This is a genomic window from Corynebacterium sp. HMSC036E10, assembly GCF_001836265.1.
Taxonomy (GTDB): domain Bacteria; phylum Actinomycetota; class Actinomycetes; order Mycobacteriales; family Mycobacteriaceae; genus Corynebacterium; species Corynebacterium coyleae.
In genome coordinates this window covers 1-57,289 of record NZ_KV827977.1, presented here as the reverse complement: position 1 = coordinate 57,289, position 57,289 = coordinate 1, and the positions used below count along the sequence as shown (strand labels likewise).

55 protein-coding genes and 1 tRNA gene (1 of these 56 cut by a window edge) are annotated in these 57,289 nt (G+C 60.2%); 25 read left to right on the top strand and 31 right to left on the bottom strand.

Annotated features, from left to right (window positions below):
* Positions 1–2,624 carry the 3' portion of a DEAD/DEAH box helicase gene (locus HMPREF2736_RS04160; protein WP_070828961.1) on the top strand. Its footprint begins 139 nt before the window's first position, so only the last 2,624 of its 2,763 coding nucleotides appear in the window; its start codon lies beyond the left edge, outside the window; its stop codon occupies positions 2,622–2,624.
* Here the strand turns inward: HMPREF2736_RS04160 and HMPREF2736_RS04155 are convergent.
* The gene (locus HMPREF2736_RS04155) at positions 2,611–3,162 is read right to left on the bottom strand and encodes a S1 family peptidase (RefSeq protein WP_246819522.1); all 552 of its coding nucleotides are present in this window, start codon (positions 3,160–3,162) and stop codon (positions 2,611–2,613) included. The genes HMPREF2736_RS04160 and HMPREF2736_RS04155 overlap by 14 nt on opposite strands.
* A 23-nt stretch (positions 3,163–3,185) precedes the next feature.
* Here HMPREF2736_RS04155 and HMPREF2736_RS04150 point away from each other — a divergent pair, with 23 nt between their 5' ends.
* The 6 genes from HMPREF2736_RS04150 (at position 3,186) to HMPREF2736_RS04125 (ending at position 9,323) form a co-directional block, all read left to right on the top strand.
* Positions 3,186–4,298 carry a M24 family metallopeptidase gene (locus tag HMPREF2736_RS04150; RefSeq protein ID WP_070451514.1) on the top strand — a complete coding sequence of 371 codons (1,113 nt, stop codon included), beginning with the start codon at positions 3,186–3,188 and terminating at the stop codon, positions 4,296–4,298.
* On the top strand, positions 4,291–5,016 hold the full coding sequence (locus HMPREF2736_RS04145) for an SDR family oxidoreductase (protein WP_371326406.1): 726 nt from the start codon (positions 4,291–4,293) through the stop codon (positions 5,014–5,016). The genes HMPREF2736_RS04150 and HMPREF2736_RS04145 overlap by 8 nt, the downstream gene beginning before the upstream one ends.
* Positions 5,017–5,381: 365 nt before the next feature.
* Positions 5,382–6,230: a lipase family protein gene (locus HMPREF2736_RS04140; protein WP_246821224.1), complete on the top strand. Its 849-nt coding sequence runs from the start codon at positions 5,382–5,384 to the stop codon at positions 6,228–6,230.
* A 10-nt stretch (positions 6,231–6,240) separates the two neighbouring features.
* Positions 6,241–6,765, top strand: coding sequence for an FxsA family protein (locus HMPREF2736_RS04135; RefSeq protein ID WP_070828960.1), 525 nt, complete (start codon positions 6,241–6,243; stop codon positions 6,763–6,765).
* Positions 6,766–8,310: an apolipoprotein N-acyltransferase gene (lnt, locus tag HMPREF2736_RS04130; protein WP_070828959.1), complete on the top strand. Its 1,545-nt coding sequence runs from the start codon at positions 6,766–6,768 to the stop codon at positions 8,308–8,310.
* Positions 8,311–8,336: 26 nt separating this feature from the next.
* Positions 8,337–9,323 carry a polyprenol monophosphomannose synthase gene (locus HMPREF2736_RS04125; protein ID WP_070828958.1) on the top strand — a complete coding sequence of 329 codons (987 nt, stop codon included), beginning with the start codon at positions 8,337–8,339 and terminating at the stop codon, positions 9,321–9,323.
* Between the two features lie 4 nt (positions 9,324–9,327).
* Here HMPREF2736_RS04125 and HMPREF2736_RS04120 read toward each other — a convergent pair whose 3' ends face one another.
* Positions 9,328–9,705, bottom strand: coding sequence for an RNA polymerase-binding protein RbpA (locus HMPREF2736_RS04120; protein WP_070423193.1), 378 nt, complete (start codon positions 9,703–9,705; stop codon positions 9,328–9,330).
* A 124-nt stretch (positions 9,706–9,829) separates the two neighbouring features.
* On the opposite strand from HMPREF2736_RS04120, the gene HMPREF2736_RS04115 reads away from it, so the two are divergent.
* The 3 genes from HMPREF2736_RS04115 to HMPREF2736_RS04105 all read left to right on the top strand — a co-directional run bounded on the left by HMPREF2736_RS04115 (position 9,830) and on the right by HMPREF2736_RS04105 (position 13,902).
* The gene (locus HMPREF2736_RS04115) at positions 9,830–10,177 is read left to right on the top strand and encodes a hypothetical protein (protein WP_244268723.1); all 348 of its coding nucleotides are present in this window, start codon (positions 9,830–9,832) and stop codon (positions 10,175–10,177) included.
* A gap of 38 nt (positions 10,178–10,215) precedes the next feature.
* Positions 10,216–10,881 (top strand): YceI family protein, encoded by a 666-nt coding sequence (locus HMPREF2736_RS04110; RefSeq protein ID WP_083292066.1) that lies wholly within the window; start codon positions 10,216–10,218, stop codon positions 10,879–10,881.
* Between the two features lie 99 nt (positions 10,882–10,980).
* Positions 10,981–13,902 (top strand): FAD-binding and (Fe-S)-binding domain-containing protein, encoded by a 2,922-nt coding sequence (locus HMPREF2736_RS04105; RefSeq protein WP_070828957.1) that lies wholly within the window; start codon positions 10,981–10,983, stop codon positions 13,900–13,902.
* Here HMPREF2736_RS04105 and HMPREF2736_RS04100 read toward each other — a convergent pair.
* Complete coding sequence (locus tag HMPREF2736_RS04100) at positions 13,899–15,233, bottom strand: class I SAM-dependent methyltransferase (protein WP_070828956.1); 1,335 nt, start codon at positions 15,231–15,233, stop codon at positions 13,899–13,901. The two genes, HMPREF2736_RS04105 and HMPREF2736_RS04100, sit on opposite strands and share 4 nt — an antisense overlap.
* A gap of 116 nt (positions 15,234–15,349) precedes the next feature.
* Here HMPREF2736_RS04100 and HMPREF2736_RS04095 point away from each other — a divergent pair, with 116 nt between their 5' ends.
* The 5 genes from HMPREF2736_RS04095 (at position 15,350) to HMPREF2736_RS04075 (ending at position 21,445) form a co-directional block, all read left to right on the top strand.
* Positions 15,350–16,690: an NAD(P)/FAD-dependent oxidoreductase gene (locus tag HMPREF2736_RS04095; RefSeq protein WP_070828955.1), complete on the top strand. Its 1,341-nt coding sequence runs from the start codon at positions 15,350–15,352 to the stop codon at positions 16,688–16,690.
* A gap of 245 nt (positions 16,691–16,935) precedes the next feature.
* Positions 16,936–19,053, top strand: coding sequence for a pyruvate formate lyase family protein (locus HMPREF2736_RS04090; RefSeq protein WP_070451613.1), 2,118 nt, complete (start codon positions 16,936–16,938; stop codon positions 19,051–19,053).
* Between the two features lie 44 nt (positions 19,054–19,097).
* The gene (gene grcA2 / locus HMPREF2736_RS12775; RefSeq protein ID WP_034999039.1) at positions 19,098–19,349 is read left to right on the top strand and encodes an autonomous glycyl radical cofactor GrcA2; all 252 of its coding nucleotides are present in this window, start codon (positions 19,098–19,100) and stop codon (positions 19,347–19,349) included.
* A gap of 3 nt (positions 19,350–19,352) precedes the next feature.
* Positions 19,353–20,228 carry a pyruvate formate-lyase-activating protein gene (gene pflA, locus HMPREF2736_RS04080; RefSeq protein ID WP_070451534.1) on the top strand — a complete coding sequence of 292 codons (876 nt, stop codon included), beginning with the start codon at positions 19,353–19,355 and terminating at the stop codon, positions 20,226–20,228.
* Positions 20,229–20,371: 143 nt separating this feature from the next.
* Positions 20,372–21,445, top strand: a complete 1,074-nt coding sequence (locus HMPREF2736_RS04075) for a magnesium and cobalt transport protein CorA (protein ID WP_070423200.1) — start codon at positions 20,372–20,374, stop codon at positions 21,443–21,445.
* 7 nt (positions 21,446–21,452) lie between these two features.
* Here HMPREF2736_RS04075 and HMPREF2736_RS04070 read toward each other — a convergent pair whose 3' ends face one another.
* Positions 21,453–21,902 carry a PaaI family thioesterase gene (locus HMPREF2736_RS04070; RefSeq protein WP_070828954.1) on the bottom strand — a complete coding sequence of 150 codons (450 nt, stop codon included), beginning with the start codon at positions 21,900–21,902 and terminating at the stop codon, positions 21,453–21,455.
* 50 nt (positions 21,903–21,952) lie between these two features.
* On the opposite strand from HMPREF2736_RS04070, the gene gndA reads away from it, so the two are divergent.
* From gndA to HMPREF2736_RS04040, 6 genes are read left to right on the top strand one after another with little or no spacing between them, the layout of a single operon-like run.
* Positions 21,953–23,419, top strand: coding sequence for an NADP-dependent phosphogluconate dehydrogenase (gene gndA / locus HMPREF2736_RS04065; RefSeq protein ID WP_070771024.1), 1,467 nt, complete (start codon positions 21,953–21,955; stop codon positions 23,417–23,419).
* Between the two features lie 27 nt (positions 23,420–23,446).
* Positions 23,447–24,796, top strand: coding sequence for a DEAD/DEAH box helicase (locus tag HMPREF2736_RS04060; protein WP_070828953.1), 1,350 nt, complete (start codon positions 23,447–23,449; stop codon positions 24,794–24,796).
* Between the two features lie 17 nt (positions 24,797–24,813).
* Complete coding sequence (locus tag HMPREF2736_RS04055; protein ID WP_070828952.1) at positions 24,814–26,187, top strand: hemolysin family protein; 1,374 nt, start codon at positions 24,814–24,816, stop codon at positions 26,185–26,187.
* Positions 26,184–27,236: a hemolysin family protein gene (locus tag HMPREF2736_RS04050; RefSeq protein WP_070484767.1), complete on the top strand. Its 1,053-nt coding sequence runs from the start codon at positions 26,184–26,186 to the stop codon at positions 27,234–27,236. Before HMPREF2736_RS04055 ends, HMPREF2736_RS04050 begins: the two co-directional genes overlap by 4 nt.
* 11 nt (positions 27,237–27,247) lie before the next feature.
* Positions 27,248–28,111 carry a 3-methyladenine DNA glycosylase gene (locus HMPREF2736_RS04045; protein ID WP_070828951.1) on the top strand — a complete coding sequence of 288 codons (864 nt, stop codon included), beginning with the start codon at positions 27,248–27,250 and terminating at the stop codon, positions 28,109–28,111.
* Positions 28,112–28,162: 51 nt separating this feature from the next.
* On the top strand, positions 28,163–29,545 hold the full coding sequence (locus HMPREF2736_RS04040; RefSeq protein WP_070828950.1) for a vWA domain-containing protein: 1,383 nt from the start codon (positions 28,163–28,165) through the stop codon (positions 29,543–29,545).
* Between the two features lie 74 nt (positions 29,546–29,619).
* On the opposite strand, the gene HMPREF2736_RS04035 is transcribed toward HMPREF2736_RS04040, so the two are convergent.
* From HMPREF2736_RS04035 to secA2, 5 genes are all read right to left on the bottom strand, one after another.
* Positions 29,620–30,195, bottom strand: a complete 576-nt coding sequence (locus HMPREF2736_RS04035) for a MerR family transcriptional regulator (protein WP_070423253.1) — start codon at positions 30,193–30,195, stop codon at positions 29,620–29,622.
* A 128-nt stretch (positions 30,196–30,323) separates the two neighbouring features.
* The gene (locus HMPREF2736_RS04030) at positions 30,324–30,905 is read right to left on the bottom strand and encodes a bifunctional nuclease domain-containing protein (RefSeq protein WP_070816171.1); all 582 of its coding nucleotides are present in this window, start codon (positions 30,903–30,905) and stop codon (positions 30,324–30,326) included.
* A 5-nt stretch (positions 30,906–30,910) separates the two neighbouring features.
* Positions 30,911–31,663 carry a transcriptional regulator FtsR gene (locus HMPREF2736_RS04025; protein WP_070423209.1) on the bottom strand — a complete coding sequence of 251 codons (753 nt, stop codon included), beginning with the start codon at positions 31,661–31,663 and terminating at the stop codon, positions 30,911–30,913.
* Positions 31,664–31,715: 52 nt separating this feature from the next.
* A complete protein-coding gene (gene odhI, locus HMPREF2736_RS04020; protein WP_070423210.1) occupies positions 31,716–32,141 on the bottom strand; it encodes an oxoglutarate dehydrogenase inhibitor Odhl in 426 nt (141 codons plus the stop codon).
* Between the two features lie 83 nt (positions 32,142–32,224).
* Positions 32,225–34,516, bottom strand: coding sequence for an accessory Sec system translocase SecA2 (gene secA2 / locus HMPREF2736_RS04015; RefSeq protein WP_070828949.1), 2,292 nt, complete (start codon positions 34,514–34,516; stop codon positions 32,225–32,227).
* A gap of 116 nt (positions 34,517–34,632) precedes the next feature.
* On the opposite strand from secA2, the gene HMPREF2736_RS04010 reads away from it, so the two are divergent.
* The 3 genes from HMPREF2736_RS04010 to HMPREF2736_RS04000 all read left to right on the top strand — a co-directional run bounded on the left by HMPREF2736_RS04010 (position 34,633) and on the right by HMPREF2736_RS04000 (position 36,442).
* Positions 34,633–35,859: a bifunctional alpha/beta hydrolase/OsmC family protein gene (locus HMPREF2736_RS04010; protein WP_083279529.1), complete on the top strand. Its 1,227-nt coding sequence runs from the start codon at positions 34,633–34,635 to the stop codon at positions 35,857–35,859.
* A gap of 86 nt (positions 35,860–35,945) precedes the next feature.
* The gene (locus HMPREF2736_RS04005) at positions 35,946–36,287 is read left to right on the top strand and encodes a YchJ family protein (protein WP_070828948.1); all 342 of its coding nucleotides are present in this window, start codon (positions 35,946–35,948) and stop codon (positions 36,285–36,287) included.
* An 81-nt stretch (positions 36,288–36,368) separates the two neighbouring features.
* A tRNA-Pro gene (locus HMPREF2736_RS04000) sits at positions 36,369–36,442 on the top strand.
* Between the two features lie 61 nt (positions 36,443–36,503).
* Here the strand turns inward: HMPREF2736_RS04000 and HMPREF2736_RS03995 are convergent.
* From HMPREF2736_RS03995 to HMPREF2736_RS03985, 3 genes are all read right to left on the bottom strand, one after another.
* Entirely contained in the window at positions 36,504–37,385 is an 882-nt protein-coding gene (locus tag HMPREF2736_RS03995) for a 3-hydroxyacyl-CoA dehydrogenase (protein ID WP_070828947.1), read from the bottom strand.
* 55 nt (positions 37,386–37,440) lie between these two features.
* Positions 37,441–37,977: a gamma carbonic anhydrase family protein gene (locus HMPREF2736_RS03990; protein ID WP_070451558.1), complete on the bottom strand. Its 537-nt coding sequence runs from the start codon at positions 37,975–37,977 to the stop codon at positions 37,441–37,443.
* 87 nt (positions 37,978–38,064) lie between these two features.
* Positions 38,065–39,009 carry a CE1 family esterase gene (locus tag HMPREF2736_RS03985; RefSeq protein WP_083292056.1) on the bottom strand — a complete coding sequence of 315 codons (945 nt, stop codon included), beginning with the start codon at positions 39,007–39,009 and terminating at the stop codon, positions 38,065–38,067.
* Between the two features lie 46 nt (positions 39,010–39,055).
* Between HMPREF2736_RS03985 and HMPREF2736_RS03980 the strand changes: the two genes are divergently transcribed.
* Entirely contained in the window at positions 39,056–39,838 is a 783-nt protein-coding gene (locus tag HMPREF2736_RS03980) for a class I SAM-dependent methyltransferase (RefSeq protein ID WP_070570261.1), read from the top strand.
* Between the two features lie 9 nt (positions 39,839–39,847).
* Here the strand turns inward: HMPREF2736_RS03980 and HMPREF2736_RS03975 are convergent, their stop codons facing one another.
* From HMPREF2736_RS03975 to HMPREF2736_RS12525, 19 genes are all read right to left on the bottom strand, one after another.
* A complete protein-coding gene (locus HMPREF2736_RS03975; RefSeq protein ID WP_070570258.1) occupies positions 39,848–40,534 on the bottom strand; it encodes a CE1 family esterase in 687 nt (228 codons plus the stop codon).
* A gap of 8 nt (positions 40,535–40,542) precedes the next feature.
* Positions 40,543–42,141 (bottom strand): ribosome biogenesis GTPase Der, encoded by a 1,599-nt coding sequence (gene der, locus HMPREF2736_RS03970; RefSeq protein WP_070816166.1) that lies wholly within the window; start codon positions 42,139–42,141, stop codon positions 40,543–40,545.
* On the bottom strand, positions 42,138–42,842 hold the full coding sequence (gene cmk / locus HMPREF2736_RS03965) for a (d)CMP kinase (RefSeq protein WP_070484761.1): 705 nt from the start codon (positions 42,840–42,842) through the stop codon (positions 42,138–42,140). Before cmk ends, der begins: the two co-directional genes overlap by 4 nt.
* Entirely contained in the window at positions 42,842–43,771 is a 930-nt protein-coding gene (locus HMPREF2736_RS03960) for a pseudouridine synthase (protein ID WP_070423219.1), read from the bottom strand. The genes cmk and HMPREF2736_RS03960 overlap by 1 nt, the downstream gene beginning before the upstream one ends.
* 45 nt (positions 43,772–43,816) lie before the next feature.
* Positions 43,817–44,371, bottom strand: coding sequence for an SMC-Scp complex subunit ScpB (gene scpB / locus HMPREF2736_RS03955; RefSeq protein ID WP_070423220.1), 555 nt, complete (start codon positions 44,369–44,371; stop codon positions 43,817–43,819).
* A 36-nt stretch (positions 44,372–44,407) separates the two neighbouring features.
* Positions 44,408–45,226 carry a segregation and condensation protein A gene (locus tag HMPREF2736_RS03950; RefSeq protein WP_070423221.1) on the bottom strand — a complete coding sequence of 273 codons (819 nt, stop codon included), beginning with the start codon at positions 45,224–45,226 and terminating at the stop codon, positions 44,408–44,410.
* Complete coding sequence (locus HMPREF2736_RS03945) at positions 45,226–46,095, bottom strand: ParA family protein (protein ID WP_070423222.1); 870 nt, start codon at positions 46,093–46,095, stop codon at positions 45,226–45,228. Before HMPREF2736_RS03945 ends, HMPREF2736_RS03950 begins: the two co-directional genes overlap by 1 nt.
* Positions 46,096–46,156: 61 nt before the next feature.
* The gene (locus tag HMPREF2736_RS03940; protein WP_246822093.1) at positions 46,157–47,242 is read right to left on the bottom strand and encodes a hypothetical protein; all 1,086 of its coding nucleotides are present in this window, start codon (positions 47,240–47,242) and stop codon (positions 46,157–46,159) included.
* 12 nt (positions 47,243–47,254) lie between these two features.
* Entirely contained in the window at positions 47,255–48,175 is a 921-nt protein-coding gene (gene xerD / locus HMPREF2736_RS03935) for a site-specific tyrosine recombinase XerD (RefSeq protein ID WP_070423223.1), read from the bottom strand.
* Positions 48,176–48,823, bottom strand: a complete 648-nt coding sequence (locus HMPREF2736_RS03930) for an NUDIX domain-containing protein (RefSeq protein WP_070828946.1) — start codon at positions 48,821–48,823, stop codon at positions 48,176–48,178.
* Positions 48,820–49,674: a copper transporter gene (locus HMPREF2736_RS03925; protein ID WP_083279531.1), complete on the bottom strand. Its 855-nt coding sequence runs from the start codon at positions 49,672–49,674 to the stop codon at positions 48,820–48,822. The genes HMPREF2736_RS03930 and HMPREF2736_RS03925 overlap by 4 nt, the downstream gene beginning before the upstream one ends.
* Positions 49,675–49,677: 3 nt before the next feature.
* Positions 49,678–50,886: a putative cytokinetic ring protein SteA gene (gene steA, locus HMPREF2736_RS03920; protein ID WP_070828945.1), complete on the bottom strand. Its 1,209-nt coding sequence runs from the start codon at positions 50,884–50,886 to the stop codon at positions 49,678–49,680.
* A 40-nt stretch (positions 50,887–50,926) separates the two neighbouring features.
* The gene (recN, locus tag HMPREF2736_RS03915) at positions 50,927–52,657 is read right to left on the bottom strand and encodes a DNA repair protein RecN (protein ID WP_070816161.1); all 1,731 of its coding nucleotides are present in this window, start codon (positions 52,655–52,657) and stop codon (positions 50,927–50,929) included.
* A gap of 9 nt (positions 52,658–52,666) precedes the next feature.
* A complete protein-coding gene (locus HMPREF2736_RS03910; RefSeq protein WP_070828944.1) occupies positions 52,667–53,605 on the bottom strand; it encodes an NAD kinase in 939 nt (312 codons plus the stop codon).
* Positions 53,602–54,426 (bottom strand): TlyA family RNA methyltransferase, encoded by an 825-nt coding sequence (locus HMPREF2736_RS03905; protein ID WP_070423228.1) that lies wholly within the window; start codon positions 54,424–54,426, stop codon positions 53,602–53,604. The genes HMPREF2736_RS03910 and HMPREF2736_RS03905 overlap by 4 nt, the downstream gene beginning before the upstream one ends.
* On the bottom strand, positions 54,426–54,599 hold the full coding sequence (locus HMPREF2736_RS12375; RefSeq protein ID WP_168167619.1) for a hypothetical protein: 174 nt from the start codon (positions 54,597–54,599) through the stop codon (positions 54,426–54,428). The genes HMPREF2736_RS03905 and HMPREF2736_RS12375 overlap by 1 nt, the downstream gene beginning before the upstream one ends.
* A 1-nt stretch (position 54,600) precedes the next feature.
* A complete protein-coding gene (locus HMPREF2736_RS03900) occupies positions 54,601–55,584 on the bottom strand; it encodes an HAD-IIA family hydrolase (RefSeq protein WP_070828943.1) in 984 nt (327 codons plus the stop codon).
* Between the two features lie 3 nt (positions 55,585–55,587).
* A complete protein-coding gene (locus tag HMPREF2736_RS03895; protein ID WP_083279532.1) occupies positions 55,588–56,568 on the bottom strand; it encodes a hypothetical protein in 981 nt (326 codons plus the stop codon).
* 507 nt (positions 56,569–57,075) lie between these two features.
* The coding region (locus HMPREF2736_RS12525; RefSeq protein WP_210399440.1) for a hypothetical protein at positions 57,076–57,289 on the bottom strand (214 nt) is incomplete at its 5' end.

Below are 57,289 nucleotides of genomic sequence, written 5' to 3'. Positions count from 1 at the left end.
CAGGCAAAACCATTGTTGGCGAGTTCGCGGTCTCGCTCGCGCTGCACCGGGGGACGAAGTGTTTCTACACCACGCCGATTAAGGCGCTCAGCAACCAGAAGTACAACGACCTGGTCGCCGAGCATGGCGAAGAGACTGTTGGGTTGCTCACCGGTGATACCAGCATCAATGGTTCGGCTGAGATCGTCGTCATGACCACTGAGGTGCTGCGTAACATGCTCTACGCCGAATCGCCGCAGTTGGATCGACTGACCCATGTGGTGATGGATGAGATCCACTTTTTGGCCGATCGAGACCGAGGTGCCGTGTGGGAGGAGATCATCCTCAACCTGAGCGACTCGGTGAGCCTCATTGGTCTTTCGGCGACGGTGTCGAACTCCGAGGAGTTCGGCGAGTGGCTGTCTACCGTCCGCGGTGACACCGAGGTGATCGTCTCTGAGCACCGCCCGATTCCGCTTAGCCAGTACATGATGGTGGGGCGCAAGATGTTCCCGCTGTTTGAACCTGGCACGGATGGTCGGGTGAACCGCTCCCTCGAGCACGCTATCGAGCGTATCGAGGCCGGCCACTCCAATGAGGGTCGCCGCGACTTCGAAGAAGGCCGTGGCTTCCGTTCGCGCTCCCGCAGCGGCCGTACCCGCGGCCAGGACAAAGTGCGTCCAGTAGGGCGCCCGGAGGTCGTCTCCGTCCTGCAGGGCCAGGACATGCTGCCCGCGATCGTGTTCATCTTTTCCCGCGCCGGCTGCGACGGCGCACTGTTCCAGTGCCTGCGTTCCCGCAAGGAACTGACGACTCCGGAGGAACGCTCCGTAATCGAGCAGATTATCGACGATGGCGTGGAAGGCATTCCCGGCGAAGACCTTGAAGTGCTCAACTTCAAACAGTTGCGCACCGCTTGGATGCGTGGCTTTGCCTCCCACCACGCAGGTCTGCTGCCAGCGTTTAAGCACATCGTCGAGCAGCTCTTTGTACGCGGTTTGGTCAAGGTGGTCTTCGCCACCGAAACGCTTGCGTTGGGCATCAACATGCCGGCGCGCACGGTCGTGCTGGAGAAGATGGTCAAGTTCAATGGCGAGGCCCATGTCGATCTGACTCCTGGCCAGTACACGCAGCTGACCGGGCGTGCGGGGCGCCGCGGCATCGACCACATCGGCAACGCCGTAGTGCAATGGGCACCGGCGCTGGACCCCCATGCGGTTGCCGGGTTGGCCTCGACCCGCACATACCCGCTGATTTCGCAATTTCAGCCTGGCTACAACATGGCCATCAACATGCTGGCCATGAATGGGTTCGACGATTCGATTCGGCTTATCGAGCAGTCCTTCGCCCAGTTCCAAACGGACCGCTCCGTGGTGGGCGAGGTCCGTGACATTGAGCGCCTGCAGGCTAAGGTGCGGACGTTGCGCGAGAAGTTGGAGCGCGACATCTCCGCGTTCGCGCCGCCGTCCGAAGATCCCGCAGCGGAGCTTGTGGAGTACTCGCGGCTGCGTCGAGACCTCAACGATGCGGAGAAGAAAGCGCGCCGCGAAGCGATTGAGAACCGTCACACGGAGACGGTGAAAATCCTTGCCCGCCTTCAAGTCGGCGAGGTGATCGCGCTGCCAGGCAAGCGGAAGCCGGAACTGGCCGCTGTGGTGCAACCCGCGGCGAAGCAGCACGACCCGCGTCCCTGGGTGACCACAGAGCGCGGCTGGTCGGCGCGTATCGACGCCGCCTCGTTCCGCAACCCACCCATGGTCGTCGGCCGCATCAAGGTGCCACGTCACATGCAGCAACAGCCACGAAAACACGCGCGCAAGGTGGCAGACATGCTGCACCGTGGCCACTTCAACGCGCCGAAGCGACTGCGTGAGAAGGCAAGGACCCGTCCGAACAAGCAGGTGCTGGCGATTCAAGAGGCGCTTCGCAACCACCCGGTTCATCACTGGCCAACCCACGACCGCGAGCTTCTTGCCCGGACCGCTGAAGACATCGTGCGCGACGAACGCAAACTTTCCTCACTTGAACGCCGGGTCGACTCGTCGACTGATTCCCTCGGCCGAACCTTTGAGCGCATCATCGGGCTGCTCACGGAGATGGACTACGTCGAACTTGTCGACGGCGAACCGAACGTCACCGACGAGGGCGAGCGTCTATCGCGTATTCACAACGTCTCAGACCTTCTGGTCGCACAGTGTCTCAAGCGCGGCATCTGGGACGAGCTAGATCCAGCGGAACTCGCCGGTGTCGCATCCATGGTGGTGTTCGAAAACCGTCGTGCGACCCAGGGTTCACCGGAGGCGGCAACCGACGCGATGGCTGATGCGATGAACGACACCATGCGCATCTACGGCGAACTGGTGTCTGATGAGCAGCGCCATAATCTTCCCGCAACACGCCTTCCGGATGCCGGGTTTAGCCTGTCCATGCATCAGTGGACCGCGGGTGCTCCCTTGGGCTACGCACTCGCAGCTGCGGCAGAATCCGGCGCGGAACTGACACCTGGCGACTTCGTGCGCTGGTGCCGCCAAGTCATCGACCTGCTCGAGCAGATTAAGAAGACCGGCTACTCGGACCAGATTCGTGATAACGCCAACCGTGCGGTCGACGCGATCCGCCGCGGTGTGGTGGCTATCGGTAACTAGCGGGCAATAGCGACACGGTGGCGATTCGCAGGTTTCGGTTCATCGGATCCATGATGAGCGACTGCACTGCGAACAGCTTGCCGTGTGCAAAGACCGGCCCGCCAGAGTCTCCTTTGATCGCCGGGGGAGAGGCGTAGACTAAGCCCGCGGGGCGGATACGCGTGGCAAAGGACCGTGACGCGGAAAACGGCAGCTTGCCCAGGTAGAGGCCTGGCTTTCCCTGAGGAGTTTTCGCACGTCCGCCGAAGCCAACCGTCAGCGTCGATGCGCCGATCTTCGGAGGAGCCCCAATCGCAAGCAGCGGAGCCGATGAGCGTTCGGTGAGCCGTGCCAATGCAATATCAGTACCGGGAATCGGTGCGGCGGATTTGAGGCGGTACGTGGTGTCGTCGATACGCACACGCACCTTCGATTCATCCACACCGCGAAAGAAATGCGCACACGTGAGCACCGTATCGGGCGTGATCAGCGCGCCTGAACAGTAACTACGTCCAGGCATACTGATGCGGGCGATTGATCGTGCGAGGGATTCAGACACAGCAGCGATGGTATCGATCTACCATGGCCAGCATGACGTTTGATGCAAGTGTGTATGCGAAGCGCCGACAAATGGCTGCCGACTTGGTAAAGCAACGTGGCTTGAGCGGATTGGTGATCGGGACTGGTGCAGAGTTTGCCTACCTCACCGGCTCCTGGGCGTCCTCCCACGAACGCCTCACCGCCCTCGTCATCTCCGCCGATGGCGCGCGTGTCGTCGCACCGATGACAGACCTGCTTTCGTTGGGGCTCGACGGCGCGGACGACGTCGAGGTGATTGGCTGGCGCGATGGTGAGAACCCGTACCGTCTCGTTGCTGACTCGCTCCCGGATGGCCCGGTCGGTCTCGGCTCCTCTTTGACCGCCGACCACGTGTTCGCACTGCAGGCCCTGCTGCCACGTACAGATCTGGCTGAGACTGAGGTCGCGGAATTGTTCATGGTGAAAGACGCTGCAGAGCTTGAACAACTCGAGGCCGCAGGCAGGGCAATCGACCGTGTGCACGAACGTGCTGCGGAGCTGCTTCAGCCGGGCCGTACGGAACGCGAGGTCGCTGCAGAACTGAACGCGCTGATCCTCGAAGAGCACGAAACGGTCGCGTTCGTCATCGTCGGTTCGGGACCAAACGGCTCGAACCCGCACCACGACTTTTCGGACCGTGTGCTCGAGGAGGGCGACCCCGTGGTCGTAGACCTGGGCGGTGTGCTGCCATCTGGCTACCAATCGGACTGCACCCGTACTCACGTCGTGGGTGGTAGGAACAAGGCGAAGCCAGACTTCCTGGAGGCGTACGACGCGCTTCAGCGCGCATTCCAGGCGGCCTGCGACGCAGCCCGCCCCGGCATTACAGCAGGGGAGCTCGACGCCGTCGCACGAGGCGTACTGGAGGAGGCCGGCTACGGCGAGTGGTTTACCCACCGTCTTGGACACGGTATCGGATTGTCGGGCCATGAGCAGCCGTTCATCATCGCAGGTAGCGACGTCATCTTGCGCGAGGGAATGGCCTTTTCCATCGAGCCGGGCATCTATAAGCCAGGTGAGTGGGGCATGCGCATCGAAGACATCGTGACGCTGACGGCTACCGGCATGAAGACCTTCAACACCACTCGCCGCGACCTGGATGCAGCGCGTGGATAACCCCGGGGTTGTGCTCCTGCTCGGTGCTCGCAGCGACATCGGCGGCGAGATCGCTGTGCGCATCTGCAGTGGTCGTGAAGTCGTACTCGCAGCGCGTGGTAGCGACGGCCTCGATGACGTGAAACGTCGTTTGCTTGCAGCGGGCGCGACTGTTGTCCGAGCCGTTAATTTTGACGCTACCAACCTCGACTCGCATCGCCGCATCGTCCGCGAGGCAGGGGAGGTCACGTCCGCCATCGTCGCCTTCGGCATTTTGGGCGATCAGGAACTGGCAGAGCGCGATGAACGCGAGGCCGCTTGCATTGCCACGGTGGACTACGTGGCACAGGTCAACATGCTCACCGTCCTTGCCGACGAAATGGCACGCGGCGAGATCTTCGCCTTTTCTTCCATCGCTGGCTGGCGGGCACGTCGCGCCAACTACGTCTACGGATCGACGAAGGCAGGCCTCGACGCGTTTTGCCAAGGACTCTCCGACAAACTTCATGGGACAGGCCTGAACCTGATACTGGCGCGCCCGGGCTTTGTCATCGGTGCAATGACTGAGGGCATGAAACCAGCGATCATGTCTGTGACCCCGGATGTCGTTGCAGATGCTGTCGTTGAGGCCGCAGTCAAGGGACGGAGCACGACAGTGTGGATTCCGCGTCGCCTTACCGTTTTGGCCACGATTATGCGCTTGGTTCCACGTCCAATCTGGCGTCACATGCCGAGGTAGCCATGGCGTCGTTGCTCCTTCCTCGTGTGCGCTCACTTGTCGGGCTCGGCCTTGACTTAGTTCGTCCTGCTCAACGAACCGGGCCAGACTTCGGCCGAGCTACCTGGCTTATGGGCGTGACGCCGGGGTCCCTTCTCGAGGCCGTACAGATCCGACCAGTAGGGGCAAGCGGGCTGTTGAACCCCTCAGACTCCTGGCGAATCGAATACGCCACGAGCGATACTCAAGGCCGGATCTTGTCCGCGACAGGCGCAGTGTTTCGCTCTCGTACGCCGTGGATGGGGAAAGGTGAACGGCCCACGATCGCGTTTGCGCCATCGACGCAGGGCGTTGCACGGCGTTGCGACCCGTCATATTCCTGCACCGTGGGCATCGGACCACGTATCAAGCCCATAGACTTGATCGCCGCGTATGAACAACCCGTAATCAACTTGTTCCTTGCAGCCGGCGCCGACGTAGTCATCACCGACTACCCACGCGACCCCGGGGACGATGTGGAGCTCTATTGCGACCACGTTGCGGCAGCACGCTCCCTCGCCGATGCCGTGCGCGCCAGCACCAACCTCGGCGTAGGAACAGCCAAACTCGGTCTGTGGGGTTTCTCCCAGGGCGGGGGAGCCGCCGCAGCGTGGCTCGAGGAACCTGAGTACGCACCCGATCTCCAACTGCTGGCAGCTGTGGTCGCAGCTCCGCCAGTGGACATGGTCAGCATGCTCCATCACGTCGATGGCGCGCTTGCCTCCGTAGTGATCCTCTACGCGGTCGCGGGCCTCATGGCCAGCGACGACGCAATTGCTGCCGAGATTGCTCCGCACTTGAGCCCAAGAGGTGTTGCGGCCATTGCGAACGGGGCGCGCACGTGTGCTTTAGGGGCGGTGCTGCATCGCCCGTGGTCGCATACTCGCTCTTGGACGAGGACCGGAGTGAGCATGGCATCGCTTCTCGACGACCTCCCGTTGACCAGCAGCCACCTTGATGCAACACGCCTAGGCACCAAACGCCCGCTAGGTATTCCGATTCGTCTGTGGAGTTCGCCATACGACGACCTTGTCCCGCACTCAGATGTCTCAGCCTTGGCAGAGAGTTGGGGAGTGGAGTTCCTCTCACGTACGGCCAAGCGTATCCGTGGCAGGACTGGCACGAACCACTTCGGCCCGTATTTTCTCTACGCTGCAACTGACGTGGGTTGGTTGCTCGATCGGCTCAACGGGTAGTCTCTGGCCCATGCCTGTGCTCCTGTTGTCCTACTTCGTTGTTGAAGCGATCGCGTTCTTTCTCGTCGCCAAGTGGATTGGTGTCGGATGGGCGCTGTTGGCAATTTTCGCACTGATGATCTTCGGCGGCTTTGCCGCCAGCATGTCGCTTCGCAGTGAACTTACGCAGATGGCTCGTGGGCGAACCAGCCTTGGCAAGTTGGCTGGCGACTCCGCGCTGTTGATGGCGGGTTGGGCGCTAAGTCTCGTCCCTGGTTTCGTGAGCTCGGTCATCGGCCTGCTATTAGTGTTCGGTCCGACACGAGCAATCGCGCGTCGTTCGATGACCAAACGCGCCCGTCGCGGCATGGAAGACCTCGGCGCGCGCCTCTACGAGGCCACCCCGATGTCGCAGTTCACCACCTCCTACGGTTCGTTTACCAATCCCAATCAGCCCTATCCGCAGAAAGGAGCGGATGCTGACGACGTCGCTATTGATGCCGACGAGTTGGAGGAATGGTTCCGCAACAGCGGCAATGAGCCGGGGGAGAAGTAGGTGACGGCCCTTACCCGCTTCCTCCGGTTCGTACTCGCGGCCTGCTCTGGCTGGCTGGTGTTCTTCTCGTACGAACCGCACGGACACTGGTTCTCCGCCATCGTCGGCATATCCGTGTTTTATCTTGCGCTCATGCCATGGCAACGCTGGCCGGGTACTGATCGTCCTTCCGCAGCCTTCGGCGGCCTACTGGGCTTTACGCAGGCTGCGTTTTGCTACCTCTACCTGCTGCCGTGGATCGGGGAGTTTGTCGGCGCAATGCCGTATGTCGCTTTGTCGATCTTCCTCGCGCTCTACGGCATCGCTATAGGTGTGTTTGGTGTGATCGTCGCGCGTTGGCGCTTTGGCTTCCTCGCGTTTGCGCTGATCTACCTTGCGGTTGAGTTTTGCCGCTCGTCGTTTCCTTTCGGCGGGTTTAGCTGGGTACGCCTGGCGTGGGGGCAAATCAATGGTCCACTAGCTGCTCTCGCACCTTGGGGTGGTCCGGCGCTGATCTCAATTGCGGTGGCGCTGGCAGGGGCAGGTCTCATCGTGGCCATCCTGCAGCGTGGGACGCAACGCTGGGCCGGCCTTGTAGCCGCAGTACTGCCCCTCGGTCTCGGCACCGTGGCGCAGATCGGGGTCAATAACCCTGCCTCGACAGTGGGCGAAGCAACCGTTGCCGCGGTACAGGGCAACGTCCCTCGCATGGGGCTTGATTTCAACGCACAGCGCCGCGCGGTGCTGGCCAACCACGTCAACGAAACGCTTGCGCTTCGCGACGACCTCCGCGCGCAAAACATGGATGTCGACGCCGTTTTCTGGCCAGAGAATTCCTCTGACGTCAATCCGTTCACCGACTCGGAAGCACGAGCGCTTATCGACGTCGCCGTGCGCGGCATCGACGCACCGTTGCTCGTTGGCACACTCACACGTGACGACGTTGGGTCCCGCAACACCATGGTCATCTTCGACCCAAAAGATGGGCCAGGGGAGTACCACCACAAGCGGTTCCTCCAGCCGTTCGGCGAGTACATGCCCATGCGTGACTTTTTCCGGAGGTTCTCCGACATGGTTGACCTGGCTGGCGATTTCAAACCTGGTGACGGCAACGGCGTGGTGCACCTCGGCAACATCGCAGTCGGTGTGGCGACTTGCTACGAGGTGGCGGAGGACGAGGCCTACCGGATGGCGATTCGCAACGGCGCCCAGTTGCTCAGCACACCGACGAACAACGCCACGTTTGGGTTCACCGGCATGACGTATCAACAATTGGCGATGAGCCGCATGCGTGCACTGGAGACCGATCGCGCAGTGGTTGTTGTAGCCACCTCGGGTGTCTCCGCCATCGTCCATCCCGACGGCTCAGTATCGCAGCAGACGGAAATCTTCACGGCAGATCATCTCGTCGAAAAGCTGCCGCTGCGCGATTCTGTCACCCCGGCTGTGCGATTTGGAAAGATTCTGGAGTGGTTGCTTGTCGCGGCAGGGATCATGCTGATGGCTGTGGCAGGCGTTTCCGCACGTACCCGGGCGCACGGGTATGCTGCACCAAGGAATAAATAAGTGTGACAACGAGGAGACGTAGCACCGTGGCGAATACAACCCTGGTGATTATCCCGACCTACAACGAAGTGGAAAACATCCCGCTTATCGTTGGACGCGTGCTGGATGCCAACAAGGATGTGGACGTCCTTGTCGTCGATGACAACTCGCCTGACGGCACCGGAGCAAAGGCTGACGAGCTCGCAGCTACTCATGATGAAGTTCACGTGCTCCACCGCACCGGAAAAGACGGCCTGCTGGCTGCGTACCGTGCCGGCTTCGAATGGGCCCTTGAGCGCGAGTACGAGGTCATCGTTCAAATGGATGCAGACGGCTCGCATGCCCCTGAGGAACTCGTGCGTTTGCTCGACGCAGTAGCCAACGGCGCAGATCTGGCAATCGGTTCGCGCTACGTCGACGGTGGGGAAGTAAAGAACTGGCCGCGCAGCCGCTACCTGCTGTCCAAGCTGGGCAATGAGTACATCTCGATCGCGCTTGGCGACGATGTCAAGGACATGACCGCTGGCTACCGCGCGTTCCGCCGCGAAGTCTTGGAAGATCTCGACCTGGATGCGCTGTCCAACAAGGGCTACATCTTCCAAGTGGAGATTGCCCACAAGGTCGCAGACGCTGGATTCGGGGTTGTTGAAGTCCCCATCACTTTTGAAGACCGCAAGCTTGGCGAGTCGAAGCTGGACGCAAGCTTCGCTGCCGCATCGTTTGCAGAGGTAACCAAGTGGGGAGCGAAGGAAAAGGCTTCCTTCGTTGGCAACCTGGCGAGCGAAACCTGGCGACAGATTGAGTACGCTGCCGCCAACTCAAAACTTGCAGATCTTCCAAATCGTGCGACCAAGGCTCCGTCGCAGGTAGCTGACTTGGCTAACGAGGTTGCTTCCTTGACCAAGTACGAGCTCTCCGGCAAGAACCTGGATAAGGTCGGCCGTCGCGTTGCAGAAGGTGCACAGACGGCAAAAGACCTGACGACGGAAACCGTGCGTCAGGTCCTTCACGTATTCAATTCCGGTTCGAAGTAGGGAATTAGCCTTCCTTCTGCGCGGCCTGCTCCTTAGCGAGGCGGGCCGCGGTGCGACGGCGCTTCCGGAGCTGCTCTAAGCGCTCCTCAAGCAGCACGTCAAGCTCCTCAATGCTGCGACGTTCCAGCAGCATGTCCCAGTGGGTACGCGGCGGCTTCGTCGGCTTCGACTCGACACCTTCGCCCTCCATGAGCGTGCCGGTCTGACCGTTCTTGCACATCCACTCTTCGGGGATCTCAGCCTCATCGGCGAACGGAACCTCAAACACCTCACCATTGGGTGTTTGGTACTTCGCCATGCGACGCGGCGCGAGATCATGGTCGCGGTCAGTTTCGTAGCTCACGGCACCCATGCGGCTACCGCGTAGCACTCGATCAGCCATGTTGTCTCCATCCTTGTCGTCGTTATTGCCCGGTTGCCCAGCAATCGCTCAAGTATAACGGTCCACTAATTCGTTTTGTTCCCTGACCTCACCCGGGCTTGACACCTGTAATAGACTTGCCGCCGTGAAGATCAGGAAGCGGAGAGTAAACGAGACTACAAACGTTTGCGCGTGGTGCGGTAAAGAGATTGAAATCAACCAGGGGCGTGGCCGCAAGCGGAAATATTGCAGCTCTTCGTGCAAGCAGCGTGCGTACGAACAGCGCACACTCCTTGCAGGTACGACCGTGGACCCTGACGCTGTGATTCTGAGCCGTCAGCGCGTCGCAGAGATCCGCGATCGACTTTACGAGTTGCGCTGTGCCGCTGAGGATATCCAAACTGCAGCGGCCGAAGGCGCGACGGCGGACGAGTTGCATTCGTTGTGTGACGAATTAGTAGGCTTGGTCCAGAAACTCGAAAAACTGAGGTGAGGTACGTGAAGACCAGCTCCCGTAATACGAAGCTGCTTATGATCGCAGTTTTAGCCTTTGCCATTCTGGCGCTTGCAGTGGCGTTCATCCCGTTGGGAAGGACGCTGTTTTTTAGTCACGGTGTCAAAACTGAGGGTATCGACGAGTCCAGCCTGAAATCCGCCACAACGGAAATTGACGGCGTCTGGGAGGTAACAAACAAGCCTGGACCCAACCAAACGTCTGCAGGCTTCACATTCGCCGAGGTGCTGCCAGGTGATCGCCGGACTACGTCAGGCTCGACACAAGGCGTTCGCGGTAGCGTGACTATCGAGGCGGGCACGCTGAAGGCTGGCGAGATTGTCGTCGATATGACAAACATTCGCACCGACTCTGATGTCCGCGATGAAAGCGTGCGACGCAAAATTTTCCATACGGACGATTTCCCGGAGGCAAAGTTCGTTGTCACCGAGCCAGTGGACCTTAGCAGCGTGCCAGAGGACGGGACGATGGGCACCGTAGACCTGACGGGCAACATGACCATCCACGGCGAGACGAACACGATCACGCAGACATTCAATGTCGCGCGCTCGGGCGATCAGCTGCTCGTCGCAGCAGACATTCCGATCAACCGAGAGGACTACGGAGTGAAGACTCCGGAGCTGGTGGCCGCAAAGATCGCCGAGGACGGCGAAATTAACGTCCGTCTGGATATGCGGAAGTAACCCTATATAACGTCACCTGACGTTATATAAAGGATATTTGTCCGATAATGTACATTATGTCAAGTAACATTTGGTGGCACCACGGCGTAATCTGTCCCCATGGCAAAGCTCCTCTCTCCCGATCCCCGCAGGATCCCCAAGCCGGTTTACGACGATTCCTACCCGGACGCTGTCAGTAAGCAATTCACTGGCGGCTCCGACCCGGAACTCGTCGCGGCGCTCGCAGCAATCGTCGGCGCGGACAATGTTCAATCACGCGTCTCAGATCTCGTGCGTTACGCCTCAGACGCTTCTCCGTACCGCGACATCCCGTCCGTGGTCGTTCAGCCACGCAACGCGCAAGACCTTTCCGCGCTGATGCGCTATGCCCGCCGTGCAGGTCGGACGCTGACGTTCCGCGCCGCCGGGACGTCTCTTAACGGCCAGGCGATGACGAACGACATCCTCGTCGATGTGAAGACCCACTTCGCCGGCATGGAGGTCCTCGACGGCGGCAAACGCCTTCGTACGTTGCCGGGCGTTGTGCTTGGCGACGCTCAAGCGGTCCTGCGACGCCACGGCTACATGCTCGGACCTGATCCCGGCTCGACCGCATCTGCTTGTATCGGTGGCGTCCTCGCTGACAATGCCGGCGGCATGCGCTGCAAGATTGAGCGTGATTCCTTCCACACCATCGATCAGGCTGAGTTTGTATTGACGTCTGGCGAGATCGTCGATACGCGCAAAGGCGACGACGCCTTCCGCAAACAGTGCCCTGAACTGCACAAACAACTCTCTGATTTCCGTGATCGATTGCGTGCTAACGAGACGCTAGTCGCTCGCCTACGCGCAAAGTTCTCCATCCGCAACACCAACGGCTTGCGCATCGATGCATTCTTGGACGAGGACGAGCCGGTCCGTATCCTCATGCGCTTGCTCGTCGGCTCCGAAGGCATCCTCGGCGTGTTTACCGAGGCTGAGATTCGCACCATCGAGTTGCCAAAGAAAAAGGCTGTGACCTGGGTGGTTGTACCCGACATCACTGATGCTGCCAACTATGTTGCACAGCTTGTCGACGCCGGCGCTGAAGCCTGCGAACTGCTCGTCTCCGATGTCATGCGCGGATCAGTTGGCCAATTTAGTGCTGCTCCTGCTGAATGGGCAGATATTGACCAGTCCACCGCTGCCCTGCTCCTCGAGGTCGGTGGCACCACCGAAGACGAGCTTCAGCAGGCCATTGCCGCCGCCGAGGCCGTGCTCGAGGGCGCGGAGCTGCTGGCACCGCTGCACTTTGAGACCGATCCAAAAAAGCAAAACGCCATGTGGCAACTGCGTAACGGCCTGTTTGGCCTGATCGGGCAAAACCGCCCGCAAGGCGCCGCGCTGATTACTGAGGACGTGTGCTTCCCACCTGCGCAGGTCGGCGAAGGCGCTGCTGAACTTATGGAGTTGCTCCGGCGCTACGGCTACCCCGAAGGTGTGATGGGACACGCACCCTACGGGAACCTGCACTTCTTTATCACCCCGGACTTCTCCAACCCTGAGGAGCTCGAGAAGTACTCGCGCTTCCTTGACGAGCTGGTTGAGTTGGTCGTCGACAAGTACGACGGCTCAATGAAGGCTGAGCACGGTACCGGTATCAACATGGCGCCGTTCGTGCGCCATGAATGGGGCGACGAAATCTGGAACCTGTTCTGGGAGGTCAAGGAGATGCTTGACCCGGACATCATCCTCGCGCCGGACGTGAAGTTGACTCGCCAATCGGACATCCACCTGCAGCGCTTCAAGTCCTTTCCCAAGGTCGAGCAGGAGATCAATATGTGCGTCGAGTGCGGCTTCTGCGAGCCGGTATGCCCGTCACGCCACGTCACTGTGACTCCACGTCAACGCATTGTGCTGCGCCGTGAGATGGCGCGTCAGCCGGAAGGCTCGGAGGTCTTGGGGGCGCTGCGCGAGCAATACCAGTACGACGCGATCGACATGTGCGCTGCCGACGGAACCTGCGCTATCCCCTGCCCTGTTGGCATTGATACCGGCAAGGTAATGAAGCAACTGCGCGCAGCTCAGGCAACACCTGCAGAGAAGCGTGTCGCAACTGGGATCGCGAAGGGATACGGCGCGGTCGAGGCGTTGGGCCGCACTGCGGTATCTGGCGTCAATATTCTCGGTCCTGCGCTGGCCAATGCTGTCACCCAGGTTGGACGTGCACTCATCTCGCCCGAGCGCCTCCCCTCTGTGCCAGGGCCCATGCCGCACAAGGCACCACAGATGCCGGAAACCTCGCGCAGCGGTTCCGCAGCTGTCTACTTCCCTGCCTGTGTAAACCGTATCTTCGGCCAACCTGCTGGTTCTGCTGATCAGATTGCTGTGCCACAGGCGGTTGTTGAACTCGGCCGACGAAGCGGAGCACCTGTGTGGATCCCGGAAAACGTTGACGGCGGTTGCTGTGGCATGCCGTTTTCTTCGAAGGGATTCGACGATGCATACCGTGCGAAGGCACTCGACCTGCTGGAGTGCATGTGGCAGTGGTCAGAGCAAGGCGCACTGCCTGTGATCATCGATGCAGCCTCGTGCACCCATACCGTGGTGGATTCCATGCCGGAGGTACTCTCCCCTGCTGATCTTGAACGTTTCGAGGCGATTCGCGTTCTCGACCTGGTGCAGTGGCTCGACGAAGAGATCATGGAGCACCTGCCCATCACTCAGGACCAGGGGCGTATTGCTGTCCACCCGCCATGCTCCGGTCAGCACCTTGGTACCACGGAAGCGCTCATGCGTGTCGCAGCTGCGTGTGGCGATGCGGAAGTGCCCGCTGGGGCGGCCTGCTGTGGCACAGCTGGCGATCGTGTGATGTTGCACCCTGAGCTGGTTGAGTCGGCGACTCGCGAGGAACGCGAGGGGCTCAATCGTGGCAATTATGCACGCTTCGTGTCAGCAAACCGCACCTGCGAGATGGGCCTACAGATGGTGGCCGGAAAGCCATTTGAGTCGATTGCAGTACTGGTCGAGCGTGCATCCCGACCGGAGGTCACGTTAGCCTAGCGACGGCCTCCGCGGTGGCGCTGCACCATCGTGACCTGCGCGAGGTCCAGCATTTCCAATCGTGCAAGGGCTTCGCGCAGGGCTAGCTGCCAAGTCCACATCCTGCGGAATACAACGTCGTAGCCATCCGCTGCGGCGTCGCGTAAGTGGGCGTCGAAGGCCATTCGCTGCAGCCTCAGCGATGCTGCGAGGTGTTCAGGTGCGGTTGTCACCGCAGTCACGCGCAATGCAGTGTGCTTATCGACGATCCGGGCAACGTCATCGCGACTCACAACGTTCATCCGTGGCCACGCATAACCGGTGGTTGAGGCCAAGGCTGCCGCTGCACTCCGGGAATAGTTGTTCGTGCGGACAATTGTTTGCAGCACTACCTTGCCGCCCTGTGCGAGCATCTGTTCCGCGGATACGAGATACGCGATCTGTTCCTGGTGCGGCATGTTCTCAAACGCCTGCATGCTCACTACTGCGTCGTACACCCCGCGACGCTGCCGTGCCAACGCTTCGATTTCGGCTGGGGAATCCAACACGTCAATGCGTGCAGCACCTTCAGCGCCACTGAGGATCAACTGTTCTTCAAGACTTTTTCTCACGCGGGCGTCAAAGGTAACCACATCCAGGGTGCAGCGTCGATCAAGTGCTTCCGCAGCCACCGCTCCTCCACTGCACGGCATCTCAAGCAAATGTGTGCTGGGGCCGGCAGCGGCGGCGTCGAGAAGCATCGAAATGCTCCTGCGTTGCGCATCAGATAGGTCATCGCGATGAGCGTCAAGTGGAGCGCCGATTTCGGTGACGTCGACGAAGTGGTGCCTTGGCTCGTTTCCTCGCCCTGCCCCCGGAGTGTGGGACTTCATCCGCGTGCGCTGAGTCGTCGGCACACCCGTGCCAAAGTGTCCCTGCGCATGCGTTGCGGTGCCACCAGCAAAATGCTGCACCAGATCCGGAGGTAGCTCCCCGATCACCCCAAGGGGTGTGCGACCGTGCTTCGGAGCAGACACGCGTGCTGGCCCCGGCCTGTACCCCGCACCGATCAGCGCCTGGAGTGCATCTACAAGCCCTTCGGACGTCGAGGTCACCCACTCGCCTGCCATATAACTTTCAGCAAGGCCAGTCCACCCGCGCGCAGCGATACGCTCAAACATGTCCGCGGATTCCACGGTGAGCGCTGCATCGTCTCCTTCTAGAGCAAGTTCTGCTTTCGCACAGGCACGAGCAAATGTCGCCTCAGCGATCTTCGTGCGCAGCGCTCCTCCACGCGCCCTGGGAACCGCAGCGACAGCCGGCCAGGCCGCGGCGTCGATGGAACTTTTGCGTGCGCGGGAGATATCGGCCATTTCACAAATGCTAGTGGCCAAGAACCTGCTTCTGCGGTACGCCACGGCTCAGATAAAATGCGGCGCGTACTATATAGGCGTTGCACATATAAAAATTCAACCGAGGAGAGATACTTATGGCCTCTACGGTCATTCGCCCAGACGGAAACCGCCATCATGTTGTCATCATCGGCGCTGGCTTCGGTGGCGTCAACGCAGCCAAGGAACTTGCGGATGCTGATGTCGATGTGACCCTGATCAACAGCACCACCCACCACCTTTTCCCGCCACTGCTCTACCAGGTGGCAACCGGCCTGATGTCCTCGGGCGAGATCACCGGTGACATCCGTCAGATGTTTGCTAACCAGCAGAACGTCCGCGTCGTTCGTGGCACTGTTGAGACCATCGACGTCAAGGGCAAGACCGTCACCTCTGTTGAAAGTGGCAAGGAATACACCTTCGGCTACGACTCCCTCATCGTCGCCGCTGGTGCTGGCCAGTCCTACTTTGGCAACGACCACTTCGCCGAGTTCGCGCCGGGCCTGAAGACCTTGGATCACGCGTTTGAGATCCGCGCACGCCTCATTGCAGCATTCGAGCGTGCAGAACTTGCGGAAACCGCAGAAGAGCGCGATCGCGCTCTGACCTTCGTCATCGTTGGTGCTGGCCCGACCGGCGTCGAGCTTGCTGGCCAGGTTGCGGAGATGGCGCACCGTGCCTTCACCTCGGGCCGATACTCCTTCAGCACCGAGCAGTCGAAGATTTACCTGCTTGATGGCGCACCGCAGGTGCTGCCTCCATTTGGCAAGCGCCTGGGCAAGAAGGCACAGCGCGAGCTTGAAAAGGCCGGTGTCACCGTGATCCTCAACGCCATGGTGACCAACGTTGATGCGGACTCTGTCACCTACAAGGACATGAAGACCGAACAGGAAACCACGATCCAGACTCCGACCAAGATCTGGTCCGCTGGTGTTGCGGCTTCCCCGCTGGGCAAGCAGGTCGCAGACCAGATCGGTGTTGAAGCGGACCGTGCCGGCAAGGTTGCTGTTAACGCGGACCTTTCCGTCGGCGACGAGCCCAACGTCTTCATCGTTGGCGACATGATGAATCGCGACCGTCTGCCAGGTGTGGCCCAGGTTGCAATCCAGTCCGGCGCTTATGTCGGCAAGGTCATCAAGAACCAAGTCGAGCACGATATCGCTCCGGAGGATCGCGCTCCGTTCGAGTACTTCGACAAGGGCTCCATGGCGATCATCAACCGCTTCAATGCTGTGGTGAAGATGGGCAAGGTCGAGATCACCGGCTTCATCGGCTGGCTGATGTGGCTTGGCGTCCACATGTCCTTCCTCACCGGCCGCCGTAACCGCATTGTGGCTGCCAACGAGTGGACGATTAACGCGTTCTCCCGCACCCGCCACAACCTGGCTGTCACCGAAGGCCAGCTGGAGAACATCCACCTGGAAAACGGTGAGAAGTAAGCGTTCGTAGCGCCCCCAACTTCCCCGGTTCTTCGCTCTCAACGAGCGCAGGACCGGGGTTTTTGCTACTCTCCGCCCCCGAAGACCTTATGTGACCAACACCACCCCAAACGTATTACCTATAGTCGGAAAACTTCTTTATACTCTTAGGTAAGCGGCAAGCGCTTTAAAGAGACTGTGTTTGGGAATGGGTAAGCGCAGCCGCATGAAGACCACTAGTTATCTATGTGAAAGATCGTGCAACTGTGACTGTTTCTACAGAGCCGCAAATCCAGAACAAGGCGTGGGAAGGTTTCACGCCAGGACCGTGGACCGAGCACATCGACGTCCGCGACTTTGTTCAGCGCAATTACACCCCGTACGACGGGGACGCATCCTTCCTCGAAGGCGCAACTGAAAAGACACTGCGCCTCTGGGACTACCTGGATAAGAATTACCTCGCCGTTGAGCGCGAGCGTCGCGTCTACGACGTAGACACTGACACCCCGGCCGATATCGACGCCTTCAAGCCCGGATACATCTCCGAAGACGACGACGTCATCGTCGGCCTGCAAACCGACACCCCAACCAAGCGTGCCATGATGCCTAACGGTGGCTGGCGCATGGTTGAGCAGGCCATCAAAGAGGCCGGCAAAGAGGTCAACCCGGAGGTGAAGAAGATCTTCACCCACTACCGCAAGACCCACAACGATGCCGTCTTCGACATCTACACCCCTCGTATCCGCGCAGCACGCTCGTCCCACATCGTCACGGGCCTGCCGGACGCCTACGGCCGTGGACGCATCATCGGTGATTACCGTCGTGTGGCGCTTTACGGCGTTGACTACCTCATCGAGCAAAAGCAGCTGGCCAAGGATGCGTCTTTGGAGAAGGGCTTCTCCGAGCACTGGGCACGTTACCGCGAGGAGCACGCGGAGCAGATCAAGGCACTCAAGAAGCTCAAGAAGATGGCTGAAGACTACGGCTTCGACATCTCCGGCCCGGCAACCAACGCCAAGGAAGCTGTGCAGTGGACCTACTTCGGCTACCTTGCCTCCGTAAAGAGCCAGGACGGCGCCGCAATGTCCATTGGTCGCCTCTCCCCGTTCTTGGACGCATACTTCGAGCGTGACCTAGCCAACGGCACCTTGACCGAGGTTGAGGCGCAGGAGATCATCGACGCGCTCGTCATCAAGCTGCGCATCGTGCGCTTCCTCCGTACAGAGGACTATGACCAGATCTTCTCTGGTGACCCGTACTGGGCAACCTGGACCGACGCTGGTTTCTCTGAGGACGGCCGCCACCAGGTCACCAAGACCGCCTTCCGTCTGCTGCAGACGCTGCGCAACCTGGGTCCTGCTCCGGAGCCGAACATCACCATCTTCTGGGATCCGGCGCTGCCGGAGGGCTACAAGGAGTTCTGCGCCGCGATCTCCATCGAGACCTCTTCGTTGCAATACGAGTCTGACAAGCAGATCCGTGACCAGTGGGGCGACGACGCCGCTATTGCGTGCTGTGTCTCTCCGATGAAGGTTGGCAAGCAGATGCAGTTCTTCGGCGCACGCGTTAACGCTGCGAAGGCACTGCTCTACGCCATGAACGGTGGTCGTGACGAAGTTACCGGCAAGCAGATAACTGACGGTGACCACAAGCCGATCGAGGGCGATGGCCCACTCGACTTCGACGAGGTCTGGCAGAAGTACGAGGAGATGCTCGACTGGGTTATCGGTACCTACGTCGAGGCGCTGAACATCATCCACTACTGCCACGACCGCTACGCCTACGAATCCATCGAGATGGCACTGCACGACTCCGACATCGTCCGCACCATGGGCTGTGGCATCGCTGGCCTTTCAATCGTTGCTGACTCTCTGTCCGCGATTAAGTACGCGAAGGTCACACCGGTGCGCGACGAGACAGGCTTGATCGTCGACTACATCACCGAGGGCGACTTCCCGTTCTACGGCAACGACGATGACCGCGCGGACGACATTGCCGCAACCGTGGTCCACACCGTGATGCAGAAGATCAAAGCGATCCCGATGTACCGCGACGCTATTCCGACCCAGTCGGTACTGACCATTACCTCTAACGTGGTCTACGGCAAGGCAACTGGTTCGTTCCCGTCCGGGCACAAGGCCGGCACTCCGTTCGCCCCAGGTGCGAACCCGGAGAACGGCGCAGACAATCACGGCATGGTCGCTTCGATGCTGTCCGTGGGCAAGCTCGACTACAACGACGCATTGGACGGCATTTCGCTGACCAACACGATCACCCCGTCGGGCCTGGGCCGTAACAAGGAAGAGCAGATCACCAACCTAGTTGGTGTTCTCGACGCCGGCTTCATCATGGACAACGCCGATGCGGTAGTTAACCCCGCCTAATCAGACTTTCCCACTCACCTATTCACTCCGAAGGAGACGACATCATGACCACCCCTACTTTCGACGAGCGCCTCGCTTCCATGAAGGCTTCCCGTTCCGCGAACAACATGGACTCTGGCCTGTACCACGCCAACATCAACGTGCTTGACGAGTCCACGCTTGAGGATGCAATGGAGCACCCAGAGAACTACCCGAACCTCACTGTTCGTGTCTCTGGCTACGCCGTGAACTTCGTGAAGCTGACCAAGGAGCAGCAGCGCGACGTCATCTCTCGTACCTTCCACCAGGGCGCGTAGTTTATGGCCCAAGACGGAACGAGCGGCGTCGTCACGCTATCGCCTGAAGCAGGCGAGCGCGTGCGCGGCGTCGCTGCCGGTTTAGGCGGACTTTCCACCGACGACCTTGAGATCACTCGCCCAGAGTTGTTTGAGGCTCGCCGCACTGGCGAGATCGGCCTCATCCACTCTTGGGAACTGGTCACTGCCGTCGACGGACCGGGCACCCGTATGACGATTTTCTTGTCGGGCTGCCCACTGCGGTGCAAGTACTGCCACAATCCGGACACGATGGAAATGAAGGAAGGCACACTCGAGCGTATCGACGACGTCGTGCGCCGCGTACTGCGATACAAGCCTGTCTTTAACGCTTCCGGTGGCGGGCTGACCCTTTCAGGCGGCGAACCACTGTTTCAGATCGCGTTTACACGACGACTGCTCAAGGCAGTGCATGACGCTGGTGTGCACACCACAATCGACACTTCTGGTTACCTTGGTGCACGCTTGACCGACGAGGACCTGGACAATATTGATTTGTTCCTCCTCGACGTCAAGTCCGGTGATCCTGACACATACGAAAATGTCACCGCGCGCCAATTGCAGCCAACCATCGATTTTGGTGATCGACTGCACGAGAAGGGCAAACCGGTCTGGATCCGGTTCGTTGTAGTCCCAGGTCTGACCGACGCTGAGGAAAACGTGCAGCGAGTCGCCGATATCGTCGCGCGTTGGAAGGGCACCGTAGAGCGTGTGGAAGTACTCCCCTTCCACAACATGGGCGCGGACAAGTGGGACAAAATCGGCCTCGACTACGAGTTGCAGGACGTCACTCCCCCGTCCGCAGAGTCCGTTGAGCATGTGCGATCAATCTTCCGCTCGCGTGGTTTGACGGTGTTTTAACCCGGGGTATCACCCCCGTTAGACATTAAGGCGCGCACGCGTAATATCACTTTCGGTATTCGTGCGCGCCTTTTGCGTGCCTATTCATTACAGGGCGACCTCTCATACGGCAAGCCCCACAAGCGTGAAAGGGGGCTAAAGCTATGCCGCCACGTATTTCAATTCCAGGACAGCGTCCTAAGAAGGTGCAGCCCCCGTCTGTGAACCAAATCCCGGTGCCTGTCGAGCGTCAGATCGACTTTTGCCGCGTTTTTGTCGACGGCAAACGCCAGCCGGGAAATGTGCGCATGACTCACGCACTTGAGGTGGCAGAACGCTACGACAACGCTTTCGTATGGCTGTCTCTGAAAGAGCCCACAACGGAGCAAATGGAACGCATCGCCGAGGTCTTCGATATTGAGGACCTGGTTGTGGACGATGTTGTCGCAGCACATCAGCGACCGAAGGTTGAACGCCACGACGAGCAGTTGTTCCTGGTTGTGCGTTCAGTGTCGTATCGTGACGACGAAGAGGTGTCGGACGCCCGTGAAATCATTTCCACCGGCGAAGTACAGATGATTATCGGCGAGAAGTTTGCCATCACGATTCGCCATAATGTCCGTCTCCCTGACCTCACCAACAAGCTCGAGGACGAAGAAGAGCTAGCGCTGCTCGGGCCTTCTGCTGTGGCGTGGGCGGTATCTGACTATCTGGTAGACAACTACCTGAAGGTCGCGGATTTCCTCGAAAGCGACGTCGACGAGCTGGAAAACGAAGTGTTTACGCCACGTCGCACGATCAACATTGACAAGATCTACACCTACAAGCGTGAGATTTTGGAGATGCGTCACGCGATCGACCCACTGTCGCCAGCGCTTCGCAACGGGTTGACGAACAACAAGGACTTTATGCGTAAGGCTCTGCGTACCTACTTCCGCGACGTCCAAGATAACTCCACGATCGTCAGCGACCGTCTTTCAGGCTTCGACGAACGTCTCACGTCCCTGCTGGACGCGTCGGTAGCGAAGATTACGATGCAGCAGAACTCTGACATGCGTACGATTTCGGCCGTTGTGGGCATGGCGGCGGTGCCGACGTTGGTTGCCGGAATCTACGGCATGAACTTCGAAGTCATGCCAGAGCTTGGCTGGCGTTACGGCTACCCCGCTGCACTTCTCGCAATGTTCATTGCTATCTCGGTGATGTGGTGGTGGTTCCGCAAGAACCACTGGCTTTAATCAGCCACTATTTGCTCAGGATCATCAGTTTGAGGTTGGTCACAGCGACCAACTTCTCCTCGCAGTACATGTTCACGCGCCACAGGTGGGTGCGGGCACCGATGTGGACCGGCTCCGCGGTGGCGTCGATACGCTGCCCCGCGCGCACGCTGCCCAGAAGGTCGGTGGAGTTGCTCATCCCCACTGCAGGCTGTGCGCTAGCTGCCACCGCCGCAATTGACCCCATGGTTTCACCGATTGCGCAGTAGACACCGCCGTTGACGATGCCGGTTGGCTGCAGATGCTCCGCAGTTGCAACGAGGTGTGCATCCATCCGGTCTTTTGAGCAGTAATCCAGCACTAGCCCGAGTCGTTGGGCGAAATCAACGTTGAGATTGTTGATCACAGCGAGTTCTTTTTCGCTCAACGGCGTGTCGAGCACTTCGTTGTACAGGCGAAAATCGAATTCTAGGTTCATGCTCGTCGATGATACGGATGATCTGTCCTCAGCCACGTAGAATTCGCACTATGACTGCAGATGCTTCAGAACCTCTTGCTCAAATCGGTGTCGTCGGTATGGCAGTAATGGGCTCAAACCTTGCCCGTAATTTTGCGTCGAAGGGCCATACCGTCGCTATTTACAACCGCTCACCAGAGAAGACGCGGGCGGTTATCAACGAGTATGGCCATGAGGGAAACTTCATCGCCGCCGAGACCATCGAGGACTTTGTCGCATCTCTGCAGCGCCCCCGCAAGGCAGTGATCATGGTGCAGGCCGGTGCAGCAACTGATGCGGTCATCGAACAGCTCGCTGATGCGATGGAAGACGGTGACATCATCATCGACGGTGGCAATGCCCTGTTCACCGACACGATTCGCCGTGAACGTGAGATGGCCAAGCGCAATCGCCATTTTGTCGGCGCGGGTATTTCCGGCGGTGAAGAAGGTGCATTGCGTGGCCCGTCGATTATGCCGGGTGGCCCAGTCGAATCCTGGGAGACACTTGGACCACTCCTCGAAGACATTGCTGCAAAGGTCGATGGCACCCCGTGCGTGACCCACATTGGCCCGGACGGCGCTGGCCACTTTGTCAAGATGGTGCACAACGGCATCGAGTACGCCGACATGCAGGTCATCGGCGAGGCGTACCACCTGCTGCGTTACGCAGCAGGCCTGGAGCCTGCGGAGATCGCCGACATTTTCACTGAATGGAACAAGGGCGATCTGGATTCCTACCTCATCGAAATCACCGCGGAGGTGCTTCGCCAGGTCGACGCCCGCACCGGAAAACCGTTTATCGACGTCATCGTGGACGCTGCCGGCCAAAAAGGCACCGGACGGTGGACCGTCAAGGAGGCACTGGATCTCGGTGTACCGACCACAGCTATCGGTGAGGCAGTGTTTGCCCGCGCGCTGTCGTCGGCACTTGCCCAGCGCGAGGCTGCGACGGAAGCCGAACTTCCGGCGGGCGAGTTGAGTACCCTCGAAGCACTTGGCGTGGAGAAGACTGCGTTTATCGACGATGTCCGCCGAGCCCTGTACGCCTCCAAGTTGGTCGCCTACGCGCAAGGTTTCGACGAGATTAACGCTGGGTCCGCCGAGCACAACTGGGATATCAAACCGGGCGATCTCGCACGTATTTGGCGCGGTGGCTGCATCATTCGTGCGAAGTTCCTCGACCGCATTACCGAGGCCTACGAAAACGATCCGAATCTCCCGTCGTTGTTGCTCGATCCGTACTTCACCGGAGAACTGCAAAAGGGCCTGGTAGACGCATGGCGCCGTGTGGTTGTCGTCGCTACGCAGCTTGGACTCCCAGTGCCGGTGTTCGCTTCCTCGTTGTCCTACTACGACTCGCTGCGTGCCAAGCGGCTGCCAGCAGCACTGATCCAGGGACAGCGCGACTTCTTTGGTGCACACACCTACCGCCGCGTGGACATGGAAGGCACGTTCCACACCACCTGGTCCGGCGAGCGGGAAGAGTTGAGCTACTAAAACAACGACGCGCGTACACTGATCTGAATGACTACATTCGCCGACCTCGGCCTACCCCGTGAAATCGTCGCCACGCTGAAAAAGCAGGGCATCACGGAGCCCTTCCCTATCCAAGAGGCGGCTATCCCCGATGCCCTTGCGGGCCGTGATGTTCTCGGGCGGGGTCCAACAGGCTCGGGCAAAACGTTTACGTTCGGTTTGCCTATGCTTGCCCGTCTCGTTGGAGCCCCATCACGCCCGGGTCACCCGCGAGCGCTCGTGCTTGCGCCGACGCGTGAACTTGCAACGCAGATTCGCGAGCGTCTCGACGACCCCGCTGCCGCCCTCGGCCTACGCGTCCTCGATGTTGTCGGTGGCGTGAACATCAATAACCACATTCGTGCGTTGGCCTCCCCAGTCGATCTCCTTGTGGCTACCCCAGGGCGCGCCGAGGATCTCATCAACCAGAAGAAACTCTTCCTGGATCAGGTGGAGGTCACTGCTCTGGACGAAGCCGACCAGATGGCCGACATGGGCTTTTTGCCACAGGTACGCAAGCTGCTCGACCGCACTCCCAAAAACGGTCAGCGTTTGCTGTTTTCCGCCACACTGGATGGCGACGTACAAAAGCTCATCGACCGCTACATGCACAACCCAGTGACGCACTCCACTGCGCCGGTGGAAGCGGCTGTGGACACCATGGAGCATTTTCGACTTTTGGTCGGTGGCCGTGAGCAACGCAATGAGATCGCGATGCAGATCGCCGCACGTGACGGCAAGACCATCATGTTTATGCGCACGAAACACGGTGTTGACCGTCAGGTGAAGAAGCTGCGACGTGTCGGCATCAATGCCCAAGGGTTGCACGGCGATAAAACCCAAGGGGCGCGTACGCGTGCCTTAGACGGCTTCAGCGACGGCACCACCCCGGTGCTCGTCGCTACTGATATTGCCGCACGCGGTATCGATGTCGACGACGTCTCGCTTGTCGTCCACGTCGATCCGCCAGCCGAGCACAAGGCGTATTTGCACCGCGCAGGGCGCACCGCCCGTGCTGGCACGTCCGGCACAGTGGTCACGCTCGTCATGGACGAGCAAGCTAAGGAAGTCGCGCAACTGATGCGCAAGGCAGGCGTGAAGGCTCCGGAGGTCAGAGTGGCTCCAATGTCGGAGTCGTTGGTTACGATTACAGGAGCACGTGTCGCAGATGGAAAGCCATTGCCTCCGCCGGGGGCTCCGAAGCAGGCTCCCCGTGGTGGTGGCGGGCAAGGTTCCCGCGCTGGGCGTCGGTCGTCGCAACGATCGAGCCGCGCTGGACGTTCCCGTTCTACACGTGGGCAACGCGGCAACTCGCAGGGTCGTCGTGGAGAGAACAAACGAAGGAGTAACGGCCGCTAAGGCGCAGATCAACACACATGGACATATTCATATCCATACTTTCTCTTCTGGCGTTCGTATTGCTGACAGCCTCTACCGGGTTGTTCGTCGCAATCGAGTTCGCCATGACGGGGCTCGAGCGCTCCACAATCGATGCCCACGTTAAACAACGCGGGGATGCTACAGCCCGCGCTATCGCGCGTGATCACGCGAATCTTTCGTTCGTCCTCTCAGGCGCCCAGCTCGGCATTACGGTGACGACGCTGGCGGCAGGTTTCCTTGCCGAGCCTGTACTCGGTAAGTTCTTCACCCCTGCGTTGGAGGCCGTCGGACTTAGTGCGTCGGCCTCAACCACTGTCGCACTTATTTTGGCCCTTGTCATCGCAACGTTTTTGTCGATGGTTTTCGGCGAGCTTGTACCGAAAAACATGGCTATTACGGACCCGCTGGCGACAGCTCGCGTGGTCGTGCCACCGGTGCACTGGTTTAACACGGCGATGAAGCCGTTTATCAACCTTCTCAATACCTCCGCTAACTGGATTGTGCGCAAGATGGGTATCGAGCCTGCCGACGAGCTTGCCTCGGCCCGCTCTTCTCAAGAGCTTGGCGCCATGGTGCGTTCGTCGGCAGAGGCTGGTGGTTTGGATGCTGAGACCGCTGCAGTGATCGACCGATCACTGCGCTTCGGCGAGACCACAGCTGAAGAGGTGATGACGCCCCGTTCCACCATCGACTCCCTCGACGCGGAGGATACTGTTGTCGACCTGATCGCACTTGCTCGCGAAACTGGGCGTTCGCGTTTCCCAGTGCGGCGTGGCGATCTCGACGACACCCTCGGAGTCGTCCACATCAAGGACGCATTCTCCGTGCCACCCGACGAGCGTGCGACCACACAACTTGCCACGCTTGCCCGGCGTGTCCCAATCGTCCCGGGCACGCTGGACGGCGATTCCGTGCTGAACCGGGTGCGCTCTGCTGGTTCGCAGGTCGTACTTGTTGCCGATGAATACGGCGGCACCATGGGCCTGGTTACCATCGAAGACCTCGTTGAGGAGATTCTTGGCGAGGTGTACGACGAATACGATGACCGCGAAAGCGAAAAGGACTTTGTCCGTTACGGCACCTCATGGGAGGTTTCCGGGCTCGTGCGTCTCGACGAGCTCGAAGAGCGCCTCGCCTACACAGCACCCGACGGCCCCTACGAGACGTTGGGCGGTCTGATCATGGCAACACTCGGTCGCATCCCGAAGGTTGGCGACGAGGTCGTCCTGCGCGAAACGTTCGGTTCGCTGCAGGAGGAGTTCCAATCGGCAGGCGCCGGATTATGGCTTGCCCAGGTCACCGCAATGGACGGCCGCCGTGTGGATAAAGCGATGCTGCGCCCGATTACCCCTGAGGAGGCCGACCGATGAGTATCTGGCTCGCTGTTGTCCTGATTGTCGCCCTCCTCGCTGCTAACGCATTCTTTGTTGGAGCCGAGTTCGCTCTCGTATCCTCGCGCCGCGACCGTCTCGAGTCACTCCAGGCCCAAGGCAAAACCAAAGCCCAGGACGTGATGTACGCAACCGAGCACCTTTCCATCTACTTGGCTGGTGCGCAGTTCGGCATTACTGTGGCCTCGCTGATATTGGGCAAGGTTGCCGAGCCGGCGATTGCAAAATATCTGGAGGAGCCGTTCCTCGCGCTGGGTGTACCGGCAGATATTCTGCATCCAATTTCGTTCGTTATTGCGCTTGCATTCATTTCTTTCTTGCACATTTTGTTCGGCGAGATGGTGCCGAAGAATATTGCCATCGCGGGGCCTGAGCAATCCGCAATGTGGCTGACCAGACCGATGACGGTTTGGATGAAGCTAACCCGCCCCGTGCTGGAAGCACTTAACTGGGTGGCTCGTAAGACATTAGCTGCGTTCGGTATCCAACAGCGCGACGAGTTGGATTCCACTGTCGACCAGGAGCAGTTAGCCACAATGATTCAGGAGTCTCGCAAAGAGGGGCTCCTGGATGCCGAGGAAACTGTCCGTTTGGCAAAGGCGTTGCGTCAGGATTCCCGCAGCCTCAACGAGGTGCTCATCCCGCTTGTAGAGGTAAAGACGATCCCCTACGACCCGCGCGGCATCCGTCTTTCGATCATCGAGCAGGCAGTGCAAGACACCGGTTTTTCACGCTTCCCGGTACTGATCAGCACTGGATCCCTGGCGGGCTACCTGCATGTGAAGGACATTCTGGACTTGATGGAGACAGATGAGAAGGATCCACGCGTGCCGCTTTCACGCATTCGACCGCTCATCACAGTCGACGGCCACGAGTCAATGGACGACGCTCTTACTTTGCTGCACCGACGTTCAGCGCACATGGCGGCAGTGCATGAGAACGGCCGCCTCGTCGGGATCGTCGCCCTCGAAGACCTCATCGAGGAATACGTGGGTACGGTGTCGGACTGGACACACGAAAACGAATAGTTAGCGTGCGTATGACCACAACCCTGCAACCTGAGGAATATCTCGCACGCATACACGAGCACGAGCAGCGTGCGGCTCCTTGGGCGGACGCCCGTGCGGCTCGGCGTGCGCATGGCGAGTACCACCCAGTATGGGACTTCCTCTTTGAGTACTACCCCGTTCGCCCATCGCATTTGAAGCGCTGGCATCCAGGGGTTGGGGTCGCTCTCGCGCAGGCTGCGGATACACCGCAAGCGTCTTGGCGCGACTACGTCACCACACCTGACGGAACCGTGGCCTTGGACGCGGACCTTTTCCTCCAGCATCGACGCAACGATGTGGAGATGGTTGGAAGGCTGCTGCGTGCCGTCGATACGCGTCCTGCCCACTTTGATTGCTTCGGCATGCACGAGTGGGCGATGGTGTATAAGACCGACCACCCACGTCACGATTTGCCACTTCGCCTTGGAGCAGAGGGCACCAACGACGTGGTTGAGTCTCACCACATCAAGTGCTCACATTATGACGCGTTTCGTTTCTTCACCCCTGCAGCGCGTCCGCTGAATCTGACTGTTCTTACTCGCGAGTCTCAGCCTGATCACGACCAGGCTGGCTGTGTACATGTCAGCATGGATCTGTACAAGTGGGCGTTGAAGTTAGGACCGCTGGTACCTGGCGAGCTTTTCCTGGATTGCTTTGAGCTTGCGGCACGGGCTCGGCGCTTGGATATGGAAGCGTCGCCATACGACTGCCGAGAGTTGGGCTTTGATGTTGTCGCGGTAGAAACCGCTGAAGGTAAAGCGGAATACGTTGCGCGTCAACGCGCATTGTCTCAAGCCGCTGCTCCACTGCGCGCCAGGCTTGTCGCGACCGTAGAAGCTGCGTTGGACAGCTAAGCTCGGAGCAGGTTTTCTCAATCGTTCGACGTTGAAGGGGCTACGACCACAATGGCTAGGCACGCAAGCGGTAAAAACAATTTCAGGCTAGCGGGTTGGCTTATCGCCCTGCTTGTCGCTCTCGCTGTAGCTGCAGTGCTTGCAGTGGTTTTGTGGCAGCGCGACGGCACCGACTCGAGCGCTGCAGCTCCTGATTGCGTATCCGGTGATCTGGTTCTGCCGGTCGCCGCTTCCGATGAGAAAGTAGGCCGTGCACTTATCGACGACTACGCAGCCGCCAACCCCGTTGTCCGGGACTACTGCATCAAGCCGCAGTATGTTGACTCGATCAAGGAAGCAGCAGTCTATATCGCTCCGAATACCTCGATTACGCATACTGCGTTGAAGTCGGCTGAGCGCACTGCAGCGGTTGCTGACCCCCAAGCTGTCCATAGTGAACCTGTAGGTGTCGCTGGCACCGAACAGGTGAAGTTGGAGGACGTGAAGACCGAGTCTGTGCTGTTCCCTGTTGAGGAAGAGCCTGAGGCTTCCGCGTTGGTGGCGGCAAAGGTCGCCGGCAACGACAATGATGCTGTGAAGGCCCTCACCGATCAGCGTCTGGGTAAGCTGGCGGACTTCGCAGGAGCAGACGGCAAGCTTGTGGCGACTGCGGAGGACAGTGTTCCGGAAGGTCTTTCATTTACCTCAGTCGGCGCAGACATTGTTTACGCGGCGATCCCATTGAACCAGAACGACGCAGTAAACGAGGATCAAGCGCGCGCTGGCCAGGACTTCGCACGTGCCGCAGCCGAGAAGTTCGATGGCTCCGAGAAAGATCAGCCGGTGATTTCGGATCTGGTCTGGGCTGCTGCCCTGCCTTCTGGTGGAGAGAAGCTCGGCGATCAGGCGGAGGCAGCGAATGTTCTCGAGCCGGTCAACACGTTGTTCCTACTTGACACCTCTGAGGCAATGGCGCCGTTTATCGAGCCAGCCAAGGATGCGATTGGCAACACCGCGCTTGAACTTGGCGGTGCAGGGAAGGAAGTAGGTCTGTGGAACTACTCCTCACCGCTGACCCCTGGTGTGGTGAATGGATTCCGCCAAAACATCTCCGTCTCCCCTGATGCGGAGTCGGTCAACGTGGCGGTGCGTCGCTTCCTCGTCGGCGGAACCCCCCAGACCCGCGAAGCGCTCCAGGCTGCGGCTGCTGCATACGGCAACGCAAATGCGCCAATGCGAATTGTGCTCGTTACCACCGGCACCGCTGATGCCGGAGATGACGCAGCATTTATTGACGGCTTCCGGCAGGCAGCGGGCAACAACCTGGACCTTACCGTGGTACGTGTCGGAGACGGCGATCCGGATGCGGCATTGGAGCAGATTGCCCAAAAACAGGTCGACGCTAAGACTGCAGAGAACATCGCGGATGCGGTGAAGCAGGCCGCAGGGTTCTGACGACTAACATCGGCAAGCAATAAAGGCCCGGGCTGGAGGGAGTACCCAGCCCGGGCCTTTGTTGTGTGGCCTGTTTAGGAAGTCTTGCGACGACGGCGATCAGCCAGCTCGTCGAAACCAATGACGTTAGGAGCGTCGATCTCTTCTTCGACACGCTCGGACGGGAACGCGGAGATGGTGCCGGTGAGTTCCTTCATAATCTGCGGCACCGCGATGCCGAACACGCCTTGGCCACCGCCAAGGAGGTCGATGATCTCTTCGTTGGAGCGGCACTCGTAGACGGTTACACCGTCGGAGACCAGGGTGATTTCCGCAATGTCGGAGACACCGCGGTCACGCAGCTTGTCCACCGCGAGGCGAATGTTCTGCAGGGAAATGCCGGTGTCCAAAAGACCCTTGACGATCTTGAGTACCAAGATGTCCTTGAAGGAGTACAGACGCTGGGAACCAGAACCCTTTGCGCCACGGATCGACGGGCGAACCAGCCCAGTGCGTGCCCAGTAATCCAGCTGACGGTAGGTGATGCCTGCAACCTGGCATGCGATCGGTACGCGGTAGCCGACTTCGTCGGACGGACCGACGTCGAAAAGCGATTCCTGCACCGCAGCCGAGGTGGTCTCCTGCTCGCCTACCTGGTTGAGATCGTTGATACTCACGTAATTACTCCCATGAAAGTTATATGAGGGCCTGCTGACTATTAAATGCCAAGCATAGGACCTGGGTCAAGAGTTTCACGCGCAACACGCCGAACTCTCAACCTCAACTTTACACTGAGACTTTATTTCGCCTCGTCTGCCCCATCGTCCCCATCAGTATCAGGAGTATCACCGGTGTCGAGGTCATCCACACCAAGATTGCGCATGAGTTCTTCAAAATCAGCGTCAGCCTGGGCGTCGCCGCTTGCTGAAACAGATTCCTGCGGATCAATGACCTTGAGTTCAGCACCAAGAAAACGCTGCGCGTCTTCCGGCGAAAGGTAGATCGATGCCTGGCTTGCTACGAGGTCATCAACGCTGAGTTCGTGGTCCAATTCAAGCGCAAGCAGAAGCGCGTCACTCGCCCGCAGGTCCAGTTCAGAGCCGTCAGCAAACGACACGGTTGCCATAAACATGCCCTCTAAGTACGAAGACAGCTCAATGGTTTCTACTGTTTTTCCGGAGTTGCGAATCAGATCCACGACGGCATCTATGGTGCGGGGGCGGATTGGCGACCACCCTGAAAGCCGGGCAGCCAATTCCCCACCCTCATGCGTTGGTACCCAGACAGGAATGCAGCGGCCGTTAGAGGATCGCTGCAGCAATGCGCAAAGGTATTGCTCGGGACCGACGGAGTACACCCCGACCAGCTCGACTGCTTCCATAACGACTAGTTGCCGGACTGCTTGCGTAGTTCGTTCTTCACCAGCGAAGCGTGCAGCGAGACCACCAGCGCGGACATCTGCTGGCCAATCTCTTCTGCTTGCTGCTGTGCATTGACCTTGCCCGATTTTGCAACCGGTTCGGTGACCTGACCGATCATGTCAGCCTGACGAGCGGCAGCAGTACGCAGCGTCTTCAGATGACGCGAGTCCAAGCCGAACTCAGCCAGGGACATTGCAGTAGTGACAGTGCGAACATCGTCGACATTGAACAGCCCTGCCGCGTCTGGGGTGATGAGGCCGACCTTGATGTATTCCTCAACCGTGGACTGCGAAGCCTGAGCCTGTTCCGCAACATCCACGTCGGTCAGGCGCGTCGGTGCCGGGGCCCGGAAGTTCTCCGGAGAGATCATCGGCTCAGCATCGTTTGCAGTCAGAATCGCGGTGACCTGGCCGGAATCCATGGCCTCAAGCTGTTCGCGGATCACCTTCAGCGGGAGGTAGTTGTCACGTTGGGTGACCAGAATGTAGCGCAGGCGCTCCACGTCCTGATCAGTAAAACGGCGGTAGCCCGACGCCGTGCGCTGCGGTGTGATCAGTCCCTCGGATTCGAGGAAACGGATCTTGGAGACGGTCACGTCCGGAAACTCAGTCCGCAAACGCTCAAGCACAACACCAATCGACATGGTCTTTGCCGGTTTGTTGGGCTTGGCTTGCTTCGCGGCCGTCTGCTGCGGTGCGGTTTTGCGGATTGCGCTCACGTGATCGTGCTCTTCTTCTCGTGGGACGTCGGGCTAAGGATGAACGGAAAGCTTAGGCTTCCGCGGTGATGAATACGAGTCGGAACTTGCCAATCTGGATTTCATCGCCATTGGTCAGCTGCTGCGTGTTTCGCGGCTCGCGGTTGACGTAGGTGCCGTTGAGCGATCCGACGTCGACAACCTCGTAGCCATCCTCGTTGGCTCGGAACTCGGCGTGACGACGAGACACGGTCACGTCATCGAGGAAGATATCCGCCTCTGGGTGGCGGCCTGCCGTGGTCGACTCCTGGTCGAGCAGGAAGCGTGCACCAGCGTTCGGGCCACGCTTGACGACGAGCAGCGCCGCACCTTCGGGGAGGTTTTCAGTTCCTGCTGCGGAATCCACAGATGCCGCGGCACCAGATTCCATCTCCTTGAGCAGGTCTGCTCGGAACACCGAGGTGGTTTCGACCTGGTTCTGCGGCGTGTTGTCGCTCATGACTAACTCCTTGACTATCGAGTCGAGATTGAGAACTTCTGCAATAGTACCGCCCAAGTCGGGATTGGGTGGTGTTTAGTGACTTAACGGAAAATATTGCCGATGCCACTAATGACCGAATTGCCTGACCCGGCAAGCGGATTATCCGAAACCATGTAGGTCCATGTGGCGCTTGGACGCTTCCATCCTGCATCAGCAAGATGCGCCCCGGATTCATCGATATCCACGGTGTTAAAGGTTTCTACTGCTTGGTCAACCGCACGGTTGGCGAGGTCTTTGAACTCGCGCACAGCAATACGGTGGTACTCATCGATCGGGGTCTCGCGTGCGATAGCGCGAAGGTGAATAGATTCACGGACATCGTCCATCAGCGCGAGGTGTTCGGACCACTCTGCGTCGAGATGGAACAGCATGATTTCGCGCGCTGCTTGGTCGAGAACCGGCTGCGGTAGGTGCGACAGTTCGGCGGCGCGCTGCGGGGAGCGCTCAGAGAGTTCTCGCCACGCTGTGTCAGTATCCAAAATGGTGGCGCGACGCTCGTCGAGAATGTCGCGGTGGTCTGCGAGAAGCTTGTTGTACTTCCACGTCTGGGAGTGGATCTCCAACAGTTGGCCTTCGGTGACGCGCTGGCAGTGCTCAACGAACTGCTGGGCTCGATTGCCGGTGAGGCGCCCATCCGGTTCAGGCTGCGCGGAGAAGGATTCGTCGGCCCCTCCGGTGGTGATGATGTCGTCGTCAAGGGAGACGAAGAACAAGCTCAAGCCTGGATCGCCCTGGCGCCCTGCGCGGCCGCGAAGCTGGTTGTCCAAACGCGCGGTGCGGTGACGTGCCGTGCCAATCACGGCGAGTCCGCCGAGGGCGGCAACTTCGGCATGATCGTTTTCGTTCGCGCCGCCGAGACGGATGTCGGTGCCGCGACCGGCCATCTGGGTCGAGACGGTGACACGTCCGATGTCGCCGGCTTCTGCGATGATGCGTGCCTCTTCTGCATCGTTTTTCGCGTTGAGCACGTTGACGTCGATGCCACGCGCCTCGAGTGCTTCCGCGAGCGCTTCAGATTCGGCCACATCATGCGTACCCACGAGCACCGGCTGGCCAGTGTGGTGGATGTGCTCAATCTCGTCGACAATCGCCGCGTTCTTATCTGCCATGGTGGCGTAGATCCGGTCTGCCTCGTCGAAACGCTTGAGCTCGTTGGCTCGGTCGATAACGGAGACGTGCAGGCCGTAGAAACTGCGCAGCTGGTCGGTCGCCTCGACGGCGGTGCCGGTCATGCCGCACACGAGCGGGTAGCGGCGCATGAGCGCCTGCAGGGTGATCGAGTCTAGGATGCGCCCGCCCTCGGACACGTCGAGGCCTTCCTTTGCCTCGACCGCAGCTTGCAGCCCGTCCGGCCAGCGCTGGAGTTCAGCGACTCGGCCACGTGAGGCGTCGACAAGTGCGACCTTGCCATCCTCGACGATGTAGTGGACGTCGCGGATCAGCAGCGCCTTAGCGTGGAGCGCCAAGTTCACGCGGACCAGTGTGGTGCCGATGTTCTCGTCGGAATACAGCGAGTCGATGCCGAGCAAGCGCTCGATTTTCTGTGCACCTTCGTCGGTAAGAAACGCGTTGCGCCCGTCGGAATCGATGGTGTAGTCCTTCTCCTCCACCAGGTGCGAGACGGCCTCGGTGATCTGCCCGGTGGCCTGTTGGGCGCCTTCGGAGCCGGCGAGGACGAGTGGGACCAGGGCTTCGTCGACAAGCACACTGTCCGCCTCATCGACGAGCGCAACATCTGCCGGCGCTTGCACCGTCTGATCGCGGGAAGTGATCTGGTTGTCACGCAGGTGATCGAAGCCGATCTCGGTCACCGGGGCATAAATGACGTCACAGCGGTAGGCCGCGATGCGCTCTTCGCGTGTCGACGACTCCGTCACCGCCGCAACCGACAACCCAAAAAATTCCACGAGCGGGCGCATCCACTCCGCGTCACGGGTCGCAAGGTAGTTGTTCACAGTGATCAGGTGGACGCGCTTGCCCTGCAGCGCAAAACCCGTGGCAGCCATCGCGCCAACCAGGGTCTTGCCCTCACCGGTGGCCATTTGGATCACGTCGCCTTCCAGCAGGCGAAGCACCGCTTGGTTCTGCACGTTAAACGGCGTCATGCCGAGTGTGCGCTGCGAAGCCACGGACAGCCCAGCGAGGAAACGCGGCTTGTCCTTGACTTCCCCATCGGTGACGGCGGCGCGGACGGTTTCGGCGAGCGCGGTGTCGTCGAGAAGCGAAAGCTCCTCAATGAGCCCATGTGCGTCGGCGACGACAGCCTTGGACTTCTTATTGTTGCGCTCCGCCGTGGAGCCCATGGCTTTCCAGAACCAGTCGAATTTGCCCATAAGGCTTAAGGATAATGCGGTTTGGCGCAACGTTCCGCTGAAGGGGTGCGCCAACGTGCGAAATTGATGGTGACACGATTACGCTGATGGTCAAAATTAAGGAGGGAAGCCAAACCATGCTGTCTATGAACGTGAAAGTCCCCTCGTCAACGGGGAAAATGATGGCAGGCACCATCGACCGACCGGACGGGCCGGCCCAGGCATACGCGATCTTCGCGCACTGCTTCGCCGGGTCCCGCCACACGCCGGGCGCATCGCGCATTTCCAAGCGCCTGACCGAGCACGGCATTGCCACGCTTCGGTTCGACTTTCCGGGCCTCGGCCAGTCTGAAGGCGAATTCAAAGACACGTCGTTTTCGCAGAACGTCGACGACATCGTCGCCGCAGCGCAGTGGCTGGAGGAGAACTACAAGGCCCCGCAGCTGCTGATGGGCCACTCCCTCGGCGGCGCGGCTGCGCTGAAGGCAGCAACCCGCCCTGAGCTGAAGAAGATGCTCAAGGCGGTGGCCACTGTGGGCGCGCCGTTCGACCCCGCCCACTCGGTGCTGCACTACGCACATTCCATCGGCGACGCCGACATGCACGGCTCCGTCCCTGTCACCCTCGGCGGGCGCGAACTGATCATCTCGCGCGAATTCCTCGAAGACCTCGCAGAGACCAACCCAGAAGAATACCTGCCGAAGTTGCGCAAGCCGTTGCTCATCGTGCACTCGCCTATCGACGTCACCGTCGGTATCGACAACGCGCAGAATATTTTCACCAAGGCCCGCTACCCCAAGTCGCTTATGACGCTGGACAAGGCAGACCACCTACTCACCCGCGAAGGCACTGCACAACGCGCTGCAGACATCATCGGGTCCTGGGCCGTGCAATACCTCCAGCCACTGTTTGTGCCAGCGAAGACCACCGACGACAACGCGGTGTCCTACTCTGCCCGCGGCACGAAGTACGGCGACGTGGTGCGCACCTCTAACCGTGCCATCACCACGGACCGCTCGAAGAACACCGGAGGCAAGGGCCAGGGTGTCACCTCCACAGGCCTGTACATGTCCGCGCTCGCCGTGTCCTGCTCCCAGGCAGTGCGCGAGGCAGCCAAGGGCATGTCGCTTGACGACGTCCGCGTGGAAGTCAACCACAACGGCGACGGCACCTTCACCCGCCTGATCACCCTCTACGGCGACCTGACCGACGACCAGGTGGAAACCCTGCGCGCCGCCGGTGCCGCGTCCACTGTCGACGGCTACGTGGCCAAGAGCGAGATCGAAACAACTGCGGAGACCGCTTCGCTTGAGCGTCGCCGTCGCCAGAACCAACTGCACCGCGCAGAACGGTTGGGCAAGTAATGGCTGACGTTAAGGGCTCTGGGGGCGCTGCTGGCTCCGGTGACTTGTGGAGCGAAGTACGCGGGCTTTGCCGATGTGGGCTTGGCATGCCATATGAAGCCTGCTGCGGCCGCTACATCTCCGGTACTGCGAAAGCCCCCACCGCTGAGGCCCTCATGCGGTCGCGCTACACCGCCTTTGTCATCGGCGACGGTGACTACATCGCCCGCACCTGGGCACCGGAAAAGTTGCCCGCCGGCCTCGACGTGAATCCTGAAGGCGAGCCGTTTACCCGCCTGATCGTCCTGGAAACTGAAGGCGGCGGCCCCTTCGACGCCGAGGGTGTCGTGACCTTCGAAGCCCACTACCCCGGCGGTTCCCTCCGCGAGCGCTCCACCTTCGAACGGCGCGACGGCGCCTGGGTTTACGTCGACGGCGTAGTTCGGTGACCAGCCAGTTTTGGGCGCGTATGACAGTGTTGTAATATCGGGCGAGTTACGGTTTCAGCCTCGCGCTGAGCAGTAACGGATCGGGCTGTGGCGCAGTTTGGTAGCGCACCACACTGGGGGTGTGGGGGTCGCAGGTTCAAATCCTGTCAGTCCGACAAAACACCCCTGGGGCCGCTGCGATAAACGCCAGGCCCCAGGGGTATTTGCGACTGTAGGTTAAGACACGATCTTGCCGTTCGCGTCGTAGGTGTAGAAGCCCTGCCCAGCCTCCAGGCCGGTCCTACCTTCTGCGACCATCGGCTTCAGTGTCGTCTCAACGAAATCCTTCTGCCACTGCGGGGCATTCTCGTTGGACTCGATCACGGCGACCAAGGTGCGCACGCCGACGAGGTCCATGATCTCAATCGGCCCGCGCGGGGAGCCGGTGGAGTTGCACCAGTCGCGGTCGATGTCGACGGGGTCAGCGATGTCGTGGTGCAGCAGGTACATGCCGGCACTGAGCAGCGGCACCAGCAGGGTGTTCAGCACGTAGCCGGGCTGCTCGCGCTTGAGCGGGACCGGTACCATGTTGATCTGCTCCGCAAACTCCACGAGTTGGTCCACATACTTCGGGTCAGTGCCCTCGTGAGGCATGATCTCGGCGGTGTTCTGAATCCAGATGTGGTTGGCAAAGTGCAGTGCCAAGAAGCGCTCCGGCGCACCCGTCGCGTCCGCGAACTTGCTCGGCATGAGCGTCGACGTGTTGGTGGCAAAGACGGTGGTCGCCGGGGCGTACTGCCCCACTTCGGCCCACACCTTGCGCTTGAGCTCGAGGTTCTCCGGGATCGCCTCGATGACCAGGTCCGCGTTCGCTAGCGCTTCCTTAAGGTCCGAGGTCTGGGTGAGGTTTTCGTGCGCCGCCGCGATGGTTTCGTCGTTAGCGGACTCGAGCTCCGCCTTCATTTGCTCACCGATGGCGTCGAAACGCTGTTTGCCGGCCGCGAGGGCCTCCTCGTTAATGTCGTAGGACACTACCTTCTTGCCCGCGAAAGCAGAGCAAAAAGCGATCTGCGCGCCCAGGACACCTGCACCAAGTACTGTTACGTTATTGAATGTCATGCCCGTCACGTTAATCCTGTTTATGTGACTTTCACAGCAGTTCTAGTGTGAAGTTTTACGCAAGCGACGCCCGGTCCACCGCCATGAGACCTGTCGCTGCCCGCCGGCCCAGCTCCACGTAATACGCCGCGTGCCTCAACCGCGCCTCAAAGGTGTCCGACTCGAGTGCGCGCTTGACCTTTGCCGGCACACCTGCTGCAAGAGAGAACTCCGGCAACTGCTGCCCCTCCAGTACCACTGCCCCGCCGGCGATGATGCTGCCCTTGCCGATGCGCGACCGCGACAGCACCGTCGCATTCATCCCGATCAGGCAGCCTGGCTCGATATGGCAACCGTGGATCATCGCAAGGTGGCCAATCGTCACGTCCTCTTCGAGCACTGTCTCCCCATCCGTATCCACGTGCAGGACTGAGCCGTCTTGCACGTTCACACGTGCACCGATACGGATTGCGCCCACATCGCCACGGATGACCACGCCGGGCCAGATGTTGGCGTCCTCGCCTATCTCAACATCGCCGATAATCGTCGCCTCATCAGAGATGTACGCCGATGGATGAATCTTGGGGGTTTTGCCTTCGAAGCTATAGATCATGCGTTCCAGTGTGCCGGAATTGCCCAACGCGTGGCGCTGAAAAGTGCGTAACCGCGCCTGTTCGGGTGGTCGTCGTCAAGCAGTGCGCTACTGCTGCGTCGCCCGGCCGAGCCGGAAGAACTTCAGCATGGCGTCGGTGGCGAAGCCTTTCGGCACCGTCCCAGATGAGTCGCCGGCGCCGCCTGGCCACACGTGGGGGCCATTTTCGATGCGGTAGTGGGCAAGTTCGGCGTCGCAACCTGTCCACGCCTCGCGGATAACGCCAGGGGCTACCTCAATGTCTTCGTGGCGGGCGTCGCAGTGGTTGCGCGACGCGGACTCGTGAAGCATTTCCTCCACCGAGTTGTATGCCGTGGCGTGGCGTTGCCCGCCGTTGTAGGCAATGACATTGTCGCCCGTGCTGTGGAAATCGACGTGCATCATCGGTATCTGGGAACAGCCTGCAGAAACGCGTTGATAATAGGCGCCTGCAACCGTGGCAATGCCTGTGAATGCCTGTGGTCGTTGGCAACCCACAAACGCGGCGAAGCCCCCACCGTTTGAGAACCCCGCCGCAAAAATACGGGAGTGGTCGACCGAAAATTCGCCTTCGAGCGCGGCGAGGACGGCGTCCACAAACGCAAGGTCTTGTTGCCCAGAAGTCGAGGCGTACGGTGCAGGCGCCCAGGCAGAATCTTTGCCGTCGAGGTACGCCACAATGGCGTCTGCGGCATCGAGCCCGGAGTTTTTCCGGATCTTTTCGGCGTCTTCCTTATAGCCGTGGAACACGAAGATCACTGGCAGACGGTCACGCTGACGCGCTCCCGCAGGGGTAGAGACGATGTAGTCGCGCTTCAACCCACCTGCGGTGATGTTGCGATGTTCGCTGCCTGGTGGCCCCCATGGTTCGACCTCGCGCACGTCGTCCGCAGCGGGCAGTGCTTTGGTTGTTACCCCGGGTTCCTTGACGCTTCCGTCCCCTCCGGAGCAGCCGGTGAGTACGAGCAGGACTGTGGACAACGCCGCCGCGGTGACGGTTGAAACTTTGCCCATTACGTCTGCTGCTCCGGATAAAACACGACAGGTAGATTAGTGCATCATGCCAATAAGCGGAACACAGCCAGGTCCGAGCAAGAAGTCGCAGCCGACCTTTCGTGACCGCGCTCACCAACACACCGCGGCGAGTGCGTTTGTGCGCGATGCGGATCGCTACCACGACGCGCGTCCGTCGTATCCTCGTGAGGTTGCCGAGTTGTTCGACGGCGCCGATGTCGTGTGCGACGTCGGCGCCGGCACTGGGAAATTAACGCAGTTGCTTATCGACGACCACCGCACCGTCTATGCATGCGACCCCTCCCCCGACATGACGCGGGTACTCCATCACCAGTTGCCGGAGGTGCCTGTGTGGCGGGCGACGGCGGAAGCGACGGGGCTCGCGGACAATGCCGTCGATGCGATCGCGTGCGCACAGACCTGGCACTGGGTGGACCCGGCAGAGGCCAGTGCTGAGGCAGACCGCGTCATTCGCGATGGCGGATCTCTCGTTTTGTGTTGGAATACGCTCGCGGTACATCACCCTTGGGTGCTGCGGCTCAGCCGCATCATGCACTCGGGTGATGTGCAGCGCGAAGGCTTCTACCCCACCGTGCACGCCCCGTGGAAACTCGAACGGGAGGTCCGCACGGAGTGGGTCGATCAGATCCCAGTCGAACACTGCTTCGAGCTCATGGCCACACGCTCGTACTGGCTGAAAGCCTCCGAGCGCACCCGGGCAAAGATGGAGGCGAATCTGACGTGGTACCTCTACGAGCGCCTCGGGTTCGATGAGGGACAAATCATCCCGCTGCCCTACCGCACGGACGCGTTTGTGTACCGGCGATAGGGCGGGCTGCTAAAACAAGTCGGTCCGCTTCTCAATCCCGAAGAAGTGGAAGATCTCCTCGGTCACGTCGATGCCACGATGCGCAGCCCACGGTCCGGTAGGCCACTCGTGGCCCATGCCCTCCACTCGGTGGTGCAGGGTACGAGCCTTGTCGCCATTGCGACGCTCAAACGCGGCAACCACTTCGGGAGCGCCGAGAATGCCGTCCTCAGCGGGGCTGCCGTATCCCGGCCGGACCTCGCCGTTATATGGCACTACGTCGTCGTGGGTGCCGTGGATGTTGAGGTAGTCCACCGGCTCGGCTGCCTCGATCTGCGCCTCGGTGCAGCGCACAGCCGCAGACACAGAGGCAACACCCGCGAAGGTATCGCTGAGCGTCGACAAGTAGACCGCGAGACCGCCACCATTGGAGAAACCGACAGCATAAATGCGTTCGGGGTCGATGTCGAAGTGTTCGCTGGTTTGGGCGATGATGTCGTCGATACGCGCCTTGTCCTGCTCAATCGTGTTCAGCGCATACGGCGCAGGAGCCCACGCCAGACCGGCACCCGTCGGCGCAACGACCACTGCGTTGGCCTGCACGAGGCCGGTACCGCCGAGGAAGTTCCGCCCATTATCGCCACGACCGTGCAGCGCAACAATCAGGGGCAACGGCCCCTTCGGATCTGAGGGCGCGGAATAGACCGTCGAGTCCATAGTCCTGCCTACTTCTTTCCGCGACGCTCACGCACACGCACCGCGATGCGCACCGGAGTGCCGTGGTAGCCGAACTGCTCGCGGAACTTGCGCTCAAGGTAGCGGCGGTAACCGCCATCGAGGAAGCCCGTGGTGAACAGAATGATTGTCGGCGGGCGCGTCGTCGCCATGGTGGCAAAGAGCAGCTTGGGCAGACGGTTGTTCTTCATCGGAGGCGGGTTCGCGGCAATCGCCTCACGCAGCCAGTTGTTGAGCTGGCCGGTAGAGATGCGCTTGTCCCAGTTCTCCAGCGCTTCCTTCATCGCTGGCTCCAGGCGGTGCAGACCACGACCGGTGTCCGCGGAAATGTTGAGCTTGGTTACCCACTTCAACTGGCCCATGGTCAGGTCGAATTCGCGGTCGAACTCGTAACGACGATCCTCGTCCATCAGATCCCACTTGTTAAAGCAGATCACCATGGCCTTACCGGCTTCGAGCACCATCGAGATCACGCGCTGGTCCTGCTCGGAGATCTCCTGGGAGGCGTCGATGAGCACCACACACACTTCAGCGGCCTCGATCGTGCCGCGAGTGCGCAGTGATGCGTAGTACTCGTGGCCCTGGGCGTTCTTAACTTTCTTCCGCAGGCCGGCGGTATCGATGAACGTCCAAAGGTCCTCGTCCAACTGCACCAACTCGTCGACCGGGTCGACGGTGGTGCCGGCGACGTTGTCCACGACAGAGCGATTGGACTTGGTCAGCTTGTTCAGCAGGCTGGACTTGCCCACGTTCGGGCGGCCCACAAGTGCAACACGTCGCGGGCCCTGAGTGACCGACGCGGCAGCACGCGGAACCTCGGGGAAGTTGCGCAGGATCTCATCGAGCACGTCGGCACCGCCGCGGCCGTGCAGCGCAGAGACCGGCCACGGATCGCCAAGACCCAGCGAATAGAACTCGGCGACCTCGCCCCACTGACTGTCGGACTCAAACTTGTTTGCAACGAGGATGACAGGCACCTCAGCGCGCTGCAGGTTGCGGGCCATCACCATGTCTGTCTCGGTCACGGTGGTCTTTGCGTCGACAACCATGACGATGACGTCCGAGGTCTCCATGGCTGCCTCGGACTGGCGCGCGATCGAGGCGTGGATGCCCTTTGCGTCCGGGTCCCAGCCACCGGTGTCCTGCACCCAGAAACGACGTCCGTTCCACTCCGCCATGTAGCTCACACGGTCGCGGGTCACGCCGGGATGGTCCTCCACAACTGCTTCACGACGACCCAAGAACCGGTTTACCAGCGAAGACTTACCCACATTCGGGCGGCCCACGATAGACACCGTCGGCAACGCTTCCTTGACCACGTCCGGGCGGATGATGCCGTATTCGGCTTCGATTTCGGCCCATTCTTCGTCGGTGTAGTCGTCGGTCTCGTCGCCAGCATCGGTATCGTCGCCGAAGTCGGCCTCGCTGAACTCCGACTCATCGAAGTCCTCGAGGTCGTCGTAGTACTCAGCGTCGTCCGCATCGACCTCATAGGCTTCAAGGTCGTCGTAGCCAGAGGCATCGATGCCGGGTTGGATGAATTGAGTCTCCGGCTCGAGACCGTCTTCAATGTTCCTCTTGTCGCTCATCGTGCGCTCCTTTCCACCACGGCAGTCAGCGCAGCGAGCACCTCATCCGGGGTCATTTCAGACGTATCCACGATCTCGGCGTCGTCAGCGGGACGCAGCGGGCTGGTCTTGCGTGACGAGTCCGCCTCGTCGCGCCGCTTCACATCCGCCAACACTGCATCAAAGTCCACGTCACGGCCAGCGGCTACATCCTGATCGAAGCGACGCTTCGCACGTACTTCAGCGCTTGCCGTCATGTAGACCTTTGCCGGAGCATCCGGCAACACGACAGTGCCGATATCGCGGCCCTCCACGATCGCGCGGCCGGCCTCGCGGGCCAACTTGCGCTGCAGTTCCACAAGGTTCACGCGGACCTGCGGGATCGCAGAGACCGCAGAAACGTGCTGGGTGACTTCCGGTCCTCGGATCTCGCGGGCAACATCCTCACCTGCAAACAACACTGCGGTGGAATCCGGATCGTCGGATACCTCAAGCGGCAGATCAGCGGTCGCTTCGATCACCGCATCCGTATCAACCGGGTCGACACCAGCGCGCAAGACGGCCAGGGTGGCAACGCGGTACATCGCACCCGTATCCACATACTTCGCGTCGAGCTTCTTCGCTAACGCGCGACACATCGTAGATTTACCGGTGCCGGACGGGCCGTCCACTGCGAGAATCAGCCCGCCGTCAGCCAAGTTGGAAATCTTCTGGTCTGCCATTACATCCCCACCGCCTTGTACAGCGACGCAAGCTCGGAGGAATTGAGCGCACGCATCATGCCTGGCTTCATCTCGCCGAGCTGGACCGTGTGGAACTTGGTGCGAACCAGTCGTTGCACCGGGAAGCCAGCTTCCTTCAGCATGCGGCGCACAATGTGCTTACGGCCTTCGTGGAGCTCCACTCGGATGATCGACTGCCCATTGTGGACATCCACGATCTGAGCGTAGTCGGCCTTCGCGGGGCCGTCGTCAAGCTCAATGCCCTCCTTGAGCTGCTTGACCAGCGCATTGTTCGCCTCACCCAGGACAGTGGCCATGTAGGTCTTCGACACCTCGTACTTCGGGTGCATCAGACGATTCGCCAGTTCACCGTCGTTGGTCAACAGCAACAGGCCCTCCGTGTTGGCGTCGAGGCGTCCCACGTGGAACAGACGCTGACCCGCGGCGGTGCGCTCCGAAAGGTAGGAGCCGACCGAGGTGCGGTCAAGCTCATCCTTCATCGTCGAGTGCACGCCACGCGGCTTGTTAAACACGAAGTATTCGTGCTCCTCGTTGACGTTGATGCGCTCCCCGTCCACGCGGATGATGTCCACGTTCGGGTTAACACGCATGCCTTGCACGTTGACGATCTTGCCGTTGACCTCAATGCGGCCCTGGTCGATCATGGCCTCTGCGTGACGACGAGACGCCACACCTGCCTGCGCCAACACCTTCTGCAGACGGATCCCCTCAGTTTTGCGGGTCTTATCCTGCGGGTTGTCGTCCCACCAGTTGTCATCCAGCGGGTGGGGCTCATTCTTCGCGGCATTTGCGCGTCGCTTGTCCAAACGGACATTCTGCTTCTTTGCCGGCTTCGCGTACGAGATGTAGAACGTTTCGTCCTTCTCGGGCTTGTCCGGTGTGCCGTCTCGGCGAGCGGGAGGAGTCATGTTTCCTCAATTCCTTTTCAGTCGTATGCGGTTTTTGGGCCGATCCTACCAGGCATCTTCGATTGCATCGATGTCCGGAAGCAGTGGCGCAAGGTCAGGAAGGCGCTCAAGCGAGTCAATGCCCAGAAGTTCGAGGAACAGCTCCGTCGTCACATAGCGGTGTGCGCCAGATTCTTGCTCAGGATCAACCTCCGCAATCAAGCCGCGCAGCGCAAGGGTGCGCATGACGCCATCAACATTGACCCCGCGCACTCCGGCAACCTGCGAGCGCGTCACCGGCTGGCGGTAAGCAACCACTGCGAGCGTCTCCATTGCCGCGCGCGAGAGTTTCTTCTGCGTGCCGTCGAGCAAGAACGCCTCGACCGCATCGGCATTTTCGGGCCGGGTATACAGCCGCCAGCCCTCTGCGGTCTCACGCAAATCAATGCCACTGCCACGGGTGTCGAGTTCTCGCGACCACGCGCGAAGGTGATCCGACACTTCCGCAGTCGTTGCTCCGAGCGCACCCGCGAGGTCCTCCACAGACACCGGCGTATCGACGACCAACAGCACCGACTCAATCCGCGAACGCAACTGCGCAACCATCGGCATGTCTTCCATACCGCCGAAGTGTAGCTGCCGGTACTGAATCGGCGCCTAGTTCCAGTTCGACGCCGCAACGACCGCCGGATCGACCTCAAGCCCGGTCCAGGACACGTCAAGTTGGCCAAGCGCTTCGGGCTGCTCTGTTTCCACCGCTCGGGCCTTGTACAACTCCAGCAGGGCGAGGAACCGGCCGACCACCTCCATGGACCTCGTGCAATCGCGTGTCAGTGCGGCGAACGTCATCCAGGTACCTGAGCCGGCGAGCTTGAGTGTATCCAGGATCTTGCCCGCCTGCTCAGGCACGGACACAGCAACGGCGTGCAGGTGGTCGGTGCGTACTTCCTCCGGTGGTTTCGGGCGAAATACGCTGGCTGCCAGTTCCGCGAAACTCGCCGCTGTATGGCCGAGTTCCACCGGAGGCAAAAGGTCCACGAACCGGGGCTCCATGGATACGGCACGCGGGTGTCGTCGATTAGCAGATGCTTGCCACGTAGCAAACTGGTCAGCAACCTGCTGATATGCACGGTACTGCAGAAGACGTGCGAACAGGAGGTCCCGGGCCTCCAGAAGGTCGTAGTCTTCCTCCAGGTCATGATCACCACGTGGCAACAGCCGCGCAGTCTTCATGTCCAACAAGGTGGCCGCGACCACGAGGAACTCAGTGACCTCGTCAAGCGACTCCGTCTGCCCCAACGCACGGGTATACGCAATGAACTCGTCGGTCACCTCGGCGAGCGCAACCTCGGTCACGTCGAGTTTCTTCGCCTGAATCAAGCTGAGCAGCAGATCAAACGGCCCCTCGAAGTTATTCAGCGCGAGGGTAAAGCCCGTGATCTCCGGCTGGGGGTACTGCTCAGGTGCCTGGGCCACTAGCTAGTGCGCTCCAACACCTCAAGGGCCAGATTGCGGTACTGTTCCGCACCTTGCGAGTTGGGAGCCCACGTAATAATCGGCTCACCCGCGACCGATGTCTCCGGGAAACGCACGGTACGGGTAATCACGGTGTCGAAGACGCGGTCGCCGAACACCTCAACTACACGATCCATGACCTCACGGGCGTGGGTCGTGCGACGATCAAACATAGTGACAAGGATGCCCACGATGTCCAGGTCGAAGTTGATGCGGTCGCGCACCTTTTCCACGGTATCGGTGAGCAGCGCGAGACCTCGGAGCGAGAAGTACTCACACTCCATGGGGATGATCACGCCCTGCGAGCACGCCAACGCATTCACAGTGAGCAAACCGAGCGACGGGCCACAGTCCAGGATGATGAAGTCGTACTCCCCGCGCACCGGGCGCAGCGCACGAGCTAGCGTGTGCTCGCGGCCGACTTCGTTGACCAGTTGGATTTCAGCCGCAGACAGGTCAATATTCGCGGGTACCAGATCAAGCCCGGACACGTTTGAGCGCTTGATCGCCGCGTGAATGCTGGCAGTGTTGTCAAACAGCAAGTCGTAGACCGTGACCTGATCCTCCTCATAGGACACACCAAGGCCAGCGGAGAGTGCACCCTGCGGGTCGAGGTCTACCAGTAGCACCTTGCGCCCTTGCTCTGCCAAGCATGCACCGAGATTGATAGTGGACGTGGTCTTACCCACGCCGCCCTTTTGGTTCACCATCGAGATGATGGTTGCGGGACCGTGCCGCTCAAGCTCCTTCGGCTTGGCAAACTCACGCCACGGCCGACCCGTCAAAAACGTCTTCTGGTCAGCCGCGTCAAACAGCGCCTCGTCCGCCATGGCCGATCCTTCCCTCGATCACGTCTAAACCCTTGACTGCAGTCATCTTACAACGCTGTGATTAGACCTGCCCACGGCTTCGCTTCCGAAGGAAGATAATCAGCAGCGCAAGTGCCGCGATAAGCGCACCACCACCAATGATGAGCGGGACAAGATCACCTACCGACGAACCCGAGTCAACGCTATCGCCTTGACCTTTGTTGTCTGCTCCCGCATACGGGTTTTCTTCATCCGTTTCGGCAGCCTGCTCAACCGGAGCATTCGTCGACGTAATCACCGCGACAAACGTCGCCGCGCCGTTCTCCACGACCTCCATAATGAACGGGTTGTCAGGCGTCTCGCCTTCCGGGTACGTCAGCGTCAACGTGCGCCCTGCGACGTTCACGTCACGCTTGACCCCTTCGATGATGTTGCCGTTGACATCGAGGTAACGCAGTTTCGCATTCGACGAGTCGTAGTTGGCGTATTTCATCAAATCGCGCGCCTTGCTCAGGGGCACTTTGACGACGATCTCGTTGCCGTGAATCTCTCCCTCGAAATCGAGGCGCTTCGCATCCGCGGTGTCCGCCTTTTCCGCTGGCTTACGCTCAGGGCGATTGACGGCGCCGCTGCCACTGCCTGCACCCGCACCGGATCCGCCGTTCGGGGCTTCACCGTTTGCGTCGCCACCGCCGTTTGCGCCACCGCCACCGTTGTCTTCGGAGTGGCCTCCACCACCGTGGTGCTCGGTGTTTTCTCCAGCGCCACCGCCCGCAATTTCGTCTGCATCAGTTGCCTGTCCGCCGCCCACAGCGACGAGGTTAACTGTCGCCGTGTAACCGCCGGCGCTCGCAGGCACTGCTGCGGTCGCGCCCTCTTCCGCTGGAGCGGTCACCGACACCGACGTGCCATTGGATGTGACCACCCAGCCGCCTGCGGAGTAATTCACATCCACCGGCACGCCCACATCAACCGTCGTCGTCTGCCCCGCAGGCACGGTGATCTCCGAGGGAATCATGTTCGCCATTGCATCCGGGCTTAGCCCGCCCGGGATCTGCGCCGAGGCAGGGTGTGCTCCCACACCTCCGCCAAGCCCCACGGCAAGCAGCAGGGCTGCCGGAACCGCAAGTGTTGCGCGACGTGCTCGTGCAAATGTGTACTCACTCATAAGCGTAAAAGCTTACGCACGTGGATGCGAACTACGCCAAACCTCGCGCAGGCTATCTGCTGTGACATGTGTGTAAATCTGCGTAGTCGTCACTGAAGCGTGCCCCAACAATTCCTGCACGGAGCGCACATCTGCGCCACCTTCCAGCAGATGCGTGGCAAACGAGTGCCGGAGCGTGTGCGGGGAGATCTCTTTGTCTATCCCCGCACGCTCCGCAGCCTGCTTGATTACAGTCCAGGCGCTCTGGCGAGTTAAGGCTCCACCGCGCCTATTCAAGAACAACGCGTGTGACTTCCCGGTGGCGAATACGGGTCTGCCTCGCACGAGGTACGCCTCGATCGCATCTTGTGCATGCCGGCCGAGCGGGACGAGGCGCTGCTTACTTCCCTTGCCAGTCACGGTCAGAATGCCTTCAGTATCTATTGCGGCTGTCGCATCATCGACGCTCAGATCAAGCACCTCAGAAACTCGCGCACCTGTGGCGTATAGCGTTTCCAACAGCGCCTTGTCGCGTAGGCCGAGGGGCTGTTCGGTCGGGCAGGCATCGAGAAGCGTCGCCACCTCCCCAATGCTCAAAGTGTCGGGTAGCTTCTCGCCAGCTGACGGTGGGGAAACTTCGGCAGCGGTATCTGCCGGCAATACGCCTTCTTCTACGCCAAAGCGGTGCAAGCCTCGGGCGACAGTCAGCGCACGCGCAGCCGAAGATGCCGCGAGGGGGCGTGCGCCGTCCACCCCGCGGCGCAAGTCAGCAACGTACGCCTCTACATCGGTGGCACTGACTGTTGCCAAGTCGCTTTTCCCAGCGGCTGCCAACCATCGTGTGTACCGGTTGACGTCGCGGGTGTAGTTACTCAACGTGTGAGGGGAGACTCCCCGCTCAACAGCGAGATGCTGCAACCAGCGCGCAGCTAGTTCGTCGGCTTTTACCGCCATCTAGATGCGCTTCATATCCGGCACGATGCCACGCTCGGCTCGCCGCTTCGGCAGCGATTGCGGGCGCAACTCGAATGGCTCCGACACATCACGTGACTGCGCTTTACCCTCTGCGACACGGCAAGCAGCCAAAATGCCGCCCACGGCGATTGAGTTCACAATCTCGCCTCGAAGCACCATTTGTGCGGCCTCGCTCAGTGGCACCCACCGAAAGTCCATGTCGGCTTCTTCGTCCTCGGCGTCCGGGCGTTCCACCTCGCGCAGTTGCTTTGCGACGAATACCCGCACCGCCTCTTCCGCAAACCCCGGAGACGTCACCAAATCCACCAGCACGCCCCACTGCTCAGCCTCGAGACCGGCTTCCTCAACCAGTTCGCGCTTCGCACATACCAACTCGTCTTCTTCGTACATGTCCAGAAGCCCCGCAGGCAGTTCAAGCAGCCGCTTGCCTACGCTGTGCCGGTACTGCTCGACGAGCGCGACGCGCCCGTCGTCGTCAAGTGCAACTACTGCCACTGCGCCGAAATGCTCGACGATCTCACGGTTAACTGGCTTGCCACCCGGCATGACCACACTGTCGCGGCGCACAGCGATGATTGGGGCGTCGATCAGTACCTCGGAGGACTCGACGGTAAATTCGTGGCTCACTCTGCCACCGCCAGCACTGAAGAAATCCTGCCGGACTCGTAGCTCACGTTGCCTACCGTTGTCACGCCGCGCAGTTCCTTTGGCGCGATGTCTTGACTAGTCAGCACGGTTTTGCCTGCATGGCCAAGTGCTTCCGCAAGGTCCTGCACCAGCTTCGCACCAAAGTCTCCGCCGGCGTCACCGGAGGCGCCATCCACAATCACGACAGCCTCCGCGGGCACGATCTCACCTTTCGTCTCGACGAAACCGGATTGTTGCAGCGTGTCAATTACGATTTTGCGATCCGAAGCCTGTGCTGGCGCTTCCTTCGTCTCAGGGTCGATCAACATAATCGACGCCAACGACTCACCCGCATGGGTGCCCGGTGAACGGTTCTCCACGCTCAACTGCGCACCGGACGGCAACGTCGACGCAATCACCGTGGACAACTCGTCGGCAGAGTTTTGCGACGTAAACTTCTCTGTCAATTTCAACTCACCAGCATCGGAAGCGCCCGCCGCGTTGAGCAGCCACCGCACGGAATCAACATCGATATCGGCGGCCGTATGCGTACGCACGATAGCGACCGGCACCTCTTTGAGCGCTCCAGAGACGATGGACACCGACTCACTGCCCAGAAGAGCATCGGCAGCATCAAGCCGCTGCTGCGCTTCGCTGCTTTCCTTTGTCGGTTCCTCGGCTCCATCACCATTCGCGTTCCGGTCGATGTCGCTGAGAAACGCACCATTGAACAGATCCGGGCCGCCAGGAATAGCCGGCGCGAGTACCGAGGCCCCCAACACCACGCCGAGAGCTAACCCCCAACACAGACCAGCAGTGACAAGCCCACCCGTCCCTTTTTGCTTTCCCACGGTTTACTCCCCTTCCCCTGCCGGAATCCAGCCGCGCACCGTGTTGGCAACTGTGTCCCAGGTATTGACCAGGTTGTCGGCGAACGTCCCATTTCCGCCAAGCCCAACGACGAGAATGACGGCGGCAGCAGCGACCAGCAGGCCGAGTAACGCCCAGGCCCATGCGACACCGCTGGTGGATTCGACTGCGTAAAGATTCTCAATAACCGTAGAATCAACAACCTTGCGGCCGGCCTTCAAGCGAGCAAGCAACGCAGCCGGATCGGCATTCGCCGGGTCCGTGAGCATCCCGTCCAACTCCACCGGCTCGCCTACGGTGACAATCGTCTCCGCATCATGGAACGCAGCAAGCAAGATCGCGAGGTCTGTCGGCGAATCAGTCGCTGTTGGGAACGTCATCGCACCCACACCCAAATCTTGGATACGCTCCAAGCCAGGCGCATAACCGTCTGGGTCAGCCGGCAGAATCACCCGTGCTTCAGAACGCAAGTTCTCCGACGCGACATCCGCGGGGTCACCGACAATGAAATCAGCGACATAACCCATCTCTGCCAGCGTGTTCGCGGCGCTTCCCACACCAATGATGACCGGGGTGTACTCCCGCATAAAGTTGCGGATGCCTGTCAGACGGCGCCGCGTGTCATCTCCTGGAGAGACAACAACGACCTTGCGGTCCGCCATCGCGTCGCCAAGTTCGGGTGCGCCGACACCGTCGATAAGCAACGGCGCTTCCGAGTGGATGAACTCGATGGTGTTGCCGAAATAGGCTTCCATGTTCTCCACGAGACCTTGCTGTGCCTCAGCGAAGGAGTTGTCCACCTGCTCACGTGTGACACGCTGTGCAACACCGACGTCTTTCCTTCCGACGGTGATCGTCCCCTCTGGCGTGACCGTGACCTTCTTGCCGTCGCGGGTCTTCTCGCGAACTGCTGCGTCGGCCACTTCGAAGATCGGAACGTTGGCGTCGAGAAGCAAATGCGGACCGAACGTCGGTAAGGATCCAGTGCTGTACGGCGCAAGATTGATCACCGCAGCAGGACGGCGGGCAATGAGCTGCTCTGCTAAACGACGCTGCATGTCCGGCGCATCCACAATCGCAATATCGCCCTCATGCAGGCGAGCAAGGCCTTTGCCCTGCGGTGTGCAGTCGCGCAGCGTACCGCGCAATTCCTGCGCGGGCGCTTCCCCAGTTCCAACAGTCATAGCGACCATTGTGCAACGTTGACCTGCCAGAACTGTGGAGGCGCGCGGGCTACGTCCGCATTTCCTCCACTTCGCGCTGCGCACGCTTGAACAATTCTGCCGCGTGGGCACGCCCTGTATCCGAATCATCAAGGCCCGCCATCATGCGCGCGAGCTCCTCAATCCGCTGCTCGTCAGTCAGATTGCCCACACCCGACGTCACCGCCTCGTCGCCCACGTCCTTTGACACATGCAGGTGCGTGTTCGCATACGCCGCAACCTGGGGCAAGTGCGTAACGACGATGACCTGATGCCTCAACGCCAACCTCGCCAAACGGCGCCCAATCTCCACCGCAGCACGTCCACCGACACCAGCGTCCACCTCATCAAAGACCAGCGTGCCGCCCGCAGACGACTCCGAAAGGATCACCTCAAGTGCCAGCATGACTCGTGAGAGCTCACCACCAGATGCGCTCGTGGCCAACGGCTTTGGCTCCAACGCGCTGTTCGGTGCGAGCGTGATCTCCACAGCGTCCGCACCATCGCGGCCAAACTTGGCCTCCGCCAGCTCGACGCGCAGCTGCGCCTTCGGCATGGCAAGCCCGTGAAGCTCTTCCGTCACCGCCTCCCCGAGGTTTTTGGCAGCCTTGTTGCGTGCCTTGGTCAACGCTGCCGCTCGCTTTTTTAGTTCGGCTTCAAGATCAGCAACGCGGCGCTTCAGCTCGTCGATAGCTTCTTCTGACGTATCAATCTTGCTCAGCCGTTTCCCGGCCTTCTCTCGCCACGCCAACACACCCGCGATGTCCGGAGCATATTTTCGTGTGAGCCCCTTGAGTTCCTGTTGGCGCTGCAGAAGGCGCTCTAGCTCATCCGGGTCGGTCGGAAGATCTGCGGTGAAACTACCGAGTTCCGCAGACACATCCGCAAGCACACCGGCGACCTCCCCGAGGCGCACACCAAGCTCCCGTAACTCCTCGTCACTAGCTCCTACCAACGCCGCCTGCGCCCTGCCAACAAGGTCTGATGCAGCTTCTTCCGCCTCTGCGCTGTAGCCGCCGACGGCTTCAGCACCATCAATTGCCACCAGCGCGGTCTGGGCGGCCTCACGCAGCGCATCAACATCCTGAAGACGGTTAATGGTTGCAACGAGATCGGCATCTTCGCCGTCTACGGGTGCAACTGCGTCGATTTCCTCAATTGCAAACCGCAGCCGGTCCATCTCCTGTGCCAACTCAAGGCGTTTCTCGGTGCGGTCCTTCAGATCTTTCGATGCCTCGCGCCACTGGACATAAACATCGCGATAGGAGGAGAGCTTCTGAGCGATCGCCGGGTCGAACCGGTCCAACGCCGCCAGCTGCTGTTCCGGCGCGAGAAGCCTCAACTGGTCGTTCTGGCCATGAATCGTGAGCAGATGCCCGGCAAGATCACCCAGTGTCGCGGCCGGAACCTTTCGGCCTCCTAGGTGAGCGCTCGATCGCCCCGTCGCTTTCACAGCACGTGAGACGACGTATTCGCCGTTTTCATCAGGCCCTGCACCAGCGCCCTCTGCAATCGCATGCACGGCGGACAATGTCGATTCCGGCAGATCTGCGATGCTGAGCGCGCCTTCAACCACAGCTTCCTGCGCCCCGGTTCGCACTCGGGAGGCATCAGCGCGGCCTCCTGTCAGCAGCCGCAAGCCGGTGACAACCATGGTCTTACCTGCACCGGTTTCACCGGTGAGCACCGTCAACCCAGGAGCAAGCTCCGCCGAGGCATGACGGATCACGCCCAAGTTAGAAATCGCGATCTCTGCGAGCACTCTGCCTCCTTACGCATCAACGCCGCGTACACCACGACCCGTCCGCGGGCCGCGCCAGCCGGACACCGGCAGCCGGAACTTATCCACCAGCCTGTCGGTGAACGGTTTGTCGTCCAAGCGTACCCACCGCACCGGACGCGACCCCCTACTTACTTCAACCCTCGAACCAGGAGGCACCGGGATGCGACGGAACCCATCCATTACCGCCATGGCACTCGACGTCGTGTGTTCTGACTCCACAGCAACCGTCGAGCGCGGCGAGACAACAAGTGGCTTTGCAAACAACGCATGTGCGTTATTCGGCACCACCAGCAACGCATCGAGTTCTGGCCACATCACCGGACCGCCAGCAGAAAACGCATAGGCTGTGGATCCGGTCGGTGTGGCCACCAGTACGCCATCGCAGCCAAACGACGACACAGGCCGAAAATCAACCTCCAACGTGGCATCAAGCACCCGTGTACGATCCAGATTCTCCACGCTGCATTCATTCAGCGCCCAATCCGTCCCGACGACCTGCCCCTCTTGGTCGATGACTGCCACGTCGATGGTCATTCTGTCGACAACGCGGTACGTCTTATCGACGACCTGCCTCACCGACTCCTCAAGACTCTCCGCGTCACCTTCTGCGAGGAACCCGACATGTCCGAGGTTGACTCCCAACACCGGAATATCCTGCGCCCGGGCATGCTCTGCGGCGCGCAGAAATGTTCCATCTCCGCCGAGCACCAGCACCAGCTCGCAGCCAAGCGCCGCATTGTCGTCAGCAGCGGCACGTGTCAGCCCACTGAGCACCGGATGCGTCTCAATCGCATCCATCTGTTCCTGTTCAAGCAACCGCACCGTAATGCGGGCTTCCTGGAGCATCTCCGCAGCCCTCGCTGCGGACGCGATATTCGACTCGCGGAACAAGTGCGGAACCAACAAGATCTCACGCTCAGCCGTCATTGCGGCCCCTCCTTCACGGCCTTTTGGACTGCGGCGGCGAGGGAATCGTCGTCAAGCATTGCCTCGCCTCCATCCTTTACAAGCCACAGGAAGTACTCCACGTTACCGCTCGGCCCTGGCAGAGGCGACGCAGCCACCCCACGCACGCTGAGCCCCAGCCCCTGTGCGAACTGGGCGACATCCACAGTGACTTCTTCGCGCAACTCCTGTGAACGGACAACGCCACCAGAGCCTAAACGGTCCTTGCCAACCTCAAATTGAGGCTTGACCATCGGCAACAAGTCAGCGCCATCCTCAAGACATTCCACCAGTGCCGGCAACACCAGCTTCAACGAGATGAAAGACAGGTCCCCGACCATCAGGTCCGCGAGTCCACCCATCATGTCCGGCGTCAGGTTTCGGATATTCGTCCGATCGAGCACCCGCACCCGCGGATCGTTCTGCAAGCGCCACACGAGCTGACCGTAGCCAACGTCCACGGCAACAACCTCACGTGCGCCGTTTCTGAGCAACACGTCTGTAAACCCACCTGTCGACGCGCCAGCATCCAGCGCCCTACGCCCTTCGACGCTCAGGCCACGTGGCCCGAAGGCTTCCAGTGCGCCAAGTAACTTGTGCGCGCCACGAGACGCCCAGTCATCAATGTCCTCGACATTGACGCGTATCGACGCCTCTGGCTCTACCACTGTCGCCGGCTTCGACGCCACAAACCCACCGACCTCGACACGGCCCTCCTTGATCCACGTTTGAGCCTGCTCGCGCGAACGTGCAATCTTGCGGCGCACAAGCTCTGCATCCAAACGCCTCCGTTTGGGCGGCATTAGCTGTTCCTTTCTTGCAACGCATGCCCCAGTACCGCATGCGCGCGCGTCAGTGCGTCAACCTCATCGGCAAGCGATTCAGTATCTTCCGCGAGAATCGCTTCAAACTGTGACGTGACCTCCTCAGGCGTCGTATGCGGCGCCCGCGGATCCCTGGGCATGGCTGGCTTCATGTCACCACCACTGAGCTGTAGCAGCTTCAGCAGCCTCTGAGTTGGGCCGCACAAACTCCGGTGGAGTCTCCATATGCCACGCGACCTCCAAAACCGTGCGCAGGGCCTGAATCGGTGTCGCACCATCCTTGCCGTAGCTCAAAATGATGTCGTTACCGTCGATTCGCGCAGCGAAACCGCCCTGCGGTCCCGGGAGCAAAACCTCTGGGTTCTCGTTGAGTCCGCGCATATCCTCCGCAATAAACGTCGGTCGCTGCTCCTTGGGCGCCTCCATAAGCGCCAACGGGCCAGAAACACCGGTAAGCACGTGCAGCGACGGAATCCCCGCCGCAACGCCACCTGCAATATCAGTATCTAGCCTGTCTCCCACGGCAAGCGGACGCTTCGCATTCATGCGTTCAGAAGCCTGAATGAACATCGCCGGCCCCGGCTTGCCCGCGCTTTCCGGAGTCACACCTGTCGCCGATGTCACCGCAGCAACCATCGAACCATTGCCGATCATCAACCCACGCTCCATTGGCAAAGACGTATCCAGGTTTGACGCAAGATAGATTGCGCCCCGCTGAATTGCCAACGCAGCTTCCGACAACTGCACCCAACCGGTCCCCGGGTTGTGGCCGTGCAGCACCGCCTTCGGATTCGCATCTGCACTATCGACGACGACGTAACCCGCATCGTCGACAAGCTGCTTAAACGACGGCGCGCCAACCACAAGAACAGGATCTCCGGGGACGAGGTGCGCCTCAGCCATCGACAACGCAGCCTGTGCTGAAGTGATCACATCCTCGGTCTTCGTATCGAGGCCAATCTTGCCCAGCATCGCAGCCACATCCGCTGCGCTACGCGACGCATTGTTCGTCACATACATAGCCGGAATCCCCGACGCCGTAATGGCCTCTACAGCGTTTGGAATCGCCACTCCGCCATTCCACACAGTGCCGTCGAGGTCAAGCAGGAGAGCGTCGTAGTTATCCTTCAGCGCCATTGTCTAGTCCAATTCTGCGGCGCGCTCCGCCGCATCCGTGAAACCATCCGTATCAATCTTCGCAGCGTGTTCAAACCACGTCTTGGCCTCACCACGCTGGCCAGTCGCAAGAAGGGCATCAGCATATGCGTAGGAAAGACGCACTTGCTCAAATCCCTGCGAATCCAAAGAAGGATTCATGCGCTGCAGCGTCGCAAGTGCAGAATCGTGCTGACCGAGATCATGGCGTGCGCCGGCAAGCACAATCGCCAATTCGATCTTCCCCGCTTCGTCCAATTCATTAGCTTCAGGGCTACGACCAAGTTCAAGCGCCTTCTGAGGTCGGCCCAATCCACGCTCCGCATCAGCCATCACAGCTAGCAGCCCCGGGCCACCAGACATCCGCCGCGCCGCACGAAGTTCTGAAAGCGCTTCCTTCCACTCACCAGCGCGATATGCAACTACGCCAGCAGTCTCACGGACAACGCCGACACGACCAGCACGGTTCTTTGCGGCGCGGGCGTGCTCAAGTGCGAGCTTCGGATCGTCTTCCAGGAGATCAGTAGCCATCAGCATGTGCTGTGCAACGCGTTCCGCATTGTCCTTGGAAAGCACCTTGAGATCCTGCAGCACAGACGGGTCAAGGTCGTTAATATCCAGGCCCGACGGCAAGTCAGGTTCGCGCTCCTTCTGCGCCATCCGTTCCTCGCGGTATCCCTCACGATATGGGTTCGAGCGATCGTGGCGGACACGGTTGTCCTGCCCGCCGTGGCCCGGGCGGCCGCCCTTACCGTGGGGCTTGCCACGGCCGCGGCCACCACCGTGACCGCCGCGTTTATTGTCGCCGCGTGCTCCACCGTAGCGATCCTCGCGACGTCCGCGCTCTCCGTCGCCAAATTCACGACGACCACGAGACTGCCCGCGGTTATTCCTACCGCGACGGTCTCCGCCACCACCATAAGAACGTTGACGTCCCTGGTTATCTCCGTTGCCGGCCTCTGCCATGGAATCCCTCCAATTCGTATCCAAGCCATTATAGGGATGCTCAACACAGTTATGCTGATCCCCCTCAGCCGAGCGGACTTGGCGAGCATTCGACTCCGTAATGGGCTACCGGAGATTCGTTCTCCGCATTGCGGTTACGTCCCTCTCCTGGCTGTGCTGTATGCAAAACCCGACGTCATATCTTTCGCTGACTTGGGCAGAGTGTAAAACGCCGCGGCCGTGAAGCTTCATTTTGCATTTACGACTGTGTGCTGGTGGCTTTAGTCGAGTCTTCGGTGGCGTGAAGTCGCTTCGCTCTGCATTGCGGACAAGTGGGTGGACACCAACTATTTCCTTGTATCGGCTGGGCTACTTTTCCAAGAGCGCTGACAAGAGCGCAATCAAGCACCGTGGGAACCGACTCTGCATTGCGGACTAACGGGTACATCCCAACGACTATGCAGTGGCATAGTGACGCCCGCACTGTTTCTGATTCTGCATTGCGGACTAGTGGGTGGACCCCAACGACTATGCGGTGGCATAGTGAGACAAGTCAGCATCCACTATGCGGCGGCATAGTGACGCCTGCTGCGTTTCTGGTTTTGTATTGCGGTCTGGTGGGTGTGCACCAATGTTGCTGTTGTCGGCGACAACAATCATGTGGGTATACGTGAAAACACCCAAAGTGCAACGTGGGTGTTGTACTTTGGGTGTTTGTGTGTGAAGTTGTTGGGTCGGCGGT

Excerpts from the sequence above, each read along its gene's own strand:
- HMPREF2736_RS04150 (WP_070451514.1), top strand. The coding sequence starts at position 3,186 with ATGGCCAGCATGACGTTTGATGCAAGTGTGTATGCGAAGCGCCGACAA.
- HMPREF2736_RS04135 (WP_070828960.1), top strand. The coding sequence starts at position 6,241 with ATGCCTGTGCTCCTGTTGTCCTACTTCGTTGTTGAAGCGATCGCGTTC.
- HMPREF2736_RS04120 (WP_070423193.1), bottom strand. The coding sequence starts at position 9,705 with ATGGCTGATCGAGTGCTACGCGGTAGCCGCATGGGTGCCGTGAGCTAC.
- HMPREF2736_RS04110 (WP_083292066.1), top strand. The coding sequence starts at position 10,216 with ATGATCGCAGTTTTAGCCTTTGCCATTCTGGCGCTTGCAGTGGCGTTC.
- HMPREF2736_RS04105 (WP_070828957.1), top strand. The coding sequence starts at position 10,981 with ATGGCAAAGCTCCTCTCTCCCGATCCCCGCAGGATCCCCAAGCCGGTT.
- HMPREF2736_RS04100 (WP_070828956.1), bottom strand. The coding sequence starts at position 15,233 with ATGGCCGATATCTCCCGCGCACGCAAAAGTTCCATCGACGCCGCGGCC.
- HMPREF2736_RS04095 (WP_070828955.1), top strand. The coding sequence starts at position 15,350 with ATGGCCTCTACGGTCATTCGCCCAGACGGAAACCGCCATCATGTTGTC.
- grcA2 (WP_034999039.1), top strand. The coding sequence starts at position 19,098 with ATGACCACCCCTACTTTCGACGAGCGCCTCGCTTCCATGAAGGCTTCC.
- pflA (WP_070451534.1), top strand. The coding sequence starts at position 19,353 with ATGGCCCAAGACGGAACGAGCGGCGTCGTCACGCTATCGCCTGAAGCA.
- HMPREF2736_RS04075 (WP_070423200.1), top strand. The coding sequence starts at position 20,372 with ATGCCGCCACGTATTTCAATTCCAGGACAGCGTCCTAAGAAGGTGCAG.
- HMPREF2736_RS04070 (WP_070828954.1), bottom strand. The coding sequence starts at position 21,902 with ATGAACCTAGAATTCGATTTTCGCCTGTACAACGAAGTGCTCGACACG.
- gndA (WP_070771024.1), top strand. The coding sequence starts at position 21,953 with ATGACTGCAGATGCTTCAGAACCTCTTGCTCAAATCGGTGTCGTCGGT.
- HMPREF2736_RS04060 (WP_070828953.1), top strand. The coding sequence starts at position 23,447 with ATGACTACATTCGCCGACCTCGGCCTACCCCGTGAAATCGTCGCCACG.
- HMPREF2736_RS04055 (WP_070828952.1), top strand. The coding sequence starts at position 24,814 with ATGGACATATTCATATCCATACTTTCTCTTCTGGCGTTCGTATTGCTG.
- HMPREF2736_RS04050 (WP_070484767.1), top strand. The coding sequence starts at position 26,184 with ATGAGTATCTGGCTCGCTGTTGTCCTGATTGTCGCCCTCCTCGCTGCT.
- HMPREF2736_RS04045 (WP_070828951.1), top strand. The coding sequence starts at position 27,248 with ATGACCACAACCCTGCAACCTGAGGAATATCTCGCACGCATACACGAG.
- HMPREF2736_RS04040 (WP_070828950.1), top strand. The coding sequence starts at position 28,163 with ATGGCTAGGCACGCAAGCGGTAAAAACAATTTCAGGCTAGCGGGTTGG.
- HMPREF2736_RS04030 (WP_070816171.1), bottom strand. The coding sequence starts at position 30,905 with ATGGAAGCAGTCGAGCTGGTCGGGGTGTACTCCGTCGGTCCCGAGCAA.
- odhI (WP_070423210.1), bottom strand. The coding sequence starts at position 32,141 with ATGAGCGACAACACGCCGCAGAACCAGGTCGAAACCACCTCGGTGTTC.
- secA2 (WP_070828949.1), bottom strand. The coding sequence starts at position 34,516 with ATGGGCAAATTCGACTGGTTCTGGAAAGCCATGGGCTCCACGGCGGAG.
- HMPREF2736_RS04010 (WP_083279529.1), top strand. The coding sequence starts at position 34,633 with ATGCTGTCTATGAACGTGAAAGTCCCCTCGTCAACGGGGAAAATGATG.
- HMPREF2736_RS04005 (WP_070828948.1), top strand. The coding sequence starts at position 35,946 with ATGCCATATGAAGCCTGCTGCGGCCGCTACATCTCCGGTACTGCGAAA.
- HMPREF2736_RS03995 (WP_070828947.1), bottom strand. The coding sequence starts at position 37,385 with ATGACATTCAATAACGTAACAGTACTTGGTGCAGGTGTCCTGGGCGCG.
- HMPREF2736_RS03990 (WP_070451558.1), bottom strand. The coding sequence starts at position 37,977 with ATGATCTATAGCTTCGAAGGCAAAACCCCCAAGATTCATCCATCGGCG.
- HMPREF2736_RS03985 (WP_083292056.1), bottom strand. The coding sequence starts at position 39,009 with ATGGGCAAAGTTTCAACCGTCACCGCGGCGGCGTTGTCCACAGTCCTG.
- HMPREF2736_RS03980 (WP_070570261.1), top strand. The coding sequence starts at position 39,056 with ATGCCAATAAGCGGAACACAGCCAGGTCCGAGCAAGAAGTCGCAGCCG.
- HMPREF2736_RS03975 (WP_070570258.1), bottom strand. The coding sequence starts at position 40,534 with ATGGACTCGACGGTCTATTCCGCGCCCTCAGATCCGAAGGGGCCGTTG.
- der (WP_070816166.1), bottom strand. The coding sequence starts at position 42,141 with ATGAGCGACAAGAGGAACATTGAAGACGGTCTCGAGCCGGAGACTCAA.
- cmk (WP_070484761.1), bottom strand. The coding sequence starts at position 42,842 with ATGGCAGACCAGAAGATTTCCAACTTGGCTGACGGCGGGCTGATTCTC.
- HMPREF2736_RS03960 (WP_070423219.1), bottom strand. The coding sequence starts at position 43,771 with ATGACTCCTCCCGCTCGCCGAGACGGCACACCGGACAAGCCCGAGAAG.
- scpB (WP_070423220.1), bottom strand. The coding sequence starts at position 44,371 with ATGGAAGACATGCCGATGGTTGCGCAGTTGCGTTCGCGGATTGAGTCG.
- HMPREF2736_RS03945 (WP_070423222.1), bottom strand. The coding sequence starts at position 46,095 with ATGGCGGACGAGGCGCTGTTTGACGCGGCTGACCAGAAGACGTTTTTG.
- HMPREF2736_RS03940 (WP_246822093.1), bottom strand. The coding sequence starts at position 47,242 with ATGAGTGAGTACACATTTGCACGAGCACGTCGCGCAACACTTGCGGTT.
- xerD (WP_070423223.1), bottom strand. The coding sequence starts at position 48,175 with ATGGCGGTAAAAGCCGACGAACTAGCTGCGCGCTGGTTGCAGCATCTC.
- steA (WP_070828945.1), bottom strand. The coding sequence starts at position 50,886 with ATGGTCGCTATGACTGTTGGAACTGGGGAAGCGCCCGCGCAGGAATTG.
- HMPREF2736_RS03910 (WP_070828944.1), bottom strand. The coding sequence starts at position 53,605 with ATGACGGCTGAGCGTGAGATCTTGTTGGTTCCGCACTTGTTCCGCGAG.
- HMPREF2736_RS03905 (WP_070423228.1), bottom strand. The coding sequence starts at position 54,426 with ATGCCGCCCAAACGGAGGCGTTTGGATGCAGAGCTTGTGCGCCGCAAG.
- HMPREF2736_RS12375 (WP_168167619.1), bottom strand. The coding sequence starts at position 54,599 with ATGAAGCCAGCCATGCCCAGGGATCCGCGGGCGCCGCATACGACGCCT.
- HMPREF2736_RS03900 (WP_070828943.1), bottom strand. The coding sequence starts at position 55,584 with ATGGCGCTGAAGGATAACTACGACGCTCTCCTGCTTGACCTCGACGGC.
- HMPREF2736_RS03895 (WP_083279532.1), bottom strand. The coding sequence starts at position 56,568 with ATGGCAGAGGCCGGCAACGGAGATAACCAGGGACGTCAACGTTCTTAT.